The organism is Caballeronia sordidicola (assembly GCF_000729995.1).
Taxonomy (GTDB): Bacteria; Pseudomonadota; Gammaproteobacteria; order Burkholderiales; family Burkholderiaceae; genus Caballeronia; species Caballeronia sordidicola_A.
Map to the genome: position 1 here is coordinate 344267 of NZ_JNFG01000202.1, position 56103 is coordinate 400369.

Genomic DNA, 56103 nt, shown 5'->3' on the forward strand with positions numbered 1-56103 from the left:
TATCGATATCGCGCGTGACCTGAGTTCCGACGACCTCGCGACGCTGACCAAGAAGGGCACGATTCGCGTGACGTCCGTGCCGCAAGCGACGCTGATGTACCTTGGCCTGAACAACAAGAACCCGAACCTGGCGAAGCCCGATGTACAGGAAGCCATGAAATGGCTGATCGATTACAACGGCATTCAGCAGAACATCGTGCGGACCACGTACAAGGTGCACGAGACCTTCCTGCCCGAAGGTTTCCTCGGTGCGCTGAACATCAATCCGTATCACCAGGACGTAGCGAAGGCGAAGGCGCTGCTGGCAAAAGCCGGTGTCCCGAACGGCTTCACGGTAAAGATGGATGTGCGCAACGACTCGCCGTACGGCGAGATCGCGCAGGCGGTGCAGGCGAACCTGGCGCAGGGCGGTATCAAGGTCGAACTGATCTCAAGCGATAACAAGCAGACCCTTGGGAAGTATCGCGCGCGTCAGCATGATATTTATATTGGCGAGTGGTCGGCGGATTACATCGATCCGCATAGCAACGCGCAGGGCTTCGCGTGGAACCCGGACAACTCCGATAAATCGGCCTTCAAGATGCTCGCGTGGCGCAACGCGTGGGACATTCCGCAATTGACGAAGGAGACGCAGGCGGCGCTGGAGGAATCATCGACGGCAAAGCGCGCGCAACGCTATGAAGCGATGCAGAAGGAGTTTCTCGCGAACTCGCCATTCGTGATCATGTTCCAGAAGGTCTCGCAAGTCGCGGCGCGGCCGGGCGTGACGGGCCTGGAAGTCGGGCCGATCTTCGACCTCGTGTCGTACCGTGACGTGAAGAAACAGTAAGCGTGGCTGCACAACTCACCGCGTTTCAGCGCCTGCAACTAGTGCTGACCCGCCACGCCGGTGTGCGCCGGACGTGGCTGTTCATGCGCTGGCTGCTGATGCTCGCCGTGACCTTCATCGGGTTGCTTGGGGTGACGTTTTTTATCGGAAGGAAGATACCAATCGATCCGTTGCTCGCGATGCTGGGCGAGCGCGCGTCGGCGCAGGCCTATGCAACGGCGCGCGTGGCGCTGGGGCTCGACAAGCCCTTGATCGTCCAGTTCCTGATCTACGTACGCGATGTGCTGCACGGCGACCTGGGCATGTCGCTGCTGACATCGAACCCGGTGATAGACGACATCAAGCGCGTCTTCCCCGCCACGCTCGAACTTGCCACGCTGTCGACGTTCATGGGCATCGTGATTGGCGTGCCGCTGGGCGTCGCGGCCGCTGTGCGGCATAACCGCTGGATCGATCACATCGCGCGTTTCATCGGCCTGGCGGGCAGCTCGCTGCCGGTGTTCTGGCTCGCGCTGATGGGCTTGCTGCTGTTCTACGCCAAATTGCATTGGGTATCCGGGCCGGGCCGTATCGACCCGCTATACGACGGTCTGGTCGATACTCGCACGGGCAGCCTGCTGGTCGACTCCATTCTGGCGGGCGAGTGGGACGTGTTCAAGAATGCCCTCTCTCATATCGTGCTGCCCGCGGCTATTCTCGCGTTCTATTCCATCGCCTACCTGAGCCGCATGACGCGATCGTTCATGCTTGAGCAGTTGAGTCAGGAATACATTGTGACGGCCCGCGCGATGGGATTGAGTGAGCGCCGCGTGATCTGGCGCCACGCATTCGGCAACATCGCGGTACCGCTGTTGACCGTGATCGCGCTTGCTTATAGCTATCTGCTGGAAGGCTCCGTGCTGACGGAGATCGTGTTCGCGTGGCCGGGCATAGGTTCTTATCTCACCGGTGCGTTGCTCAACGCCGACATGAATGCGGTGCTGGGCAGCACACTCGTGATTGGCGCCACGTTCATCACGCTCAATCTGCTGACCGACGCGCTGTATCGCGTGTTCGATCCGCGTGCCCGATGAATGCCAAAGGCTCATGACGTGCTTCCATCCACAGACAATTCCACTCAGACAATGAAGCCGGCGCGCGGGGAGTGGCGTGCGTGGCTTCTCACGGATACGCCCGCATCGCGCAGGCAGGCTGCGTTGGGCTTGGCGTACCGTCGCTGGCGGCGTTTCGCAAGCAACCCGCTAAGCGTGTTCGGGCTGGTGATCCTGATACTGATGATTGTGATCGCCGCGATCGGCCCGTTATTGCCGCTGCATGATCCGTTGCGGCAAGTGCTCAGCGACCGGTTGTTGCCGCCCGGTTCTCCATCGCACTGGTTCGGCACCGATCAACTCGGCCGCGACATTCTCGCGCGGCTCGTGATCGGCTCGCGCCTGACCTTGAGCATCGCAATCCTGGTCGTGGTGCTGGTCGTCCCGGTGGGTTTGCTGATCGGTACAACGGCGGGTTTCTGCGGTGGTTTCGTCGATACCGTCCTGATGCGACTGACCGATATCGCGCTCGCGTTTCCGAAGATCGTGCTGGCGCTTGCGTTCGCGGCGGCGCTCGGACCGGGCGTGATCAACGCGGTGATTGCGATCTCGATCACCGCGTGGCCACCGTATGCACGCCTCGCGCGCGCCGAAACGCTGCGGCTGGTGCAGGCCGATTTCATCCACGTCGCGCGCTTGCAAGGGGCGTCGTCCATGCGGATCTTGCTGCGCTACATTGTCCCGCTGTGTTCGTCGTCGGTGATCGTGCGCGCGACGCTCGACATGGCCGGCATCATCCTGACGGTCGCGGGACTCGGCTTTCTCGGGCTCGGTGCGCAGCCGCCGAGTCCGGAGTGGGGTTTCATGGTGGCGTCGGGGCGCGGCGTACTGCTCGACGCATGGTGGGTCGCAACCATCCCCGGCATCGCCATCCTGCTCGTGAGTCTCGCGTTCAACCTGCTCGGCGATGGTCTGCGCGATGTCTTCGATCCCCGTCAAGGAAGCTGACATGCCAGCCGATACCCTCTGTGAAATCGATAACCTGCGCATAGCGTTCGAGGGCCACGACGGCACGCTGACCGAAGCGGTGCGCGGCATTTCCCTGACGCTCGCTAAGGGTGAGCGACTGGGTATCGTCGGCGAGTCGGGGTCGGGGAAATCGCTGACCGGACGCGCGTTGCTCGGGCTGCTGCCTGCATCGGCACATTGGTCGGCCGACGCCATGCGGCTCGATAACCACGACCTGCTCGCCCTGCGCCCGAAGGAGCGGCGACGCCTTTGCGGCACGCAGATGAGCATGATCCTGCAGGACCCGAAGTATTCGCTGAATCCGGTGATGACCGTCGCGCAGCAGATGCGTGAGGCATTCGGGCGGCAGTCGCCCAAGCTGAATGCGAAAGCCATGCGCGAGCGGATTGTCGCCGCGCTGGAGGCAGTGCATATCCGCGATCCAGAGCGAGTTGCCGATGCCTATCCGCACGAGTTGTCGGGCGGCATGGGCCAGCGCGTGATGATTGCCATGATGGTGTCGTCGGGCCCCCGGTTGCTGATCGCCGACGAACCGACCAGCGCGCTCGATGTGCTCGTCTCCATGCAGGTGTTGTCGGTGCTGGACGAGATGATCGCGAAGCACGACACCGGGTTGATCTTCATCAGCCACGACCTGCCGCTGGTGATGTCGTTTTGCGACCGCGTGCTGGTGATGTTTGGCGGACGGGTGGTCGAGACCTGCGCGGCGCGCGATCTTGCGCATGCAAAGCATCCGTACACGCGCGGATTGCTGGCCGCAAGTCCGCCGCTGCGCAATCCGCCGGACGAGCTGCCGGTGCTGCAACGCGATCCCGCATGGTTCGCCGAGGTCGCGCCATGATCGAAGCAAACGAGGTACAGGTACGCTTCAAAACGAAAACCGGTTTCGCCGATGCAGTTCGCTCGGCGACGTTTCATGTAGATGAAGGCGAGGTGTTCGGACTTGTCGGCGAATCGGGTTCCGGCAAATCGACCGTGCTTCGCGCATTGACCGGGCTAGTACCTATCGCCAACGGGTCGATGCGGATTGGCCGCCATACGCTCGGCAAACACATCGACCGTGCGTTCAGGCGCGAAGTGCAGATGGTGTTCCAGGACCCGTACGGTTCACTGTATCCGCGCTTTACCGTGGACCAGACGCTGCGGGAGCCGCTCACCATCAACGGCATGGATCGCCACGATGCCCGCATTCTCGACGCGTTGCGCGAGGTTGGCCTCGGGCCGGCGTTCCGGTTCCGGTATGCCCACCAGTTGTCGGGCGGCCAGCGCCAGCGCGTTGCAATAGCGCGGGCGTTGATCGTGGAGCCGCGTGTCCTGCTGCTCGACGAGCCGACGTCCGCGCTCGACGTGTCCGTACAGGCGGAGATCCTGAACCTGCTGCGGCGCTTGCATCGCGAACGCCAACTCACGATGATCCTCGTCAGTCACAACATGGCGGTGGTCGGATTTCTATGCCAGCGGGTCGCGGTGATGCGCGATGGCGAGATCGTGGAGCAGCTTCCCATTGAAGCGGTCCGAGAGCAAAACGTGGTGCATGAATACACACGAAGCTTGTTGCTCGCCACGGAAGGGTATCGACGCAAGGCCGTCGATCCGGCCTAGTCACGCTGTGCAATGTGCGCGGAGCCGGCCGTGAACCGCCCTGCGGAAGCCGCCTGATAGAATACCAATTTGGTAGTAGGCATCCCCGAAGCGCGTTGCGCCGGGATCGCTCACCCGGCTTCCCACGCAGCCGGCGGCTCATTTGAAAGTGAATGACACCGCGAAGCGCAACCCTCAAAACGTGACAATCCGGCTTGATCCTGCTGCTCGATAACGTTCTCCGACAAACGTTCGACAGACCGGTCGCCGGCACCCAAGACGCTGATGAAACTGCTAGATGCCCTGGTTGAACAGCGAATTTCGGCTGCTGCCGCGCGCGGCGAGTTCGACAATCTGCCTGGCGCGGGCGAGCCCCTCGAGTTCGACGACGACGCCCTGGTCCCCGATGAGGTCCGCGTCGCCAACCGCATTATGAAGAATGCCGGTTTCGTGCCGCCGGCTGTCGAACATTTGCGCGCGCTTCGGGATCTGCAACACGAAGCTGGCAGCACCGGAGATCCGGCGAGCAGCCGCAAGCTGCAAGCAAAAATGCTGGCGCTCGACATGGCGCTGGAATCCTTGCGCGGCAGCAGCACCGTCGTGCCGCTGGAATATCGGCGGCGCATTGCTGAGCGTTTGTCCGAGCGGCTCTCGGAGAACGAGAGAAATGCAGGGTTCGAGGCAACCGCAAAGTGACTCCCGCATCCCCAACCGATCTCGCCTTGACGGCTGCCGCGGAACGCGACCGCCGTTTCATGGCGCTCGCGCAAGGCGCTGCGGAGCAGGCGCGTGCGTTGGGCGAAGTGCCGGTCGGCGCGGTTCTGGTTCGTGGCGATGACGTCATCGCGACCGGCTTCAATCATCCGATCGGTGCGCATGATCCCTCGGCGCACGCCGAAATGGCCGCGTTGCGCGCGGGGTCCCTCGCGCTTGAAAACTACCGGTTGCCGGGTTGCGAACTCTACGTCACGCTCGAGCCCTGCATCATGTGCGCCGGCGCGATCATGCACGCGAGGATTGCCCGCGTGGTGTTCGGCGCGCACGATCCGAAGACGGGCGCGTGTGGGAGCGTGGTCGATGCATTCGCCATCGGCAATCTGAACCACCATACGAGCGTCACCGGCGGGGTGCTTGGCGACGAATGCGCCAATGCGTTGCGCAGCTTTTTTGCCGAACGCCGGCGCGCCGTGCGTGAAGCGCGCGATGCCCGCAACGCCGTACCACCCGATTCCATCGATCCACTTTCCATTCGCTCATGACCCACCCGACCCGTACCATCGATCTCGTCGCACCTTCGGGGTACCCCGACTCTGAAGTGGTTGGACGCGCGATGGAGCGCCTGCGCGCGCAGGGGCATCGGCTGGGGAATGTGTCGGTGGCGCACCGTCGTTTTCAACGCTTCGGCGGCACTGACGGCGAACGCGCCGCGGACCTGAACCGGCTTGCCGATTCGTCGCGTCCTCTGCCTGACATCGTATTGGCGGTGCGCGGCGGTTACGGTGCTTCACGCATTCTTCATGGCCTGGATTACGAGGGCTTGCAGCGCCGCTTGCAAGACCAGCCGATTGCGATTGTCGGCCATAGCGACTTCACCGCGATCCAGCTGGCGCTGTACTCCCTGGCAGGCGTGAAGACATTTGGCGGTCCAATGCTGGCCGCCGATTTCGGCGCGGAAGAACCGAGCGCGTTCATGATGGAGCATTTCTGGAACGCGATCACGCACTCGTCGTTCAAGGTGACCAGCCACGTGCCGCAGGCCCAGTCCGTCGATGTCACCGGCATGTTGTGGGGTGGCAATCTGGCGATTATTGCGTCGCTGATCGGCACGCGATACATGCCGCCGGTGGAGGGCGGGATCCTGTTCATCGAAGATGTGAACGAGCATCCTTATCGCGTTGAACGCATGATTTACCAACTGCATCAGTCAGGGATTCTCGCGCGGCAACAGGCACTGGTGCTGGGCGAATTCACGGGCGGAAAGCTGTCGGAGTACGACAACGGCTATACGTTCGAGACGATGCTAGAACAGGTCAGGTCGGTGATCCGAATTCCTGTTGTGACGGGGTTGCAATTCGGGCACGTGCCCGAATTGCTGACGTTGCCGTTCGGTGCGACCGCGCACCTCGTGGCTCGATCGCACGGTTTTGAAATGAAGCTTTCTGACTATCCGTACTTGGCGTAGCGGGTTTTCATGCGAGTCGAACGAGCGTCCGGAAGGGCGCTTTTTTTCGTTCAGCGCACCGGTTTTGAGCGCGTGCGCACGAATAACGTGCATTGGATTGTCAACAATATGTCCGTCGGATGTCGTCTTATTTGCTTGGATAAATCGTGTAATGCCTTTCTGGACGGGCATTCGATCAGTAGGTCGAAAAAATGATGCATCCGCAAATAAAAAAAGTTTCTGAAATTGTTGACAGTTTTTATGTCCGTCATAAGATGTATCACATAGAGCGAAGACGATCATGTCCGAAACGAAACTGAAAGATTTGTCGAAGGTAAGCGTCATCGGCACTGCGGCTTCGGTCGCCGCCGCGACGGCGGAATCTATTGCGGCGAATATTCGTGATGCCATTCTCGAACACCGTCTCGCTCCAGGCGCGAAGCTGACAGAAGCACAGTTGTGCGAAGTATTCGATGTAAAACGCGGCACGGTGCGCTTGGCGCTGGCGCAGCTTGCCAGTGAGCGCCTCGTGGACCTTGAACCGAATCGTGGCGCGTTCGTCGCAAGCCCTTCGGTGCAGGAAGTGCATGAAGTGTTCGAGATGCGGCGAATCATCGAAATGGCGGTCGTCGAGCGTATCTGTACCGGGCATGGCACGCGCCGGCTCAAGTCGATCAGCGCGACGATCGGACGTGAACGCAAGGCCTATGAGAGTCGCGATTTCTCGTCCTGGATACGGCTGTCCGGCGAGTTCCATAAGGAGCTTGCGCAGCTTACCGGCAATACGGTGTTGTGCGAATGCTTGTCGGGTCTTGTGGCGCGCTCCACGCTGATATCGGCGCTGTATGAGTCGCTTGGGCAAAGCTCGTGCAGCTTTGAAGATCACGAGCAGATCCTAGTCGCACTGGATGCCGGCGATGCACCGAAGGCCGCCGAACTGATGGCTCGGCACTTGCAGGAAGTCGAACTGAAGATGCTGGACCGGCCCGCACGCGGCGCGGTCGATTTGCGCGAAGTTTTCTCGAAGCCGAAGGCTGGTGAGCGCGATAAAAGCGCGTGATTTTCGGCTGGATTATCAGCCTCACCGGCAGCAACACCGCGACCGCTCTCCGGGCGCGAAGTAATACCAGCACTATCAACATCTGAAAGCCAAACGAATTTAAAAAGCCCGCATTCAACGAATGCGTGGACTTTCACCATGCCTTTTCCGTGGACGCATGCGCGTTATTGCGCGTGCCGAGTGGATGAATTGCGTCTGGTCGCGGGTTCGCCCGCGGCTACAGGACGGCGTAGCCCATACCGACAAGAAAGCACTGCGCGTTGACCACGCGACGGTGCGTATTGCTATACGAAAGCTATACGAAGTCGACTATTTGCGGCTTGATTGCCGAGCTCATTCAAGGAGAAGTCATGGTTCAGTTCAGTGCAACCCCGGGTAGTGCTGCAATACCTTCCTACGGCGACGATTCAGGTAGTAATCCTGATAATCCGGCCGGATACAGCGACCGGCTCTATAACGACGACCTTGCGCCGCTCAAACATCAGACGTGGAGTGCGTACAACATCTTTGCGTTCTGGATGTCCGACGTGCATAGCGTGGGTGGTTACGTGTTCGCGGGGAGCTTGTTTGCGTTGGGCCTGACGAGCTGGCAGGTGCTGGTTTCATTGATTGTCGGCATCGGTTTTGTGAACCTGCTGTGCAACCTCATCGCCAAGCCGAGCCAGCAGGCGGGCGTTCCGTATCCGGTGGCGTGTCGCGTGACCTTTGGCGTGCTGGGGGCGAATCTTCCCGCTGTGATTCGTGGCTTGATCGCCGTGGCATGGTATGGAATCCAAACGTTTTTGGCCTCGAGCGCGTTGGTGATCGTGGTGCTGAAATTCGTGCCCCAATGGATGCCTTATGCCGATGTGCACAAATACGGTTTTGCCGGGCTCTCGGCAGTGGGCTGGGCCGGGTTCATGGTGTTGTGGGTGTTGCAGGCCGTGGTGTTCTGGCGCGGGATGGAGATGATCAAGAAGTTCATCGACTTCGCAGGCCCGGCGGTCTACGTGGTGATGTTCATTTTGGCTGGTTACATGGTGTGGCGTGCGGGCTGGCGCAACATTGGCCTGAACCTGGGCGGCGTGAAGTATCACGGTATGGAAGTGGTGCCGGTCATGATCACGGCGATATCCCTGGTGGTCTCGTACTTCTCCGGACCCATGTTGAATTTCGGCGACTTCTCGCGTTACTGCAAGAGTTACAAGAGCGTGAAGCGCGGCAACTTCTGGGGCTTGCCGATCAACTTCCTGGCGTTCTCGCTGGTGACGGTCGTCACGACCGCCGCGACCTTGCCGGTCTTTGGCCAGTTGATCACTGACCCTGTGGAAACAGTGGGGCGTATCGATCAGCCGACGGCGGTGATCCTGGGTGCGCTGACTTTCACGATCGCGACCATTGGTATCAACATCGTGGCGAATTTCGTGTCGCCGGCGTTTGACTTCTCGAACGTCGCACCGCGCCTGATCAGTTGGCGGATGGGCGGCATGATGGCCGCGGTGGCATCGATCTTCATCACCCCTTGGAACCTGTTCAACAACCCTGCTGTGATCCACTACACGCTCGATGTGCTCGGCAGTTTCATCGGTCCGTTGTATGGCGTGCTGATCGTGGATTTTTATCTGATGAAGCGTGGCAACATCAAGGTGGAGGAGTTGTACACGACATCGGAGACAGGCCGCTACTGGTATAGCAATGGTGTGAACTGGCGCGCGGTGGGTGCACTCTTGCCCGCAGCGGCCATCGCGGTTGCCTGTGTGATGCTGCCGTCCCTGGAAGGCGCCGGCAACTTCTCGTGGTTCATAGGTGCTGGGTTGGGCGCGTTGTTCTACAGGATCATTGCGGACAAGAACTCGGTATCGAATTTCGCTTAGTAAAGAATTCAGGGCGACAGGCAGGCTATCGCATAGGGGTTTCCCGGGGCGGGATGCGATGGTCACTGCGAGCAACAAATGCAAGCAGGGGTTTATATTGATACTATGTAATCCGTATCAAATGATGCTTGTAGGAACTAAAGGACGAACCAAATGCGTATCAAGCTGATCAACCCGAACACAACGGAACGCATGACGCTGGCGATGGACCGTTGTGCCCGCGAAGTAGCGTCAAAAGGAACGGAGATAGTTTCCGTAAGCGCTTCAATGGGGCCGCCCTCTATCGAGGGTTACTACGACGAAGCACTCGCATCGCTAGCCTTGTTGCAGGAGATTGAAAAGGGTGAGAAAGAGGGTATGGACGGTTATGTCATTGCCTGCTTCGGCGACCCTGCGTTGTATGCCGCCAGGGAGTTGTCCAGAGGCCCGGTCATCGGCATTGCAGAAGCGGCAATGCATGCAGCAAGCGTCATAGCGCCGAGTTTCAGCGTAGTGACCACCTTGAAGCGCACTTGCACGATGTCCTGGCACCTGGCGGAGCGCTATGGCATGAAGCGTTTCTGTAAGAACGTCCGTGCAACCGACGTAGCGGTACTGGACCTGGATATCCCCGGGTCCAGCGCACGCTCGATCATCATAGAAGAGTGTCGAAAGGCTTTGGTGGAAGACGATGCCGAGTCGATCGTCCTGGGCTGCGCAGGCATGGCCGAGTTTTGCCACGAGATTGAAGATGCGATCGGCGCGCCGGTCATCGAGGGCGTGACGACCGCGGTGAAATGGGCGGAAGCGTTGATTGCGCTAAAGCTGCGAACGTCGAAACGAGGCGACTATGCCCGCCCGCTAGCGAAGCAATATGACGGCGCGCTAGCGCCTTATAGCCCGGGCAAACCCCAATAAAACGCCTGGACCATACACCTCGCCTGACCCGCAATATCTGCGTATGAATATGGGCGTGACGATGTGTTTTCGCTAAACTGGCCTATCGTCGCGCGGGTCTTTTACCGTGTGCGGCTCCATCGACTTTCACGCACTCATCCAGCCATGTCGAACGAATTGAAGTACCCACGCGACCTGATCGGCTACGGCCGGTACCCCGTGCAACCGAATTGGCCCGGCAACGCACGCATTGCGGTGCAATTCGTGCTGAATTACGAGGAAGGCGGGGAAAACTGCGTACTTCATGGCGATCCGGCGTCGGAACAGTTCTTGTCGGAAATCGTGGGTGCGGCGGCGTATCCGTCTCGTCACATGAGCATGGAATCCATCTACGAATACGGCTCGCGTGCCGGCGTCTGGCGCATTCTTCGCGAGTTCGAAAAGCGGGATTTGCCGCTTACCGTGTTCGGCGTGGGCATGGCGATCGAACGTTATCCGGATCTCGGGCGCGCGTTTGTCGAATTGGGGCATGAGATTGCGTGTCATGGGTATCGGTGGATCCACTATCAGGACATGTCGCCGGAGAAGGAAGCGGAGCACATGCGTCTCGGCATGGAGGCTATTGAACGCGTGACGGGCGTGCGGCCGCTGGGTTGGTACACAGGACGCGATAGTCCGAACACGCACCGGCTCGTCGCTGAGCATGGCGGGTTCCTGTACGACTCGGATTACTACGGCGACGACCTGCCGTTCTGGATGGACGTGGAGGTCAGTGGGGGCGCGAAGGCGCCGCAATTGATCGTGCCTTACACGCTCGACACCAACGACATGCGTTTTGCCACGCCGCAAGGGTTCAACACGGCGGAGCAGTTTTTCACCTACTTGCGCGACGCGTTCGACGTGCTCTACGAAGAAGGCAGCGAAGCGCCGAAAATGTTGTCCATCGGCATGCATTGCCGGTTGCTGGGCCGCCCGGGACGCTTCCGTGCGCTGCAGCGTTTCCTCGATCACATCGAACAATACGACCGTGTGTGGGTGACGCGACGGGTCGATATTGCGCGGCATTGGCGCGAGCATCATCCGTATGCAGGCACGACGGGAGTGAGCGCGTCATGAGTATTGTGCGGATCACGTTGGACCAACTCAATGCGCTGCCTGCCGGCGCGTTTATCAACACGCTTTCCGGTATCTTCGAACACTCCCCGTGGGTGCCCGAAGCGGCGTTGGGGAAGCGGCCGTTCACGAGCATCGACCAGCTTCACGACGTCATGACGACGATCGTCGACCAGGCGGGTAATACACGGCAACTGGCCTTGATCAACGCCCACCCCGAGCTTGCCGGCAAGGCAGCAGTGCGCGGAGAACTCACGGACGAATCCACGCGCGAGCAGAGCGGCGCCGGCCTCAATCTCTGCACTCAGGAAGAGTTCGACAGATTGCAGGCGCTCAACGCTGCGTACCGTGAGAAGTTTGGATTTCCCTTTATTCTGGCTGTGCGCGGGTTTGATCGCCACGGCATTATCGCGAACTTCGAGGCGCGCCTGCATCACGGCCGCGACATCGAGTTACGCGAAAGTCTCCAGCAGATTTACCGGATAGCGCGCTTCAGGCTCGACGATTTGCTTGGCGTCTGAACGTTTGAACGCAGCGCACCACCATTAAGACCTTATAAGGAAACACCATGGCCGCTCCCATACTCGATGCCAACGCGCCCGAATTCACGCGCCGTTATGTGAACCTCGCGGACCCGCGCTTCGGCGCGCAAGCGCTCGAGGCCAGCGACGAATTTTTCGCACCAAAAGAGCGGATGCTCAATCCGGAGCCGGCGGTGTTTATCGTGGGCAAATACGACGATAACGGCAAGTGGATGGACGGCTGGGAAACGCGTCGCAAGCGGGTGAGCGGGTTCGACTGGTGCGTGGTGAAGCTGGCGCGGCCGGGTGTGATCAAGGGTATTGACATCGATACGAGTCACTTCACGGGTAACTTTCCGCCGGCTGCGTCTATCGAGGGTGCGCACGTGGTGAACGGCGCGCCGACACAAGCGACGCAATGGACGGAAGTCGTGCCGTCCATGACGTTGCAAGGGAACACGCATCATTACGTGGACATTGCCAGCGAGCAGCCGTTCACGCATCTGCGTGTGAACATTTACCCGGACGGCGGTATCGCGCGGTTGCGTGTGTATGGACAGCCTCAGCTTGACTGGAGCAGCGCCAGCCGCACTGAGCTATTCGATCTCGCCGCGATGGAAAACGGCGCGTACGTTGTTGGCGCGAACAACCAGCATTTCGGGCCGGCTTCGACCTTGCTGATGCCGGGACGCGGCGCAAATATGGGCGATGGCTGGGAGACGCGGCGTCGTCGTGAGCCGGGCAACGACTGGTGCATCGTGGCGCTTGCTCAACCAGGCGTAATCAAGAAGATCGAAGTGGATACGGCGCATTTCAAGGGCAATTATCCTGACCGGTGTTCGTTGCAGGCAGCGTATGTGAAGGGTGGCACGGACAGCTCGCTTGTCACGCAGGCGATGTTCTGGCCGGTGCTGCTGGGCGAACAGAAGTTGCAGATGGACAAGCAGCATGTGTTTGAGTCGGAGCTGGCTGCGTTGGGTCCTGTCACACATGTGCGGTTCAACATTTATCCGGACGGCGGAGTTTCGCGGTTGCGGTTGTTCAGCACGCTTGTTTGATCTACGTAAATAAGACACGGGCTCTGCGATGAAAAAATTGCTGATTGAACCGCTGACCCGGGCGGCGTTCGAGTCGTTCGGCGATGTCATCGAGCTCGAGGGTGCGAAGCAGATCCCGATTAATCTCGGGACAACGATTCGTTTCCACGATCTTGCACGGATCGACGTGGAAGACGAGGGCGGCAGGCCGCTTGTGAATCTGTTTCGCGGGCAACCGCGGGTATTGCCGTTTGAGGTGTCTATGCTCGAACGGCATCCGTTGGGGAGTCAGGCGTTTTTGCCGCTCAACGATCGGCCGTATCTGGTTGTTGTTGCGCCGGCTGGGGAGCTTGATGAATCTGCTATTCGTGGGTTCGTTACTCGCGGATGGCAAGGGGTGAATTATGCCAAGGGCGTCTGGCATCATCCGTTGATCGCCCTTGATGAAGTCAGCGACTTCATTGTCGTGGATAGGGGCGGGGAGGGTAATAACCTCAACGAGGTTCAGCTTGATGAGTCGGTTTGGCTAATGGACTAAAGGACTAAAGGACGAATGGTCGGAGACTTCGTTCGCAGTTGATCACTAATCATTCACGGAACCCGCTGATCCGGTAATCTTGTGCGAGAGATGTCGGGGAATGCCGGGACTGTGTGGTTGTCAGAACGCGTAACCTCGATCGTGCCAGTAATGCCAGTCTGCGACGGCTACTTGTGTCGCCTCATCGGAGTTCACAGGGACGATTTGGGCCAGGGGTACCACGGCGTCGCGTTGCTTCGACCGAACCCGTACGAAAATGGCGACGCAACAAAGATCCTCATGGGCGAGCCCGATGACGGAGACGGTTTCACCTGAGCTCAACGGTGAAGCGGCCATGGTCTTGCGAATGTGCCCCTCGAATGGAAACGCGAGCTGTTCTTCGAGATAGCAGTACCAAGCCGTCGCCCGCTCTTCCTCGTTGTAGGCGTCGACGACTACTTCCATCTCGATGCGATGTTCACGCTCCTCGTTGACTTTGGTCTTCGCCATGATGTCGTATGGTGATCGGCTTAGATAACGTTACAGGTCAACAATACGCCGCAGCAGGCCGTATGAGACACGCCAGTGTCCTTCGAAGTCTGTCACGGCAATCGAGGCAGTTTTCGCGTTCAGCCTGACGATGGTGCCGATACGCTCGCTCAGGTGTTTGTCGGTGAAGCCAACAGTGTCGCCGACGAAGAACTCTTCGCGTTGTGCGCGCGGCGGGGGCGCCGGTTCGGGGTGAATCGGACCGCTCGCGCTGTCGGGAATGATCGCCGCGTACGGTAGTGCCCAGCGGCGCCGGCTCGCATTGTCCTGAATGATCGCCTGGGTTTGTCGAAGCTCAACGACGGTTCCCCGCAATGGTGGGGCCAGCGGATTGTCGGCGATGTAACTGACAGCCATTCCGAGGTGCAAACGTTGGCGTACTTCCAGAATCCGTCTGGGGTCATCGAGCATTTTGCCGATGGCGAGATAGAGGCGATACAGCTCGGCGCTGGGCGCCTGCCGAAGCGAGTCGAGAAGGTCCATGAATGTGAAGGCATTTGAAGGGCGAGCGGCAACAGCGGGTGCTCGCAATTGACTGGATACTACGGCAACGTCCCGAGCGTGTCCTTGAGTCACGCATAAGGTTCGAGACCACTCAGGCGAGCCGTGCCGAATAGCGAATACATCGTGGCTGCCGCTAATGCGCCGCGGGGCGAACCTACAAACATTCAGTTCGACATTCCTAGGCCAATCGGCCCGATTTTCCGCGCTGGCGCGTTGCTTTCCGGCAGTACGACAACGTTCTCAGTGTAGCAAACAAGCGTCGGCCAGTGATGTTGCGGACAGCCGAAGCTTTCGCGAGCGGCGCCTGAGCCGGTAACCCGATGTCGTTGCCTTCCATGGATTCATGGACCCGCGCAAGCACAGGCAGTGCCTCGCCTTGCCGTGCCGCATAGTCGAGGTTTTCTCCCTGGCCCGCAGGTGCAACCGATGATGATCGTCGAAAGTGGCTGCGAATGTGGTCGCTCGGGATTCGCGAGCGCCGAAGGCTTTTGATTCCGCGCTTGGTGCTTCCGAAACAGCATCCCGCCGACTTGTAATTGAACCGCCAGCAGCCAATTTTGCCAACTGAGTTACAAAGACATAATGCGCGAACCTTAGGCAATTGCAGGCTTCTATCCGCTCTGGCCATCACCGCCCAAGGCCCGCGCAAAATCCAATCACGAGTAAAACAGAATCCTACTTCAAAGCCCCACCCTGGAACCACGCGGCAATCTTTGAGCGTTCCTTATCAGTCATCTGCGTGACATTCCCCAACGGCATCGCCTTCAACACCACAGCCTGCTGATAAAGCCGCTGCGCGTTCACCGAAATCGACTCGGGCGTATCCAGCAAAACCCCCGCCGGCGCAGCCCCCATCATCGTCGGATGAGCGGCATGACACGTCGCGCACCGCTGCTGCAATATCGGCTCAATATCGGCCACGCGAATCGCAGGCGCTCCAGCCACTGGCGCAACCGTCGGCACACCCTTCGGCATGGTCCACGCAAACGCGCCAAACATCAGCACCACACCAATCACTGGCAAATACCACAACACCTGCCCACGATGGCGCATCACGAAGAACTGTCGAATCAGCGCACCTGCCAACATGATGATCAGCAACACAGCCCAGTTATAGGGATGCGTATAAGTCATCGCGTAGTGATTCGATAACATCACGAACACCACCGGCAACGTGAAGTACGTGTTGTGCACAGAGCGCTGCTTGCCACGCTTGCCATAAATGGCATTAGGCACTTCGCCCTTGAGCATGGCTGCAACCATCTTCCGTTGACCCGGAATGATCACGAAAAATACGTTCGCCGACATGATCGTGGCCAACGTCGCGCCCGTAATCAAATACGCGGCACGCCCTGCAAACACATGACAAGCAAGCCACGCCGCGATGACCACATAGGCGCCCACGCAAATCCCGAGCAGACCATCGCGATTGCCCAGCGCGCGGCACAGCGAGTCGTACACAATCCAGCCGGCCAGCAAGAACCCCAGCGCCGATGAAACCGCCACCACGGGTCCCATATCGAGCACGTTCTTATCGATGAGATACGTGCTCGGCGAGAACAGATACAACACCATGAACAGGCCAAAGCCCGACATCCACGTAGTGTACGAAGGCCACTTCGACCAGTGCAGGTCGTCGGGCATGTTCGGCGGCGCAACCGTGTACTTCTGCATGTTGTAAAAACCGCCGCCATGCACATGCCACAACTCGCCAAACACACCGCGCTTGGTCGCAGCGGGGTCTTTCGGCGGCTTCAGGCTGTTGTCGAGCGCCACGAAATAAAACGACTCGCCAATCCACGCAATCGCCACCACCACATGCAGCCAGCGCAAAGCAAGATTCAGCCAGTCAACAATAAAGCCTTCCATGAAACGTCTCCACCACGAATTCTGTTATCGAACCATCGGACGGACGCTGGATGAAAAAGCGTCGGCCGAACTGATTCAAACTAAGTGAATCTCAGATAAAAACCTTAACTACCGCGATACGTGCTGTATGCCCAGGGCGAAACCAGCAGGGGTACGTGATAGTGCGACGTGGCATCGGCAATACCAAAACGCAGCACCACTTGATCCACGAAACGCGGCTCAGGTAGATCAACGCCACTAGCTGCGAAATAAGCCCCCGCGTGAAATACAAGTTCGTATTCGCCGGCGACGAACGCGTCGTCCTGTAGCAACGGCGCGTCGCAACGGCCGTCCGAGTTGGTGTGCGTGGTGAGGAGCGCGCGCCGGGCGTCGCCGGTCAGCACGAAAAGTTCGACCTTGATACCGGTGCCGGGGCGGCCGTGCGCGGTATCGAGTACGTGGGTTGTGAGCTTGCCCATTCGCGTTGTCCTTGTAGTGTGCGAGGAGCGGCTGCGCATCGAACCGTCTGAGTTCTCGTCCATGTTTCGACAATCAGCGGCGGATCGAGGCTCCACAAGCGTGGCTACATACCCGTCGGCGTGAGAGGATGCGCGCCGTGTACAGCATTGTAAAAAGTTGCGGTGATCATAACGCCCGCGATAGGCAAGATAATCGCCAGCACATATCGGTCGCCCGCTTATTGCGCTTTCGTAAAGGAAACGTCAGCGTTGCAGCGCTTCGTTGCAGCCCTTTTTACCGCTTCCCGGCGATGCTACGCGAGCCAAAATTCACGATCATATTGAGTCCGTGAAGACAACTATGGCAGTGTCAGCATTGTCAGGGGCTTTTTGGCTACGGACAGTAGCGTCTTGCACAGCGGCGTACACGAAGGCTCGCTGGGCATCCCGAAGACGGCGATCGACGCTGGGTAACCGGGTAACAGGCGCGGATTCAAGTGGTGCTTTTATGCTTTTGCGCCCTCGGTAAAACAGTGAAATAGCGGAGATCGGCATGCAACAGAAACCCCGGACATTGCTGGTGAAGAACGCGCACGTGCTCGTCACCATGGACGAGACACGACGCGAGATTCCCAACGGCGGCTTGTACATCGAAGGCAATCGGATCACGCAGGTCGGCGCGACAAGCGACTTGCCGCACGACGCGGACGAGGTGCTGGACCTGTCGGGTCATCTGGTAACTCCTGGCCTGGTCAACACGCATCACCACATGTACCAAAGCCTCACGCGTGCTGTCCCGGCGGCGCAGAACGCGGAGTTGTTCGGCTGGCTCACCAGTCTGTACAAAATCTGGGCGAACCTGACGCCCGAGATGATCGAGGTATCGACGCTGACCGCCATGGCCGAATTGCTGCTCTCGGGCTGCACGACGTCGAGCGATCATCTCTACATTTATCCGAATGGTTCGCGCCTGGACGATAGCATTGCGTCGGCGCAGCAGATCGGCATGCGTTTTCATGCGGCACGCGGCAGCATGAGCGTCGGGCAAAAGGACGGCGGCTTGCCGCCCGATTCAGTGGTCGAGAGAGAAGATGCGATTCTGAAGGACACGCAGCGCCTGATCGAAACGTATAACGATGAAGGCCGTTACGCGATGCTGCGCGTGGTCGTGGCACCGTGCTCGCCGTTCTCGGTCAGCCGCGAGTTGATGCGCGATTCGGCGCTGCTGGCGCGGGAATACGGGGTATCGATGCACACGCATCTCGCCGAGAACGTGAACGACGTCACGTACAGCCGCGAGAAGTTCGGCATGTCGCCGGCCGAGTATGCGGAAGATTTGGGCTGGGTCGGACCGGATGTCTGGCACGCGCATTGTGTGCAGCTGGACCGTGCGGGTATTGAGTTGTTTGGGCGTACGGGAACGGGTGTCGCGCATTGTCCATGTTCGAACATGCGGCTGGCGTCGGGCATCGCACCCATCCGGGCGATGCGAGACGCGGGCGTATCGGTCGGAATAGGCGTGGACGGATCGGCATCGAACGATGGCGCGCAGATGGTCGCCGAAGTGCGGCAAGCGTTGTTATTGCAGCGCGTGGGTTTCGGTCCCGATGCCATGAGCGCACGCGAAGCGCTCGAAATCGCCACGCTGGGCGGCGCGAAGGTGCTGGGCCGGGATGATATCGGCGCGTTGGCGCCTGGCATGGCAGCCGATTTCGTTTCCTTCGATCTGAGCCAGCACGGCTTTGCGGGCGCGTTGCACGATCCCGTCGCGGCGCTGGTGTTCTGCGCGCCGCCGCAGGTATCGACGAGTGTTATCGACGGAAAGGTAGTGGTGCGCCACGGCCAGTTGACGACGGTCGATCTTGGACCGATCGTCGAGCGTCACAACCGGCTGGCCGGCCAGTTGATCGCCATGGCCAACTAAGCGGCCATCCAGGTTAAGGCGCTTCGATCAGCGAGCGGGTGGCATCGGCGACGAGGTGGCGTAGCCAGCGCACTTCGTCGGAGTAGTGGCAGCGCTCGTGCCACAGTTGGTAGTACTGCATCGGCGGGAAATCGAGCGGAGCAGGGACCACGGTCAGTGGCAAGAACTTGGCGTAGTGATCGGCGAACAGGCGCGTGGTGGTGAAAACCAGATCCGACTTGATCAGCACATACGGTGCGAGATTGAAGTAGGGCAGCGTAACAACCACATGCCGCTTGAGCCGTTCGCGTGCCAGATGCACATCGATAGCGCCGCGCTGGCCCACGGAATACGGCGTAGGTGCGAGATGCGGCGCGTTGAGATATTGGTCGAGCGTGAGCGCGCCGCGGCGTGCAAACGGATGATTCGAGCTGACGAGACAGACAATCTTATCGACGAAAAGATTCGAGAGATGCAGTTGTTCAGGCGGCTCGGGCCAGTTGCCCACCACGATGTCGAGCTTGCCGTCCTCCAGCGCGAGTTCGTAGTCGAAAGCGGGACCCAGCGAATGAAATTCGAGCGTGGCGTTGGGCGCGGCTATCCGAAAACGCTCCACCACGGTCGGCACAAACAGCACGTTTAAATAGTCCGGGCAGCCAATGCGATAACACCGCACGGACGTCGAGGGTTCGAAGTTGTGCTGCTGAACCTTGATGCGTTCGATCTCACGCAGCGCGTTTTGCGTGGGTTCGAGCAGGCGCAGGCCGTACTCGGTCGGCACCATGCCGGCTTTGCCGCGCACGAGCAGCGGATCGCCGGTGATATCGCGCAGGCGCCGGAGCGCCGCGCTGATGGCGGGTTGTGACTGATTGAGCTTGACGGCCGCGCGCGTGACGCTGCGCTCCATCAAGAGGGTGTGAAGGACGCGTAACAGGTAAGTGTCGATCGCTTCGCGTTGCTGACTCATCTTCTCTCCAATATACGGTCAGGCTGATCGACCAGGGTGCAGAACATATCGTTTTTAATATGACACATTGTTTCCGTCAAGCTGGGCATACCCGCAAGCACACTCGTTGCAAGCTGTGCAACACCGTGCTGTTGCTAATTGCGCGCACTATTTTGAGTAATCGACGGCCCGCACCGTTTTGGGTATCTTTTACTCGCAGACTGCAAGTTTCCGTTGCCCACATGCCGGTCATCCCGGTTTTGCGCGCTTTCCGCACTTTCTGAGTCCATATGGGCGACGCCATTTCTTCATCCATTCAGCCGGGCGGTGCGCTTACATCGCGCCTCGCGCTTCACGGCATCAGCAAGCAATATCCCGCCGTCAAGGCCAACGACGACGTGACGCTCATCGTCGAACCGGGTGAAATCCACGCCGTGCTCGGCGAGAACGGCGCGGGCAAGTCCACGCTGATGAAGATCATCTACGGCGCGGTACGTCCCGACGAAGGCGAGATTCGCTGGGAGGGCGAACCGGTCGAGATCGGCAGTCCCGCGGCCGCGAGAAAGCTGGGCATCGGCATGGTGTTCCAGCACTTTTCACTGTTCGAGACGCTGACGGTGGGCGAGAACATCGCGCTTGCTCTCGACGATAAATTCGATCTCAAGACGCTCGGCAAGCGGATTCGCGAGGTATCGGCGGAATACGGGCTCGATGTCGATCCGCAACGCCACGTGCACAGTCTCGCGGTGGGCGAACGCCAGCGCGTGGAGATCGTGCGTTGTCTGCTGCAGAACCCGCGTCTGCTGATCATGGACGAACCCACGTCCGTGCTCACGCCACAGGCGGTTAAAAAGCTCTTTACGGTGTTGAGACGGCTGGCATCGGAGGGATGCAGCATTCTCTATATCAGCCACAAGCTCGATGAAATCCAGGCGTTGTGCCAGACCGCGACCGTCATGCGCGGTGGCCGCGTGACAGGGAGCGTTGATCCGCGCAAGGAAACCCACGCATCGCTCGCACAACTGATGGTCGGGCATTCGCTACCCGATTACACCCGCCGCGAACATACGCCGGGCGACGTGAAGCTCGCGGTGAAGAACTTGTCTGTCGCCAGCGCCGATCCGTTCGGTACGTCGCTGCAGGACGTCTCGTTCTCCGTGCACGCGGGGGAGATTTTCGGCATCGCGGGGGTTTCGGGGAACGGACAGGCCGAGTTACTGGCTGCGCTCTCAGGCGAGATTCGCGATAAACATGTGGCCCCCGATGCCATCACCATCGTCGGTCAGCCCGCCGCGCGCTACAGCGCGGGCGGACGGCGCACGCTCGGCTTCGCCTTCGTGCCCGAGGAACGGCTCGGGCGCGGCGCGGTGCCGGCCATGTCGCTGGCGGAAAATGCGCTGCTGACAGGACATCGCGAACACATGGTGCGTGGCGGCTGGATCAGCACAAAAACCATGCGCGCGTTTGCCGACCGCTGCATCAGCGCATTCGATGTCCGCTGCGGCGGCAACGGCGCGCTCGCGCAAAGCCTCTCGGGCGGGAACTTGCAGAAGTTCATCGTGGGACGGGAGATCTTGCAGGAACCGAAGGTGCTCGTCGTTGCGCAACCGACCTGGGGCGTCGATGTCGGCGCAGCGGGTTTCATCCGTCAACAACTGCTGGATCTGGCTGCGCGCGGCGTGGCGATCCTCGTGATTTCGGAGGAGCTGGAAGAACTCTTCGATATCTGCGACCGCATCGCCGTTCTCGCTCGCGGCAAGCTTTCCCCGGTCCGTGAAACCGGGTTGACTAATGCAGAAGAAATCGGCCTGTTCATGGCCGGTCTCTTCGATGGCAATCGCGCTGACTCCGTCGCCCTCGACACCACGGCCCCGACATGAATTTTCCTTATCGACTCGAAGCGCGTCCGACGCCGTCCCGTGCCATGCAGCTTGCCGTGCCGCTGGTCGCGGCGGTGCTGACGCTGATTATCGGCTTCCTGATTTTTACGCTCGTGGGCCAGGACCCTTTGCGCGCAATGCACGGGTTTTTCATCGAACCCTTGTCGAACGTGAACGGCTGGTCTGAACTCGTGCTGAAGGCGTCGCCGCTGTGCCTGATCGCGCTGGGGCTGGCGGTGGGGTATCGGGCCAATGTGTGGAACATCGGCGCCGAAGGGCAGATGCTGCTGGGCGGGATCGTGGCGGGCGGCATCGCGATTCATCTGGGAGATGCCACCGGCTGGTGGATCCTGCCGCTGATGATGATTGGCGGCGTGATAGGCGGCATGGCGTGGGCGGCGATTCCCGCGTTGCTCAAGAGCCGTTTCAACACCAACGAGATCCTGACGAGCCTGATGCTCACCTACGTCGCGACGCAGTTGCTGATCTATCTGGTGAGCGGTCCATGGCGTGACCCTGAGGGCATGAACTTCCCGATCTCGGCGATGTTCGGCGATTCGGCGCTATACCCCCGCCTTTACGGCGATTGGGGCTGGGCATGGCTGAAGGGCACGCGGATCAATGCGTCCGTATTCATGACGATGATCGCGATTCCGCTTGTCTGGTTGTTCATGCGCAAGAGCTTCGCGGGGTATCGGATGAACGTGGGTGGCCTGGCGCCGCTGGCAGCCCGTTACGCCGGTTTCTCCGATAAAAAGGCCATCTGGACCTCGTTGCTCCTGAGTGGCGGTCTGGCTGGGCTGGCCGGCATGGGCGAGGTGGCCGGGCCGATCGGGCAATTGCAGGCGAGCTGGTCACCGGGGTATGGCTTTACCGCGATCATCGTAGTGTTTGTCGGCCGCTTGCATCCGATTGGCATCGTGCTCGCGAGCTTGCTGATGGCGTTGCTGTATCTCGGCGGCGAAGCGGTGCAGACGTCGCTGCAATTGCCGCAGGCGCTCGCCGGCGTGTTCCAGGGGCTGCTGCTGTTTTGCCTTTTGGGCGCGGACCTGTTCGTCAACTATCGCGTGCGGCGCCGGGTCGCGACGCACGCGCATTCGTAATCAAAAGCGGACTAGAAACCTTATGGATATCAATCAGGCCAGTTCGCTTTCCTCGAGCGCAGTCGTCGCCGCCATTCCGCTGATGTTCGCGGGCGCTGGGGAGCTCGTGGCGGAGAAGTCGGGGGTGTTGAACCTTGGCGTGGAAGGCATGATGCTGATGGGCGCCGTGACCGGTTACGCCGTCACCGCGATCACCGGTAATCCGTGGCTCGGCATTCTGGGCGCGATTGTCGCGGGCGTGCTGATGTCGCTCGTGTTCGCGTTCCTGACCATCACCATGCTTGCGAACCAGGTCGCCACGGGGTTGTCGCTGACTATTTTTGGCATTGGGTTTTCGGCGTATATCGGCAAGCCTTATACGTCGGCGGCTGTGCGCGCGACTATCGACGTGCTGCCCATTCCCGGTCTTACCTCCATTCCCGTGATCGGCCCCGCGTTTTTCACGCTGACGCCGCTGGGTTATCTCGCGTTCATCATGTTCGGCGTGATCAGCTGGTTTTTGTATCGAACCCGCGCGGGGCTGGTGCTGCGCTCGGTGGGCGAGTCGCCTTCGGTTGCGCATTCCGTGGGTTTTCCGGTGGTCGGCGTGCGTTACGGCGCGACACTTTTCGGTGGCGGAATGGCGGGTATTGCGGGTGGTTATTACTCGATCGTCTATCTGCATTTGTGGCAGGAACAGCTGACGTCTGGGCGCGGTTGGATCGCGCTGGCGCTGGTCGTGTTCGCGACGTGGCGGCCGGGGCGGCTGCTGATCGGCGCGTTGCTGTTCGGCGCCGTGATGGCTTTGCAGTTTTACGCGCAGGCCATTGGCGTGCCCATCCCGACGCAGTTCCTTGCGATGCTGCCGTACATTGCGACGATCGTTGTGCTGGTGATCATTTCGCGCAATCCGAACACGATCAAGCTGAACGCGCCTACGTCGCTCGGCAAGCCGTTTTTTGCAGCTAGCTGATGGTTGGGGCGCGGTGCTCGCCGGGTGGCTGCGTCCGAACGCGAACGCGCATGCCACTGCGAATGCCATGCGCGACTTGTCAGGCGCTGACGCTTGGCACCCGCGAGCGCGGTCAGCCCGGTGATCGATAGGGCGCAAGGTCGTTGCACATGCTGACGCGCTTGAAAGCGGACTGACATTTCGAACTACGGCCGGCTTTTGGCCCAAAACATTGCAGCACGATTTTTACAAACACCATAGAACCATCGACAGGAGAAACACGATGAAGAAAAGCTGGCTGAACACTTTGGGCGCGGCCGGGGCCGTGGGCACCATGCTCGCGCTATCCGCCACGATGGTTGCCGGTCCGGCGCGGGCCGCTGACGCGCCGGGCATCGCGTTTGTCTACCTTGGGAACCCCGGCGATGCAGGCTGGACCTTTGCCCACGATGCCGGCACGAAGGAAGTGGAGGCCAAGTACGGCAACAAGATCAAGATCACGCGGGTGGAAGACGTGCCGGAGTCGGCGGATTCGGAGCGTGTGTTCCGCGATCTGGCTGCGAAGGGCAACAAGGTTATCGTGGGGACCAGTTTCGGTTACCAGGACTTCCAGCTGAAAGTGGCGCGCGACTATCCGGACATTACGTTCCTGACCGCGACGGGTTACAAGAAAGCGAAAAACTTCGGCGTCTTTGACGATCGGATGTACCAGGGCGCGTATCTTGCCGGCGTGGCGGCGGGTTATGTCACGAAGACGAATACGCTGGGGTTTGTAGCATCGGTGCCTATTCCGGAGGTGATCCGCAACATCAACGCCTACACGATGGGTGCGCGTTCGGTGAATCCGAAGATCCATACGAAAGTGATCTGGATTAATAGCTGGTTCGATCCGGGCAAGGAAAAGCAGGCGGCTGAAACGTTGATCGGGCAGGGGGCAGATGTGTTGTTGCAGAACACTGATTCGAACGCGACGCTGGCGACGGCTGCTGAGAAGAAGGTGTACGCGTTTGGGTGGGATTCGAACATGAAGAAGTTTGGGCCGAGCGCGCACCTGGGCTCGGTAGTACAGCATTGGGGGGTGTACTACAACACGATGGTGCAGCAGCTTCTTGATGGCAAGGTCAAGACCGATCCGGTCTGGCTCGGGATGCCACAAAAGGCGGTGGATCTTGAGGATGTGAATACGGCGGTGGTGCCGGCCAAGGCGATGCAGGCGGTCGAGGCTAAGCGTGAACAGTTGCAGAGTGGCAAGTGGGACGTGTTCACGGGTCCGATCAAGGATCAGTCGGGTGCGGTCAAGATTGCGGCTGGCCAGAACCTGACCGATCCGGAGTTGCAGCGTATCAACTGGTACGTTGAAGGCGTTGACGGATCCTTGCCGAAGTAACTCGGGAACGGGGTAGTAGGCGATACCACAGGGAGGGCGTGCGGCTTCGCAAAACTTACCGGGTGTTTGTCATCGTTTCCGTCATAAGAAAGGCCGCGCTTAGGTTAGCGCGGCCTTTATTGTCTGCGTCGTGATTAATCTTAATCGTCGATTCGCAGGCCAACTTTAAGCGTGACTTGCCAGTGAGCGACCTTGCCGTCCTCGACTTGCCCCCGGGTGCCGATGACTTCGAACCAGTGGAGGTTGCGGAGGGTTTTTGAGGCTTTTTCGAGCGCAATGCGGATTGCGTCGTCGCTTGATTGGCTGGACGAGCCGGTGAGTTCGATTTGTTTGTAGACGTGATTGGTCATTGTGATCTCCTTTGATTGCAGCCTGTTGGCATGGCACGTAGAAGTGGCGTTCGTAGGACTGAGCAAATCATGCGCCAGGGGAGAACCGGACGCACTCAGTTCTTTTACGGAGGGCAGGAGAGGCGATGCGGGTCAGTTCGCGCGCGGTGTCGCGGATAGCGCGGGGTGCGCCTTGGGCAGGTTCAGTCACTGGTGGCGAAGCGTGTGGGTATCCGTGTTCGGAGAAAGAGGGTTTCACACATCCGTCGCTCTGGCGAGCACCGTGCTTTTGGGGTGCCAAAAACGCGGAAACGGCACGCTAGGTCAACTTACGAGCCCGCGTTTTGAAAGCGCTTTCTTTGCTTCGTTTCTTTGTCGCTTTGGACAAAGAAATGACGCGCTGCCACGCGCAGTGGCTAATAGTGATAAAGAAAATAGCTCACTCAAGCAGACCACAAACCCCGAAAGCAGCAACCCAGCAACGACTCCGACCGCTAACGCAGGAACCTGGCAACCGAACACTAACCCCGACCGCTAACCCCCCAAACCCCCAGAAAAACCCCGTCCACCGGTGCGAACACCTACCGTAGGGGCCTAGAAGCCGCATCCCCCGCATCCTGCCGCCGCGCGCCGCGCCTCGTCCTCGCACTCGCCGACGCGCCGAACTCACTCAAAATCTGCGTCCGTGCCCGGCTCGCAAACACTAAAACCCCAAACCCGTTGGCTTCATACCAGTAACCGCCATTCTCAAGCCCATCGAGCGGCTGCTCCAGCGCGTTCGTAATACATTCGATGCACCGTCGATGCAACTCCTCCACCGCCGGGTACGGCGGCTGCGCACCCCGAACGCTGCAAAGAAGCACATCAAGCCCCGGCAGCACATGCGCATACAACACCGGTTCATCCTGTGCGCGCGCCCGTGCGATCTTGGTATCGAGCTGGCCGAACGGCTTGAAATGCCTAAGCACGGCGAGGAAAGACTCGTCGCCATCGACCTTTGCGCGTCTACGCTTTTTCGGGAAGGACATAAAAATTCGCCTGAAAAAGAATTGCAAAAAACGCAGCGTCCTCATGCGGCCACTCCCGTCTGGCGGGCCGCTCGTTTGTCTGGACACGTCGATCTTTTATAGCACATCGAAGTGGTGGATTCACGGCGATTCAGTTTAGGACACCGCACGCCGGTCATGCTCGGACCGACCTGACGGTGGCGCACGAATCATGCCGATAACCCTGCTGCGGCTCGCATGTTTCTGTCTCAATAATAGACCTACGAAACCTCACTGCGATGAAAAATCGCCAGAAAATTCAAACGCGTGTCACGAAGGCAACCAACCTCACGGTTGCGCCCGAAAACGAAAAAGCCCGCGACGGCCGTCACGGGCTTTTCTGGGTCGCCGCTGTCTTAGAGGCTCACGTCAGGCCAGCAGGTCAGATGCGGGGTGAGGCCTTCAGCGAATCGCGGATCTCGCGCAGTAACAACACGTCTTCAGGCGTTACAGCAGGCGGCGGTGCTGGCTCCTCGTTCCGGCGCAGCTTGTTGATGAACTTGACCATCAGGAAAATGATGAACGCCAGGATGATGAAGTTGATCAGCACGCTAATGAACGAACCGTAACCGAACACGGCGACACCCGCCGTCTGCAAGTCTTTGTACGAGTCGGGATTGCCCTTGAACGTGGGCGGGATGTTGCCGAGCTTGATGAACATGTTGGAAAAATCAAGCCCGCCCGTGACTAGCCCCACGATCGGCATGATCAAATCCTTGACGATCGAATTAACGATGGTCGAAAACGCGCCGCCGATAATCACACCGACCGCCAGATCCATCACGTTGCCCTTGAGGGCGAAGCTCTTGAACTCCTCAATCATGCTCATGCGTTGCTTCCTCCATTAAAGATCATAAGAATCGGCAGCAAGGGATGTGCCATTCGACGACGTGCGCGTGTCCTCGCGGGTCCTCATTTCCTGCCGCCGTCCTGGCTTTGCTTTCTGTTCAGGCTTTCACCGTTTTTTAAACGGATAGCGACAATCATAGCGAATCGGTTGCATTTGCGTCCCGGGTTTTTGACGTCATCGGCGGATCGGACAGGGTTTGGCGGATGAATTCTGATTGTTTTCCCCTCGTTCGCGCCCATCGCACTGCTACGTTTTCTCGGGCGGCGCCGCGAGGAGCTTTGCAGCAGCCGCCAAAGCTGTCCGAAAAGGACGCTCCTCGATGGGCACGAAACCTGCTGTTCCTTCTGCCCGTGGGCTCGGGAAGACGTCGCACGCAGGGCGTCGCAATCCGTTGTTTCATCCCGGCTGGCAACTCGCCATGCGCTCGCGGCGCGGCGGGTTGAAGCACCATCACATATCGATTGAAGCATCCAACACCTGGACACACGCATACATGGCACACGATATCCGCATTGCCGAAGGCTCGCCGTTTCCCCTCGGCGCGACTTGGGACGGCGAGGGCGTCAACTTCGCCTTATTCTCCGCTCACGCCTCGAAAGTCGAACTGTGCCTCTTTGATCAACTCGGCGAGAAGGAACTCGAACGTATCGAATTGCCTGAATACACCGATGAAGTTTTCCACGTCTATCTATTCGGTCTGAAACCGGGCGCGGTCTATGGGTATCGTGTCCACGGTCCTTACGAGCCGGAGAACGGACATCGTTTCAACCCGAACAAGCTGTTGCTCGACCCGTACGCGAAGGCGCACGTGGGTGAGTTGAAGTGGGACGCGGCGGTGTTCGGCTACACGCTGAACGCGGACGGCGACGACCTCACGTTCGATGAACGCGACAGTGCGCCATTCGTGCAAAAGTGCCAGGTGGTCGATCAGAGTTTTTCGTGGGTTCACCCGACACGCGTTCGCGTACCTTGGGAACAGACCATCTTCTACGAAACCCACGTGCGCGGTTACACGAAACGCCACCCGGCTGTACCTGAGCATTTGCGCGGCACCTTCGAGGGATTGGGCACGAAGGAGGTTATTGAGCACATCAAGAGCCTGGGGGTGACATCGGTTGAATTGCTGCCCATTCATGCATTCGTAGACGATAGCCATCTCACCGACAAAGGTCTCACCAACTACTGGGGCTACAACACGATCGGCTTTTTCGCGGCCGATCCGCGCTTCTTTGCGCAAGGCCCGGGCGCGGTCGCCGAACTCAAACAGATGATCGACCGCTTCCACGAAGCCGGTCTCGAGATCATTCTCGATGTGGTGTACAACCACACCGCCGAAGGCAACGAACGCGGCCCGACGTTGTCGTTCAAAGGTATCGACAACGCGTCGTACTATCGCTTGCCTGAAGACAAGCGTTATTACATCAACGATACCGGCACGGGCAACACGCTCAACCTGTCGCATCCGCGCGTGCTGCAGATGGTCACCGACAGCTTGCGCTACTGGGTAACCGAGATGAACGTGGACGGTTTCCGTTTCGATCTCGCGACCATCCTCGGCCGCGAGACCTACGGCTTCGACGAAGGCGGCGGCTTCCTCGACAGTTGCCGGCAGGACCCGATTCTCTCGAGCGTGAAGCTGATCGCCGAGCCTTGGGATTGCGGTCCGGGCGGGTATCAGGTCGGTGGTTTTCCGCCGGGCTGGGCGGAATGGAACGACAAGTTCCGCGATACCGTGCGCGAGTTCTGGAAGGGCGAAGAGGGCGTGGCGGCAGAGTTGGCCACGCGCATCACCGGTTCCGGCGATCATTTCAACCATCGCGGCCGCCGTCCGTGGGCGAGCGTGAATTTCATCACCGCGCACGACGGTTTTACGTTGAACGACCTGGTCTCGTACAACGAGAAGCACAACGAGGCAAACGGCGAGGACAACAATGACGGCAGCTCGGACAACCGCTCGTGGAATTGCGGCGCGGAAGGACCGACTGACGACCCTGAAATCCGGGCGCTGCGTGAACGCCAGAAACGCAACATGCTGGCTACGCTGCTGTTCTCGCAAGGCACGCCGATGATCCTTGCCGGCGACGAATTCGGCCGCACGCAACAGGGCAACAACAACGCGTATTGCCAGGACGACGACATCAGCTGGGTCAACTGGGATATCGACGACGACGGCCGCGCGCTGAACGATTTCGTGCGCAAGCTCACGACGTTGCGGCACACGCTGCCGGTGTTGCGTCGCGGACGTTTCCTGACGGGAGAGTTCCATGAAGACCTGGAACTCTCCGACGTCAAATGGCTGAGCCCATCGGGCGAGGAACTGACGCCCGAACAATGGGACGATCCGTCGATGCGCTGCTTCGGGCTCGTGATTGACGGCCGCGCTCAAGCGACGGGCATTCGCCGACCGGCATCGGACGCCACGCTGCTGATCGTGATCAATGCGCATCACGACGTGGTGGACCTGACGCTGCCCGAGATCCCGGGCAGTGACCAGTGGAGTTGCCTGATCGACACTAACGCGCCAATCCGCGAAGAGCTGGAAGACTTCGATTCGGGCGCGATCTATCAGGTAACCGGACGATCGTTGCTGCTCTTCGCGCTGCATGCGCGCGGCGCGACCAAGCGGATTTTCAAGCGCCTGGAAGAAGCGCTCACCGACGAAGTCGAACCGGAGGGCGGTAACGCGGCGTAAGGGGGCGTTATCTACGGCAGTGGTTTGTAACCGCTATCATGCGGGTCATGAACCTTGACCCGCTGCTTCGCTTACTGTTTCGCTTACCTTGCCGCCCGCCGTTTTCATCCGCATCGCAGCGTATCGTGCAGTGCCCCCAGTCGATATGATCTTCGAGGCGCTCATGCGTGTCGCCAACTGGGATCAACTGGAGCGCATCTGGGAATTCGTAGTGGGATTCTTCAAATTCCTGTGGGCGTTGCTGCGCTTTCTCGGGGGCGGATGAAGGCCCGCTTTGCGACTAATTTGCTCCTCCCAAAAAAAGCTCCGGATGAATCGTTTTGGATTCGTCCAGAGCTTTTTTAACATCCAGTGCAGCGGCAGCTAGTTTAGGAGTTGTCCCAGTTGCCGGAATCGTTGCTGCCCAGGTCGACGCCACCGCCGCCGTTGTCGCTCCAGTCGTTCGAGCCGTTGCCGAAGTCGAGGCCACCGCCGTTGTCGCCGTTACCGCGACGGCGGCGCAATTCGTCGTCATCGACCGGTACTTCGCGTTCGATCACGCGCTCGCGGTTGCCGCCGGACAGCGCCTCGCCGAGCAACACGCCCGTCAGCAATCCACCCATGCCGCCACCAAAACCACCGCCTTGCTGCACGATGACCGGCGGCTGCTGTTGCGGATAAGGCGAGTAGGGCGGTTGGGGCTGACCTTGCGGGTTGCGCCCAAAGCGCTCAGCTTCCTGCGCATAAACCGACTGGCCGTCAGCGCTTGCCGGCGCTGCTGCGGCGCGCGGATCGGGCCGGCCTTCTGAGCGGGCCCGAACGCTGTCGATCTGGTTCGACAAATCCTCGATTGCATAAGACGGCACGGGATTTTTCGAATTGGACAGCGCTTCGACCATCTGGCGCAGTTGCGTTTCGATGCCTTCGACTTCCTGAAGCATCGCTTCGTGACCCGGTTGTGTCGATAAACGCACGTCGAGCTTCAGCGACCGGACATCGTTAAGCAGTTCGGTGGCGCGCTTGAGTTGCGTGCGGCGATCGGCGTCGGCCTGGCCGTCGTCGTTAGAACGCGCACGTTTCAGACCCCAGCGCAACACCAGCGCAATCCCGACGAACAGTACTGCAAGCAATACCCACATTCCCATAGAAGGCCCGTGTTTTTCGGGAGCAGCCACGGCGCCTTGATTGAACGGATTGCGCGCGACCGAGGCAGACGTCGAGTTAGAAGAGTTAGACGTATTAGTCGATGAATTCACCCGGTTCGCATCCGAGCGGATACGTGCTTCCATGGCGTTGAAGCGCGCCGGATCGGTAAATTTAATGGTGGGGTCGAGTGTGCGTGCTTGCTGAACCTGAGCAAGCGCGTCAGAGGAACGGCCTTCGCGATCCAGCACCTGCGCGTACAAATAATGCGCCTTGGCGTTGTTCGGATGCGCCTGCAGAACTTCGTTCAACTGGGCGTCGGCCTGGCTCCAGTTTCCTTGCGTCATCGACTGCTCGATCTGGCTGGCGCTCGGCACGGCGGCGAAGGCCGTTGCCGAAACCAGCATCAGCGATGCAACTACAGCCATCACATATTTTTTCATCTGCGGACCGGGGCGTTCGCACCCGTCTCCATTCATGCGACATTTCGATGCAATTCCCCAATGCTGCCCGCAGCGAACCGCGCTACTGCGCCGCTCGCTGCGCCTTCGACCGCGCGCAGGCTCGAGGTTGTCCTCATTACTGATTCACGCTGTCAGGCGTTCGCCTCGAAGGGCGCAAGCCTTGGTCCCGCTTTTTTCACCGGCCGGCGCAAAACTTCCGCGCCGGCCTGAGAGCCGGCACTTTACTGCGTCGGCGTATTGATCTGCTTCTTGAGTGCTTCCAGTCGGTCCTCGACAGACGGGCCACGCGTGAGCGCCGCGAGTTTGTCTTCGAGCGCCTTGCCACTCTTCTGATCGGCCGAATTCAGCCGTGCGTCCGAGCGGGCATTCGATAGCTGGACCTTGTCTTCCAGCTTTTGAAAGTCTTCCGACAGGTTCTTACCGCCAATACCGCCCAGCGCCGTCGCCGCAACATCTTTGGCCGTTGCAATCTGCTGCTTGGCTTGAAGAATGTTCGAACGCGAGTTGAGCTCGTTGCGGCGCTGGCGCATGTCGTTGATCTGCTGCTTCAAATGATCCACCGACGGCACCAGCGTCACCAGTTCAGCGGCCAGCGCATCGCGTTCCGTTTCGGCGTTTGCTTGCGCACCCAGCGCTTCCCGCGCAAGCGCTTCGTCGCCGCCTTGCAGCGCGCGCTTGGCGCCGTCTTCGTACTTCTTTGCCTTTTCAGCAGCTACGTCGCGCTTGCTTTGTTGCGTGGCGACCTGCGCTTCAATTTCGATCAGCGAGTTCTCGGCCTTGGCAATGCTGTCGTCGAGTTCGCGCACGATCTGGCGAGCGTCACGCGACGGGTCCTGCACGGTATCGGCGGCGTCGTTCAACAGGCCCTTGACGGTGCGCGAGATGGAATCCAAAAGCGACATGAGTTTCCCCCTGGAAATGAAGTCGGCTGCCAGGCAGCAACGTTAATGAACATTCTGTGAATATTCGCCAACGTTTGATTAAGCGCGGCGCCCACGGCGTCGCGCGTCAGGTAAATCGGGTCGGGCGCACGGATTGCAAGCTCGCCCATACACTTTGTTGCGAAGCGGGATTCTGCGCATCAAGGACAGCTTGGGTCGGCAATGCATGGACCTTGTTCTTCAAGCTTTCGTGCGCGCCGAGTCCTGATTTTGACCGGGGTATTAAACCATGCAACGGCTTAAACCGGGCTTAACCGTTTTATCTTAACGGTACACCATGCGTATGAATTAGCGAGTACCGCTGCGGAAATTCAAGTTTTTGAATGAATTGAGAACGGATCAACCATGTCGAAGATGCTTATCGTTGCGTTTGCCGTTACAGCCGTCGTTTTCCTGGTCCTCGACGCCATCTGGCTTGGCGTGATTTCACGAAATTTGTATCAGCGGGAGATCGGTGAATTGTTATTGCCAAAACCCAACCTGGGTGCGGCGGCCGTTTTCTATGTGATCTACATAGTGGGGCTGGTGTATTTCTGTGTCGTGCCGGGCGTTGCGGGGCAGAGTGCCTTGCGCGGACTGCTGAACGGAGCGATGTTCGGGATCGTCGCGTATGCCACGTACGATCTCACCAACCTCGCCACGCTGAAAGGCTGGAGCACGGAGCTCGTATTCATAGACATTGCGTGGGGCGCAATAGCAAGCGCGATCGCCTCGGCCGTTGCGGTCGCTATTACCACGCGTGTGGTCCCGCTCGACTGAGCCCGGCAGCCTTTGCCAGGCGACCTTGCCGGAACGCTTTCAGGAGTGCCCGGAAAACGATGCGTCTTCGTCAGATTTATCCGGCGTACCGAAGTCCTCTCCAGAATCGCAGGTTTGCGGCAGGACGTCGTCCGTGTCTGGTTCAAGCGTAGTCAATGGCTTTGGCCCTTCGGCTGCCAATGTGCGTTTGCTGGCCACCCTGGCGACCTGTGCCGCGTCCCGCGCCTCGCGTGCGGCTGCTCGTTCGGCGACTTGCCGCAGGGCAACATTCAGCGGGTCGGGTGTTTTCGGCGCACGCAACCGGTCTACAAGACTTGCCGCTTTCACCTGTTCACTGGTCGCGTTGAAGCTCAATACGGCGCGCCGCATGAGTTCGCTGACGCTGACGCCAAGGCCGTCGGCAGTGCTCGTGATCGCAAGTTTCTGCGCAGGAGTGACGAAAACGACGATGCGTTCGCTGGGTTTGGTAGTCATAGCGCCTCGCAAGCAGGGCTGGGCAAGTCCGAACGGCCAATATCCGGCACGGGCAACGCCATTTGATGCAATTTGGGCGTACTCGGCGGTACGGCAAACCACGCAACCAACGCTTCCATCATATCGGTTTGCCAACTTCTCGTGCGCTAAGGCACACTCCGCAAGCCGCGTTTCTGACGCTACCCCATCAAGCGCTTGCAATATTGAGATGGTGGTGCTAAGCCCGTCTCCGCGATAGCGACAGAACGGGCAGCTTCGATCGGCATATTTGCCGCGACGGCCCATTACACGGGATTTACTTACAAAAAAATCGTGTCGCTGCCGGTGCTCGGCGCTCGAATTCTTTAAAATGCGCTGTTATTCTGCGCGGGGCCGCCAGTGTTGCAGTTTCTCTTACAATGCGATAACGGCCCATTCGCGGAAACGCGCAGCCGGTCCGGGGGCAACGGCACGCGACGCAGCGGTCTGGAACAATTTTCATGGACGTGCCTGGTTTGAGCGCTTCCATGTATCGAGCAGGCGGCAGCGCTACGCATCGGCTATACGGCGAAGCCCGCCACGGCTTTCGTTCACCCCAACATTTATCGTTACGCGGCTTCATGGCGTTGCGCATCGGGCGCCTTAGGGGCGCGCCGTTCAATCCAAGTCATGCCAATCATCAAACGACCAAATTCCTCGAACGCTCCACGCGATGACCGGGATCAAGATGGTCCCAATCGTTACCGTCAACCCACCACTCAGTCTTCAGCCGGACCCTCGATCGCGCTGCGCATCGTACTGTGGTTCGTGGGGCTCTTCGCCGTCGCGGCAATCGTCGGCGCGCTGATCATTGGTTATGCGCTGGTCGTGATGGGGCCGAATCTGCCCTCGCTCGATGCAATCACGGACTATCAGCCTAAAGTGCCGTTGCGGATCTACACCGCGGATCACGTGCTGATCGGCGAATTTGGCGAGGAGCGGCGGCGGATCGTGCGTTTCGACGAGATTCCCGACCAGATGAAGAAGGCCGTCCTCGCGATCGAGGATTACCGCTTCTACGAGCACGGCGGCGTCGATTTCATCGGCATTGCGCGGGCAGGGCTGAGCGACCTCATGCACGGCGGCGCGTCGCAAGGCGCAAGCACGATCACCATGCAGGTCGCGCGCAACTTCTTCCTCTCGAGTGAAAAGACCTACACGCGCAAGATCTACGAAATGCTGCTCGCCTACAAGATCGAGCGTGCGCTGACCAAGGACCAGATTCTCGAGCTGTATATGAACCAGATTTATCTGGGCGAGCGGTCGTATGGGTTTGCATCGGCGGCGCGGGTGTATTTCGGCAAGGACCTCAAGGATCTGACGCTCGCCGAATGCGCAATGCTCGCGGGCTTGCCCAAGGCGCCGTCGGCTTATAACCCGGTCGTCAATCCGAAGCGCGCGAAGATTCGTCAGCAATACATCCTGAAGCGCATGCTCGACCTGAATTTCATCACGCAAGCGCAGTTCGACCAGGCCAGCGCTGAAGAAATACACGCGCGTGTGTCGGGTACTGAATACAGCGTGCACGCGGAATATGTAGCGGAAATGGTGCGGCAGATGATGTACGCGCAATACCGCGACGACACGTACACGCGTGGTTTTTCAGTGACCACGACCATCGACTCCGCCGATCAGGAAGCGGCGTATAACGCCGTGCGCAAGGGCGTGATGGATTACGAACGGCGCCATGGGTATCGTGGGCCGGAGGGCTTCGTGAATCTGCCGACGACGAACCAGGACGACCGCGACGAAGCGATCGACGACGCGCTCGCCGATCACCCCGACAACGGCGATCTGATCGCGGGCGTGGTGACATCGGTGAATGCGAAGCAGGTAGTCGTGACGTTCGTCAACGCTGACCCGGCGACCATCACTGGCGACGGCTTGCGTTTCGCGGCCGCTGGCTTGCGCAGCAATGCATCGGCAGCGGTGCGGCTAAAGCCGGGTTCTATCGTGCGCGTGGTGCAGGACGCGAAGGGCAACTGGAGCATCACGCAGTTGCCGCAAGTCGAGGGTGCACTGGTCTCGCTCGTGCCGCAGGACGGCGCGATCCGGGCGTTGATCGGTGGCTTCGACTACAACAAGAACAAGTTCAACCACGTCACGCAGGCGTGGCGCCAGCCGGGGTCGAGCTTCAAGCCGTTCATCTATTCGGCGTCGCTGGAAAAGGGTCTTGGACCGGCAACCATCATCAACGACGCGCCGCTGTATTTTCCGCCAACTACGCCGGGTGGCGATGCATGGGAGCCGAAGGACGACGACCAGCCTGATGGCCCCATGTCCATGCGCACGGCCTTGCAGAAGTCGAAGAACCTTGTGTCGATTCGTATCCTTTCGTACATCGGCACGAAGTACGCACAGGATTACGTCACGCAGAAGTTCGGTTTCGATGTCGACAAGACGCCGCCGTACCTGCCGCTTGCGCTGGGCGCCGGTCTTGTCACGCCACTGCAATTGGCCGGTGGATATTCGGTGTTCGCCAACGGTGGTTCGCGAATCAATCCGTACCTGATTGGCGAAGTCGCCGATGCACACGGTACGGTGATCTCGCGCGCCAATCCGCTGATTGCCGGCAGCAACGCGCCGCAAACGCTCGAACCGCGCAACGCGTACGTCATGAACAGCCTGCTGCATTCGGTCGCGACGGGTGGCACGGGCGCCGGCACCAACGTGCTCAAGCGCAACGACCTGCAGGGCAAGACGGGTACGACCAACGACGCGAAGGACGGCTGGTTCGCGGGTTATCAGCATCAACTCGTGGCTGTCGCGTGGATGGGCTACGACCAGCCGAAGTCGCTCGGCGGCCGTGAGTTCGGTGCACAACTTGCGTTGCCGATCTGGGTGGAGTTCATGCAACGGGCGCTTGCCAATGTCCCGCAGCAGCAAATGGCGATGCCCGATGGTTTGACGACCGTCGACGGCGAGTTGTTCTTCGCCGATAAAACCCCGGGCAATGGTTTTGTGGCGAGCATCGGCGTGGATTCAGCGAATCCGGCTGAAGGTGCAACCGATGCGGTTGGCGGTGTCGGTCCTGGCGGAATGACGCCTCCGAGCGTGCCGCCGCCCACCGTGAAACCGGCCGAGCGCCAGGAGATCATGGATCTCTTCAAGGGGCATTGATGGGAGTGGGTGACCGAACGGGCTTTGGTTAAAATACGAAAGGCGCTTTTTCTACCCATCGGAGGATATGCACGCCATGACGAAGACGAGTATCAAGTCCGTTGGCATCGCCGCGGATCACGACAAACCTAAACTGTCCAAGGGACAGAAGGCGTTCAATACGCTGATCAAACAGATTGAAAAACGACGTGCCCGGCTGAGTGCGTGGGAAGCTGCCGTGCCCGCTTTTCATCAGAAATATGTCGATGAATTCACGCCTCTCGAGCAGACCCTCGGTGACTTGCAGGTCAGGATGGTGTATCGACTCGATCAGGCGTGCGACCAGAAGGGACTGACGAAGAGAGAACGCAGCGTGGTGTCGGACCTGATCGCCGAACTGGCGGGTAACCTTGCTGCGCAACGCGACGATGCGCAATTAAAGGCGCTATACAACAAGCACAGCCAGTCCGACTACGACCTTGAGGCCGCCGCCGAACTGGACGACATGAAACTGGCGATGGAAAGCATGCTCGGTGTCGAGCTGGGCGACGACCTGGACGTGAGTTCGCCTGAAGACTTATTGCGTCGTGTGCACCAGGAGATGGAGCAGCGCGAGGCGCAGGATTTCGCTGAAAGTCAGGCTCAGGAAGAACGTCGCGCGAAGCGGAAAAAGACGGCCAAGCAGATTGCCTCGGAGGCGCGCGAAGAAGCTGAGCAGGCGCAGATCAGCCTGTCTATTCGAGAGGTATATCGCAAACTGGCTAGTGCCCTGCATCCCGATCGTGAGTCCAATACGCAGGAGCGCGAGCGGAAAACGGCGCTGATGCAACGCGTGAACAAAGCCTACAGCAACAACAATCTGCTGCAGTTGCTGGAACTGCAATTGGAACTTGAACACATCGATCAGCACGCGATCAACAACATCAGTGAAGACCGGTTAAAGCACTACAACAAGATTTTGAAGGATCAGATTGACGAACTGGATCAGGAGATCGCGCACGTCGAAGGTAATTTCAAACATAGCTATGGAATCGAGCCGTTCGCTATGGTCTCTCCGGGCATGATCGTGCGCGATCTCGTGAGTGACATGGCCGCTCTCCGGAACAGCGTGCGCACGCTGGAGCGGGATCTGCTCGCGTTTGAGGACATCAAGCAGATCAAGCTGTGGCTAAAGCAAGTGCAGCGTGAAGCGGCAATGGATCCTTTCGAAGACATGCCGTATTGATCGTTTGCGGGAAGGCAACAGCCCAAAAAAAGCGCGCCGCAATCTGATTGCGGCGCGCTTTTTTGCTGCTGCGAGGTTACCTGATTACTTGCCTAGCGTAGACGCTGGCTTCACCGCACATGTCGTCTCGATGCTCGACTGATCCGCGAATGTCAGCTTCAACGGGATCGTTGATCCAACCTTTAACGGCTTGGGCGCGTCCTCGAGCATCAGGTGGTAACCGCTGGGCGCGAACGCGAGCGTGCCGTGCGCGGGGACCTCGGCGGATTCGACCATCGACATGGTCGATGTGCTGCCGTTACTCGTCGATTTATGCAGCATCGCCATGCCGAACGCGGGCGTTTCGGCGCCGGTAAGCGTGACGGGTTTGTCGCCGCTGTTCGACACCACGAAGTAGCCCGACGACGGCAGGTTTGCCGGCATCGAACGGATCCAGCAATCGTGCACATCGAGCGTCGCAGCTTGCGCACCGGACGCCGCGAGGGCGCATAAGGACAGCAAACCGGCGTGAATCAGTGTGTTGGTTTTCATTGTCAGCTCACTTTACGTTGAACAGGTAATGGCCTTGCGTACGATGGCCGTCGTCGGCCACGGCCGTCCATTCCACTTGATAGGTGCCCGCCTTGAGATCGCCGAGCGCGACGCTCATATGTTTCTTGTTGCTCGCATCGACAGCCGATTTCGCGCTGTTGACCTGCTTGCCCGCTGCGTCGATTACGGTCAGCGTGCTGAATTTCGGTTCCAGACCTTCCGTGAAATCGATGGCCACTTCATGCGGAGCTTCGACGGTTGCATCGGGTGCAGGCGTTTGCTGCGTGGGATGCGCATGCGCGAAGGCGAGTTGAGCCGTGGCGAGAAGCAGGGCGCCAAGGCCGCCATGCCTGACCATGTTTGTGAGGGACGTGTTCATGCTGATCCTGTTTGGTCTTGCTTGATCTTGTTTGATCCGGGTAACGCAAATGATGAGTCCCAGCCATGCAGCCGGCGACCGTGCGGCGAGGAATCAGACGAAGACTGGCGGCGCGCGAGGCTGTGCAGCGAAGACCGGCGCATAGGGCGGGAAGGGCTGGGCAGGGGTGTTATCGGATAGTGATTCCGGCAACACACGCGCTTGATATGCGCTTGCGCAAGGTGGGAGCGCAGGCGAATGCGCCGCGAGATTGCAGTAACCGCATGCGTCCCAATGACCGGCCGCGGAGTGCCGCGAAGAGATGGGTTTGTCACTGCGAGTCTGCGGCGCCTGTGATGCTGCCGAGCAGAACGTGCTCAGGAAAATATCGGACTGCAAGTCTGAGGCAAGCGCTTGGGACACCGCCGGAGCGAGTGCGGTCATCAGGATCGCAAGCAATCCGATGAGGCTGCCGAACTTGCGGACGAGGCGACGGCGCATGAGGCTGACGTTGACTTGCAGAGCGGTTGAGCCGTCGATTATGCCATGCGTGCAAGAGGGAATCCGTGCGGGTGCGGTGCAACCGCTGCGACCTATTGCGGCACCGGACACAGCGCCGTAGTTGCTGCGAACGCACGCTCAAAACCACTTGAGCGTCACCAATGAAAAAAGCCCGGAGAACCGGGCTTTTGACTTTGAATCCTTGGTTGCGGGGGTAGGATTTGAACCTACGACCTTCGGGTTATGAGCCCGACGAGCTGCCAGACTGCTCCACCCCGCGAAAAAGATTATAGGGGAACGGTGATTGCAGTGCAACATCTTTGTCATGTTTCATTGCTTTGATGACTTGATCGAGCAGAGCATGGGCTGATGAGGGAGGTCTACGCTGTTCGTGCTCAAGCGCTTTGAGACGCTGTTGGCCGAAGCGCACGACATTGCCTCACAGAGGACGAGTCCATATAAAAACTCGGCCGCAAATCTCATAGAGGGATTTGCGGCCGAGTGTTTTAACTACGCTTCCAGACTGCTGAAACGTAGCTTGGAAGTTGCTTAGAAGCCAAACGCGAAACCTGCACCGCCCGTGGTTTCTTCACCTGTGGTCGAACCGCCGATCGTCAGGACCATGTTGGTGCCGAAGCGCTTCTGGAAGCCGATCGCGATTGCTGCCTTGTCACGATACACACCCGTGCCTGCCGCAAAGCGGTTGTCCTTGTCCGCGATGGCTGCCGCGCTGCCCGCCATCATCGCCATCGCGCTGCTCATCGCACCGACGCTGTTGATGTGGTTGTTGGCCAGCGAGAGGCCGCTGTTCATGTCGGAGCGAAGCGCGTCCGTATAACCCTTCGCCGACTTCACGCCCGTGTTCACCGACTGTTGCATCTGGTTCACGTTGACGGCGTCCGTGCCGTCCGTGCCCGCTGCGACGTTCGTGATCTGACGCTGACCGCCTGCAGTTGTCGTGCCAACCGATACCGCGTTGGCACGATCCGCCACCGAGCCTGCGCCCAGTGCGACCGAGTTGTTCGCCGTAGCTGATGTGTTTGCACCAATCGCAACCGCATTGGCGCCGCTAGCCACTGAAGTCGCGCCGGACGCTACCGCGTTGACGCCAGATGCCACTGCGTTTGCACCCGATGCGACGGAATGCGTCCCGCTTGATGTGGCGACTTCCGAGTTGCGATCGCCATCTGCCGTGAAGAGCGGGTTATACGCGCCGTTCGCGAGGTTGGTGACCTGACCCATCATGTCGTTCATCTGGCCCAAGTTGACCGCATCCATCGCGCTCGTGCCCGCCGCTACGTTATGCAGCGCGGTGCCTGCCGCATTGCCGTTGCCGAGTGTTGCATTGGCATAGTCCGGCGTGCCGTCGGCGTTGGTGTCGTACTTGATGGCGCTTGCGCTAAGCGACGTGACGCTGCTCGATACCGCGTTGAGTTGACCGACGTTGGCTGCATCGGTTGCGGCCGTGCCGGCTGCTACGTTGGTGACCTGACGTTCGCTGCCAACCGCGCCGACCGATACGGTGTTGTCCCGATCCGCCACCGAGTTCGAACCCAGTGCGACTGAGTTCTTGCCCGACGACAAAGCTGCGCCGCCGATTGCCACCGAATCCGCGCCGGTCGCCGATGAATCGACGAGCGTGGAATTGGTGTGGAAGTACTTGATGCCACCACCGTTGTTGATGTTGTTCGTAAAGTCCTGAAGCTTGGCGACGTTCTGATTCGTTGCATACAACTGCGAGCCAGTTACGGCGTCGGTGCTACCGTCCTTCAAGTTGCCGTCCAGCAGATTGGTCAGCAACGTGGGTTTCGTTGCGGCTGCACCGCCCAGCGTGATCTTCTCGTAGTTCGGGGTGCCGTCCGTGTTGGCGTCGTACTTGACCGCGAAGCTGTCGAGCGTATTGAGGTTGTTCGACACGACTGTCAGTTGGCCGACATTGACCGCGTCGGTAGATGCCGTGCCCGCTGCCACATTGGTGACCTGGCGTTCCTTGCCTGCCGCGCCCACCGATACCGAGTTGTCACGGTCTGCGATCGAGTTCGAACCGAGCGCAACCGAGTTCTTCGCCGATGCGACCGATGCGCCGCCGATGGCAACCGAGTCCGCACCGGTTGCCGACGAATCAGCAAGCGTCGAGTTCGTGTGGAAGTACTTGATGCCGCCACCGTTGTTGATATTGCCTTCGAACGTTTCGAGCGAGCCGACGCGCTGGTTGGTCGAATACAACTGTGAGCCGTTGATGGCATCGGTGCTGGTCGCGTTCAGGTCGCCAATTTTCAGGTTCGTGAGTTTGGTCGGCTGGGCCGCGCCAGTACCACCGAGTGTCACGTTTTGGTAATTTACCGAGCCGTTGGTATTGGTATCGTACTTGACCGCGACATCGGCAAGGGTGGTGAGTTGCGCGAGATTGACGGCGTCGGTTGCAGCGGTTCCTGCCAATACATTGACGATCTGGCGCTCGTTACCCGCCGCGCCCACTGACACGGAATCCTTCCGGTTGGCGACCGAATTTGCACCCAGCGCGACTGAATTATTCGCCGATGCCTGCGCCGAGCCGCCGATCGCGACCGCGTCCGCTCCTGTCGCCGACGAATCAGCTTGCGCCGAATTCGAGTGGAAGTACTTGATGCCGCCGCCATTATTGATGTTGTTGGCGAAAGTCTTGAGCGTGGAGACGTCCTGGTTGGTTGCGAACAACTGCGAGCCGTTGACTGCGTCCGTACTCGACGAACTCAGATCCGCCACGCTGAGGTTCGTGAGCTTGGTGGGCTTGGATGCACCTGAGCCGCCGAGCGTCACGTTTTGATAGTTTACGGAGCCGTTAGGATTGGTGTCGTATTTGACGGTCAAATCGGAGAGCGCGGTAAGTTGCGTCACGTTGACTGCGTCGGTGAGCGCCGTGCCCGCTGCCACGTTGGTGATCTGGCGTTCCTTGCCAGCCGAGCCGACCGAGACGGTGTTCGCGCGGATTGCGCTCGAATTAGAACCGATTGCAACCGAATTGTCCGCTGAGGCAACTGCTGCGCCGCCGATGGCAACCGCGTCGGCGCCCGTCGCCGATGAATCGGCGAGTTGCGAGTTCGAATGGAAGAACTTGATGCCGCCGCCATTGTTGATATTAGTGGCGAACGTTTCGAGCGAGCCAACGCGCGTGTTTGTCGAATTCAATTGCGAACCATTGACTGCGTCGGTGCTAGTTGAAGTCAGTGCGCCTGTGGCTACATTCGAGATAGTGACCAGTTTGGTCGTGCCCACGCCGCCAAGCGTGACGTGGGACTTGTCGGCCGCATCGTAGGCCACCCTATTGGTGAGCTCGGAATCGATCTTGGTAATCGCGTCCCCTACGGTGCCCGACGACACGCCGGCAACGGTGTATGCAGGTGCCTGGACCGTGCCGTCGGCATTGACCTTTGCTCCGCCACCCAGCAGGGTAGTGACGTTCTGAAGCTGGGTCACGTTGACGGCATCGTTGGCTTGCGTACCTGCAGCGACGTTGACAATTTGACGTTTGTTCGTGGCGCTGCCGACTGAAACAGTTCCTGATCGATCTGCAATGGATAGCGTGCCGAGCGCTACGCTATTTGTCGCCGATGCGGTGGCGCCCGGGCCCAATGCCGTCGCTTTCGTGCCCGCCTTCGAATCGGATCCGATTGCCATTGCCGCGTCCACTCCGCCGGTGCTATCTGCTACGGCGTTCCCGCCGATTGCAATGCTTCCAACTCCGATCGCTGTGGCGCCGTCTGGGCCACTGTATGCATCGTTGGCCGAGAGATATTTGTCGGCATCGCCAGCGATAGCGCCGCTCGCCGCGCCAAGTGTCACGACGGATGCCGCCACCGCTTTCGCCAGCCGCCCGTTGCGCTTACCGCGCGCAGCGGCAGTTTCCGACACCGCGACCCACGCGCCGATGGATTCATTCCAGACTGATTTATAAACTTTGTTCATTTTGCATTCCTGCGTAGAGTTGACTTGGATCCATGACGCGAACACGCGGCGGGGTAGGTGTGATCCGCGTGTCGAGTCCGCGCCGTATCGAATCCGAAGGGACCCGTCGATGGCTGCGTGGACAAGGCTCGAACTCTACTGAGCAAGGTGAAATGCCCTAATGAGAAAGCTCCTAATTGATCGGGTAGTGCAATATAAACAACATATTAGTTACCCGAATCAATTGGATTTATCGGATGAGTTGAGTCAAAATTAAGAATTATTAAGGCGATGGCTTATTAGTAAATCGGTTGCCCGAAAAACAGGCGAGTCGTCAAAGAGCAGTTAAATGACGCAAGTACGCAGATCCCGCTTCTCCGGTCATGTCACAATTTGTGCGATCGCGTCATATGCGGACTACCTTATGATCACGCCGCTCTTCTCTTGTCACTCGTCAGGAAATCATCGCTTATGAACATTGCCCAGGACCTTCAAACTATCGCGCAGCAGGAAAAGACCCTCGTCTTTCCGCAATTCGATTCGGACCGTGCGTGGCAAATTGGTTCCCAACTCCGTGAGATGGCCGTGGCGCGCGGTGCGGTGGTCGCCATAGAAGTGCGCACTTTCGGCCAGCCGCTGTTCTTCGCCGCACTCGATGGCACGACGCCCGACAACGTGCGCTGGGTGCAGCGCAAGGCGCGCACGGTCGAGCACTTTCGCGTGAGTTCTTACGCCATCGGCCTGGGGCTGCAGCAAGCAGGCGCCACACTCGCCGATAAATACAGTCTCCCCGCCGCTGAATTCGCCTCGCACGGCGGCGCATTTCCGCTGACGGTCAAGGGAGCGGGTGTGATCGGCGTGGTGACGGTGTCGGGTCTGCCGCAACGCAGGGACCACGAATTCGTGGTCGAAGCGCTGTGCGCGATCTTGGGCCACGACGCAAGCGCGCTCGCGTTTGCATCGGACAAGGCATAAGCAATGCGCTCATCCGCTTATGTGCTGCTCGCAATTGCTATCGTTGCCGAGGTCGTGGCGACATCGGCCTTGCGGGCATCGGACGGATTCTCGCGTCTCGTGCCGTCGGTGATCGTGGTGATCGGCTACGGCATCTCGTTCTATTTGCTTTCGCTGACGCTGAAATCCCTGCCGGTGGGCATTGTGTATGCAGTGTGGTCAGGTACCGGCATCGTGCTGATCACGCTGGTCGCGGCGCTCCTGTTCAAGCAGATCCCCGATCTGCCCGCCGTGCTCGGCATGGGCCTGATCGTGGCGGGCGTTGTCGTGCTGAACGTGTTCTCAAAGGTCAGCCCGCATTAGTTTTTTGCAGCGTCTTCATTCAGCGTTCTTCACGCGGCGCCAAGGGCGGCAGAACGTCAGTTACAGCGCACGACCATCGAACGATTTTTTACATTCGCCGATACCACGTTCGTGATACTGCCGCCCGTCGGGCCGCCTTCCTCGTTATCCTTCGATACGATCGTATAGCCGCCCGCCCCGCATTTATCGCCGGCCGCGACGTAGCAGCTTGCCCACGTCGTGCTGGCATCGGCGCCACTGCAGTTGATGGCGTAGCCGCTCTGGCCGTCGGGGAGGTGGATCAGCGAGGCATCGGTCGACGATGCACATCCGGCGAGGCTTAAAGCGCCCGCGGCCGCCATGGCCAGGCCGGTGGCCTGTAAAACACGTACAAGACGCACAGGGCGTGCGAGACGCAAAAGTGAGTCGATCGGCAAGCGCCGTGCAAATTGCTTCATTGTGTTCCTCTGGTGGCAACCGCCGGATAACGCCGGGCGCAACGCGAACCACGCGCGAGAACCTTCCCGAACTGGTTATCCAAACCGGTTTCGTACCGTATTTTCCCACACGCGGGTAGGCGCGGTAAAAAGACGCGCCGCTTAGGCTTGCGTGGCTGGCGCGCCGCTTGCAGCATGGACGTCAGCAACCCAATCTTCTAACGCAATCGACGCATCGCCGCCGGAAAAAAATGCAACGGGTTGCAACCGGCGAGAACTATTTGCCGGTCTGCCAACCTTACATAGGACGTACCGGATTTCAGGGACGTCCACGAAAACATACGAGGAAAATGGTATGGCAGAACGTGTCAGCGGCCCGTATCGCGGGTATTACATCAGTGCGGCGGCGCGTCTTACCCCGTCACCTGACCAGGCCGACGGGGCGCCGAAGCCGCCGATCTACGTTGGCTCCGTCAGCGTCGCGCAAGGCGGCCCGGACAACGTCCACCGGTTCGAAACACTCGTCGATCTCGGCGACCAGCGGCGCTTCGCGAGCGAGGACGAAGCGCTCGGGCATGTAGAGCAGGCGGCCCGCGTCTATATCGACAGATTGTTGCAAAATACTTGATGCGAACCCTCAATATCCGTCACCCGGCAATGCGTTGTGTTGCCGAGGCGCTGCTCGATTTGTTCCCGAGCGGCGCGGATATCAGCGAGATCGGCACGGACCAGAAGCCGTGTCTGTTCGTGAGTTGGCGCACCAGCGGGATGTCGAGTCATCCCGGCAATATCGCGTGGGGCGTGCATTACAGGTTCGAGGACGGCGCATTAAGCCTGTTCGACAGCGTGCCGGAGGCGGTGCAGCGCAATTTCTGCGAGCGAGTGAGGGACATGAGCCGGCATCTGAAATTCGACTACGCCGATCGGGACGCGGTGTCGCTGTTGATCGTCGATGTCCCCGCGGAACTTGTCCGGTTGAGCATGAGCGAAGCCGGGTAGACCGTATCCCGGTGGCGCGAGTAGCATCGTTATTTTCCTCAAGCGTTGGAGGTGACCATGAACATTCTTTTTCCAGCCGACGCACCCGCGTATCGCGACACGAATCTCACCGTGGTATTCGCCGCGCTGGTTAACGGCGAGCGGGTTCCGTGCGCGATCTCGGTAGAAGCGCTGGAGGATCATTTCGGCGTGGAAAGCTATGACAGCACGGGTTGGATAAGAGCATTCGATGCCGCGCGTCCGGCCATTGAAGCGGTTGCCCGGGAACATCTGTTCGTGAGCAACGGCACGCCGGTGCTGTTGAAGAGTGGCCATTTTCCGCCGGGGACGGCGAATTAATGCGGCACTATCAACAGGGCGGCTACGCTAAACACCGTTCAGTTTTGAATTGACTTGATTGGCGTTATCGGGAAAATGCGCTGGATGGCCAGCTCAAAGCAACACCTTTCAAACCAGCCGTTATTGCGCATCCATATTCTCGATGCGGCGCGCGCGATTGTCGTGCGCGAAGGTTTCGACGCGTTGTCGATGCGCAAGCTCGCGGAGGTCGTCGGTTATTCGCCAGCGTCGCTTTATTTGCATTTCGCGAGCCGCGATGCCATTGCCCAAGCGCTTTGCGTTGAGGGTCATGCGGGTTTGCTTGCGGAGTTGCATGCGTTTGATGACGTGGCAGATCCCGTCGAACGCTTGAAGGCGATAGCGCATGCGTACGTGGGATTCGGGCAGGCGCATCCGGAGATATACCGGCTGATTTTCATGCAGAATCCGGCTTATACCGATGCGGCATTCAAAGACGCGGCATCGGCCGGCGAGACGGCGCTTTCAATGCTGACTCGGACGCTGGCGCTTCTGGGCAAACCTGTGGCTATGGCCGAGACCTTGTGGGCCGTGTTGCACGGCATTGTGTCGCTGGGCTTGACGGCCGCGCCGGTTTTTACCGCATCGGCCGGTACGTTGATTGATGCAACGCTCGGTCTTTATTCGCCCGGCGCCCCCAAGAAGAAACCTGCTCGTCGACGGCCCGCTGCAAGCGCTGTTTGACGTATTTGCCCGTTCCACTCACACGAATACAAACCTGCATTGCACATGACTGAAATCATCGACGAAATCCGTATTGAACAGGCCCAGGGGATCGGTTTTATCGCGTTGAACCGTCCGAAGGCGTTGAACGCGCTGTCCACGCCGATGCTGCATGCCATTCACCGTGCGCTCGATGCCTGGCGCGACGACGCGACGGTGCACGCTGTGGTCGTCTACAGCCCGCATCCGCGCGCGTTCTGCGCGGGCGGTGATATCCGGTTCTTGTATCAGTCGGCGAAGGCGGGCGAGCGCGCGGTCATCGACGAATTCTTCACCGATGAATATCGCTTGAACCACGCTATTTTTACGTATCCGAAGCCGTATATCGCGTTGCTGAACGGCGTGGTGATGGGCGGAGGCATGGGTATTTCGCAAGGCGCGAAGCATACAGGCGGCGTGCGCGTGGTCACCGGTTCGACGAAGATGGCGATGCCCGAGACGCGTATCGGCTTGTTTCCGGATGTGGGCGTGAGCTGGTTTCTCGCGCGTACGCCGGGCGCGATCGGGCGGTATCTGGCCGCGACAGGCGCGACGATCGATGCCGCCGATGCCCTCTACGCCGGTCTCGCCGATACCTATATGGAAGACGATGCGCTGGCCGGGTTGGGGAATGCGCTGAAGGAAAAGACCTACGCGACGGGTGCGGACGTCGCGCGGTTTGTCGAAGCTCAAGGGCGGCCGGATGCGGGCAAGGCGAGTGATCTCGAGCGCAATCGTCAGTTTATCGACAAACATTTTGCGTCGGGTAATGGCGCGGCGTGTCTGAAATCGCTGGAGAGCGCGACGAGTGTCACGAGCGGGCCGGAAGGCGAATGGGCCGCACATACGGCCGCCGAGCTACGCGAGCGTTCGCCGTTGTCGATCGATGTCTCGCTGGAACTCATCGACCGCGCGAAATCGTCGAGCATGGCCGAGACGTTGCGGCGCGACCTTGGCCTGACACGCACGACGTTCGATCATGGCGATGTGATGGAAGGCATCAGGGCGCGCATCGTCGATAAAGACAATCAGCCTGCGTGGAAAGTGACGCGCGTGGAAGAGGTGACCCGGGAAGAGGTGCTGCGGATGTTCGACAGCCCGTGGACCGAGCCCGACCATCCGCTGGCTGAACTCGCTGATTAGTCCGCGTCGCTGCCGGCGGTGAAGGCGCGCAGGAAGACCAGCGCGCCCCAACCCCACATCGCATTCGATGCAAATCCAAGCGCGAGGCGCGGCAGCATGTTGCCGCTCGGCCAGATGCCGCGCAGCGGATCCACCACGAACACGCCCGCGGCCGTCAGCACGATGCCGCCGAATACCAGCGCGCCCACCCACGGCGCCGTGCGCTCCGGCGAGACGCGCAACAACCACGCCATCAGGATGCCGAACACCGCGCTCCATAACGCGTTGACGATGAACTCGGGAATGCCCAGCGGCAGAAACGGAACGGTGGAATAGCCAGCTGGATCGACCACGCCGGCTGCATGCAACAACGCGATGGTGGCTTCACGGAAAAACAGCGCGGCGAGAAAGCCCGCGACGAACGGAAGAATGACTTTTTGCATTTAAAACCACCGCTTGGGACGCGAGCCGCGGCTGCGCCGATATTTTAAGGTGGCGTCATTATAGGGGTGGGCATGCCGCGTTATGGTGCAATCGGGCGGGGCTTTGCGGTAGATGCAACGGGGTGTTGGCTAATGCGTTAGTCGGGTTGCGGTTTCGCGGCTGATGCACGCCGCTGAAGCCTGATTTGCCTCGACGGATGCCAATCGGATTCCGCCAATGCATCGCGCCCGCCCAATGCTATTTCGCGATTGCGTCGCTGGCCGGATTGTTGTGCAGCATGCGATTACTGTTGGGCGGCAAAGCGGGGCGCTTTGTCGGCATGTTGTCCGGGTTGTACGCATGCGGGCCGCTCGCGTTCGGTGCGCTGGGTGCGACCGGCGGCTTGACCATCGACGCAGTTTCGGCCGGCGCCGCGCTCTGAGCGTGTGCGTTCGTTGCCATTCCAATGCCGATCGCTCCACTCACGAAGGCAAAGGCTACGGCGACACCGCGGAGCTTTCTGATCGCACGGGATTTCATTGGTTTCTCCGAATCGGCGACGCATGCATTTCGCTGAAATCCGGCAAAGCGCGGCGCGTTAGGTTTTGTGACACCGGAGCGCGCCGAAGATTCGTTTTTTTGAAAATCCTTCGCAAAAGAAACGCTATGAACGGGCTCAAAAATCCAGCTGTGCGAGCGCAATTTCGTGTGCGGCCGCTATTTTTTTTCTCGGCCTTGCGTGGGCGCAACAGGCCGCTTTCCTGTTCCGAATAGGCTGGCAGGTTGATACCGAGACGGGTCGCCATGACTGCTTGCGTCAGGTTCGAGTGCTCCCGCCATGCCGCACAGGCGTTGCTTCGTCAACGTGTGGATTTCCAGAGAAGCCGGCATCGACTCCAAGGGGGAGGAGCGCCGACAGGGATTGCAGTCAAAGCGAGCAGTAATTCGCAAACATAGCAAAAAAGAGATAAACTGATGACGTGGCATGTCGAGTTGATACCAGAGGCCGAGGCCGAATTGCTGGCGCTGCCGCCCGATATGCGCGCCCGTTTCCTGCACATCGCGGAGATGCTGGTGGAGTTTGGTCCGCAGCGTGTCGGAATGCCCCACGTGCGCCCGTTGGACGGAAAGCTGTGGGAAATCCGCATGACCGGGCGGGACGGCATTGCGCGGGCGATATATGTCACCCGGACAGGGCAGCGCCTGATTGTGCTGCATGTGTTTGTGAAGAAGACGCAGAAGACGCCGTGGCGGGCTATCGAGATGGCTTATACCCGGATGAGGGAGAATTGAACGATGACTGACCTCGCAACCCTGAAGAAGCGCCTGCTGGCTGACCCGGAGACCCAGGCTGAGTACGAAGCGCAGGCCCCGGAGTTTGCCATTGCGCACGAGCTTATCGCCGCGCGGGTGCGGGCTGGGCTTACACAGGAGCAATTGGCGGAGAAGATGCAGACGACGCAATCGACCATCGCACGCATGGAGAGCGGGCGCACTTTCCCGTCCATGCGCACGCTGTCCAGATACGCCGAGGCAACGGGAAGTCGTGCCGTGGTGCGTCTTGAGGCCGCATAGAGCATGACCTCTGCCTGACGGTATCGAAAGCATCGCAGACATCATCCACAAGCAAGCGGATGCGAAGAGGGCAGTGTTGCGCTGCATTTCCAGGTACTACAACATCAAGGAAAGGCCTGAAGAGTGGCTATTGCCACAGGCTGCTACTTTGCGAAGTCGAATGCCTCGGTCGAGTGGCGCAACGTCCGAAGTTGCGCGATGCTTTCCGGTTTATCGACTCGGGTCGCTAGTGGGCGCACGTCACTTGCGGACTACAGAGTCACAACTTCAGGTGCTACGCAAGATCGATTTGGCGCGGATGAGTCCCAGATCTTGCCGCTAACCCATTTGCAGGCCTCAGACAATGTCCTGCCGGGCGTTACGGTAAAATTACATATTCGGCGCCAAAAACACGCGTCTCATGCTTAAAAAATAGCAACTCCTCATGTCAACAGCTTTAAAACCAAGCCCGCGCCGCGTCAGCGTTGCCCCGATGATGGACTGGACTGATCGCCATTGCCGGTCGTTCCACCGCATCTTGACCAAAGAGACGTGGCTCTATACCGAAATGGTCACGACCGGCGCGCTGCTGCACGGCGATGTCGCGCGCCATCTCGCGTTCACGCCGGGCGAAGCGCCCGTCGCATTGCAATTGGGCGGCAGCGAGCCGGCCGATCTCGCCCGCAGCGCGAAGCTGGGCGAGCAATGGGGCTACGACGAGATCAACCTGAATTGCGGCTGCCCGTCCGAGCGCGTGCAGCGCGGGGCCTTTGGTGCATGCCTGATGAACGAGCCGCAACTGGTGGCGGATGGCGTGAAAGCGATGCGCGATGCGGTATCCATTCCCGTCACGGTCAAACATCGGATCGGAGTGGATGCGGTCGAGGACTACGCGTTCGTGCGCGATTTCGTCGGTACCGTTGCCGATGCCGGTTGTGAAGTGTTTATCGTCCATGCGCGCAATGCGATCCTGAAGGGCTTGAGCCCGAAGGAAAATCGCGAAATTCCGCCGCTCAAGTATGAATATGCGTATCAGTTGAAGCGCGATTTTCCGCATCTGGAGATATCGATCAATGGTGGCATCAAGACGCTCGACGAGGTGGAAGAGCATTTGAAACATGTCGATGGCGTGATGCTCGGCCGTGAGGCTTATCACAACCCTTATGTGCTCGCAGGTGTTGATACCCGCTTTTACGGCGCCGAGACACCTGTGCTGTCGCGTGAGGAGGCTGAGGCGGGTTTGATTGACTATGCGCGTCAGGAAGTGGCGCGCGGAACATTCCTCGGCGGCATTACGCGGCACGCGCTTGGTTTGTATCGAGGCGAAGCGGGTGCGCGTGGCTGGCGTCGCGTGCTCTCGGATAGCCGCCGTCTCGCAACCGGCGATATGGCCATTTTCGATGAAGCACGCACTCATCTGCGCGAAGCTGTCGAACTGATCGAATAAGGGACTAGGCAAAGCGAATCTTTGTTCGTATAATCTCGTTTCTCGATTCAGCAAGCCGGTTCTTGGTGAGCTTCGAGAGGCATCAAGAAGTAAGACAGTGGTGGCTGTAGCTCAGTTGGTAGAGTCCAGGATTGTGATTCCTGTTGTCGTGGGTTCGAGCCCCATCAGCCACCCCAAAGATTTAATGACTTAGCGGGTCTTTAAGCTGCTCTGTTACGGATTTGGAAGATGATTTAGAAAAAGCCCACCTTAGACGTGGGCTTTTTCGTGTTTGTGGTTAGGCGGCACGAGGTGATACATCACCGCATTGCCTGATACCTCACGCCGTTAAAAATCGAGAGGCTTGATTTTCAACCGTTTGGCATTGCGGCCTAGAACGTCATCGAGTGTTGCCATAGCTCTAACCTTGGCCTCCATGGCGGCAGCCAGGTGCAGCGCGTCGCCGGCACGCAACCCGTTAGCGGCGTCCAAAGTCAGCACCGCAGCGCGGTGAAACGTAGACGGTTCAACCGGCAGTAGTTGCAGATCGCTGGCGCAAAGACGTTCAAAGAGCTGCCAGGCGGACGCCCCTTGCTCCGAGGATATTTGGGCCGTCCGTTGCTTGATGCCGAGGGCGCTAGCGAATTCCGTTACACACCATGCGGCCGAGGTCAGTTCTTCCGTACACGCGGCATACCACCGTGCAACAGCGGCGCTCATGGGTTCATTTACGCAAAGTGCCACCAGCACAGACGTGTCTACGTAAATCGCCATCAGTAACGCGCTCCGCGCCGCAACTCTTCCATGACAGGCTGCGATATCGGCATCGTCTCACGTGTCGTTTCAAGCTCCCGAGCAAAAGCGCTGCGGTCCCATTTGGAGGCGCGAATACTTAGACCGCCGTCGATAGTCAATTCAACCTGCACATGGTCGCCTTCCTTCACGCCAAGGCGGCGCACGTACTCGGCAGGAATGCGCAGCGCGAGGCTATTGCCCCATTTTGTGATTTGCAGATTCATTGCACCTCCAATTGATATACGTGTGCGTATATACATACTAGCACTCGATCACGTATGTCACGGGGCTCGAACTGTGTCATCCCTTCCTCCCATGCCCACTCACCTGCGCCCCCGCATTGCGATGCAGGCTGAACAGATCCGCGACCCCGAGCAATCCCACCGCCCCCACGATCAGAAACGCGATACTGAAATCCGCCGGCACGACTGTCTGCGCATCGTGGCCATGCATCCATTCCGCCAGCCTCAACGCGATGGCCCCCAGCGCGACGCCGATTCCCATCGTCAACTGGAATAGCGTACTGGAGAACGCCGACGCGCCGCTCATTTGCGCCTTCGGGACGTCGGCGAAACTGAGCGTGTTCAACGCCGTGAACTGCAGCGAGCGCGACAGCCCGCTTGCAAACAATACGGCGACGATGATCCAGGTCGGCGTCGTCGGCGATATCAAGCTCATCACCGCCAGCGACGCAGCGGCCAGGATCCCGTTCACGATCAGCACCGGTCGAAAGCCGAAGCGCCGCATGACCGGAGTGGTGACGAGTTTCATCGATAAATTGCCGGCAAACACCGACAGCGTCAGCAGCCCGGATTCGAACGCGTTCAGCCCGAAGCCGACCTGAAACATCAGCGGCAGCAGGAACGGCGCCGCGCTGATGGCGATGCGAAACAGTGAGCCGCCGCCCATCGCCACCCTGAAGGTTTTAATCCGAAGGGCGTTGAGATCGAGCACCGGCTCAGCCGCGCGGCGTACGTGCCACCACGCGCCCACGCCCGCGAGCACGCCGAGCGCGATCAGCCCGCTTGCAAATGCCCAGGGCGTGTCGTTGCGGCCGATGAGTTCCATCGCGTAGAGCAGGGTCGTGCACGCGAGGCCGCACATCACGAAACCCAGAAAATCGAAGCGGCGGCTGGCGTGCTCGCGGGTGTTATCGAGGTAACGAAGCGCGACAATCAAGCCGATCAGCCCGAGCGGCAGATTCAGATAAAAGATCCAGCGCCACGACGAATACGTGGTGATAAACCCGCCGAGCGGCGGCCCGATCACGGGCGCGACAAGGCCGGGCCAGGTGATGATCGAGATAGCGCGCATCAGCCCCTCTTTGGGCGTTGCGCGCAATACCGCGAGCCGTCCGACGGGCACCATCATCGCGCCGCCGATACCCTGCAGCACACGCGCCGCCGTAAACGTGGGCAGCGTCGACGTCATGCCGCACAGCACGGACGCAATCGTGAACACGGCGATCGCGCTGCCGAACACGGTGCGCAGGCCGAAGCGATCCGCAGCCCAGCCGCTAATGGGGATGAACACGGCAAGCGTCAGCAGATACGACGTAATGCCCAGGCTCAGGTCAACGGGGTGTAGCCCGAACGAGCGCGCCATTTGCGGCAGCGCCGTGGCGATGATCGTACCGTCGAGGTTCTCCATGAAGAAGGTCGCCGCGACGAGCATCACGATGACAGAGGAACCGCGTGGATTCGCCGCGCCGGACGTGGTGCGGGTGAGGTCGGGGGCCTGCATGAAAGGCGTCTCTCTTATATGGATCTGAATGAGCGCAGCGAGATTGAAAAGCTAATGAAAGGCACGGCTCGCCGCATGCCGACAGCTTACCGGGCAAGGCGAAGGCTGTGGCGATGAGCATCGCTGCAGCGAGGCCCGCGCTATGGTAGCTTCGGCATTCGGCGAGCGCCTTTAAAACCTGAACACGAACATGGGGAAGCAAGCGATGGAGTTTCGGAAACTCGGTGGAACGGATGTCAATGTCAGCCTGATCGGACTGGGCACGATGACCTGGGGCGAACAGAACACGGAAGCCGATGCACACGCGCAACTCAACGCCGCGCGCGATGCCGGCATCAACCTGATCGACGCCGCCGAGATGTACCCGGTGCCGCCGCGCCCCGAGACGCAAGGGCGCACGGAGGCGTACATCGGCACGTGGCTTGCAGCGAACCCGGGCGCTCGTGAAAAGATCGTGCTCGCCACCAAGATCGCGGGACCCGCGCGCCAGCCGCACAATCCGCGGCACATTCGCGGCGCAGGCAACCAGTTCGACCGTCAGAACCTGACCGAAGCCGTCAATAGCAGCCTCGCACGGCTCCAGACAGATTACGTCGATTTGTACCAGTTGCACTGGCCCGACCGCAGCACGATGACGTTCGGACGCGCGAACTATCCGTGGATCAAGGACGAATATACGGTGCCTATCGAAGAGACGCTAACCGTGCTCGGCGATCTCGTGAAAGCGGGCAAGATCCGCTACGTCGGGGTATCGAACGAGACGCCCTGGGGTGTCGCGCAATTCCTGCAAGCTGCCGATAAACTCGGCCTGCCGCGGATCGTGAGCATCCAGAATCCGTACAGCCTGGTGAATCGCACGTTCGAAACCGGGCTCTCGGAATTCACGCACAAGGAAGACGTCGGCCTGCTGGCGTATTCGCCGCTGGCGTTCGGCTGGCTATCCGGCAAGTACGAGGGCGGCGCGCGTCCGGCAGGCGCCCGCATTACGCTGTTCGAGCGGTTCGCACGCTACAGCAAGCCGCACACGGTCAAGGCCGTCAGCGGCTATGTGGAGCTCGCGCGGCGGCACGCACTGAGTCCGGCGCAACTCGCGCTCGCGTTCGTGAACAGCCGGCCGTTCACGACCAGCACGCTGATCGGCGCAACGTCGCTTGCGCAATTGCACGAGAACATCGGTAGCCTGGACGTAAAATTGTCCGATGAGATCCTGGCTGAAATCGATGCGCTTCACGAAGCGCAGCCGAATCCCGCGCCCTGATCGTGTCGGTGAAAACTGTCATACGCTTGCCGTACGCTGGTTCAAGAATGGCGACGAATTTTTACCCATTGCGTTCGTTTTTGCCTGGTTTCAAGCGTAAAGTTGTTCTCTCGTTGATGTCGTAATCGTCTGTCATAAGCCGCGCCGTGCTTGGCTGGCGCGCGCTTCGCTGCTCTTTGGTGACGCGCCAGTTGTCATGGCACTACACTTGCTCGAAGGACCCGGTTGCCCGCTGTGGCGCCTCTCGTGCCTCAGCGCGCCCTACGCAAAGGAGTCGTCGCTCATGCCGCAAACCCCCTCGAAGTCCTCTTCCGATCTCGACACCCTCGCCATCAACACCATCCGCACGCTGTCCATGGACGCCGTGCAAAAAGCCAACTCCGGTCACCCGGGTACGCCGATGGCGCTTGCACCAGTCGCCTTCCATCTATGGCAAAACCACCTGCGCTATGACCCGGCTGAGCCGCTCTGGCCGAATCGCGACCGCTTCGTGCTGTCGGTCGGCCATGCATCGATGCTGCTGTATTCCATGCTGCACCTG

Annotated in this window: 58 protein-coding genes, 2 tRNA genes and 1 pseudogene (2 of these 61 only partly in view); 39 read left to right on the forward strand and 22 right to left on the reverse strand. The window is 59.6% G+C overall.

Annotation, left to right across the window (positions count from 1 at the left end; genetic code table 11):
• The 15 genes from FH08_RS0141895 to FH08_RS0141965 form a co-directional block, all read left to right on the forward strand.
• On the forward strand, window positions 1-829 hold the 3' portion of the coding sequence (locus FH08_RS0141895) for an ABC transporter substrate-binding protein (protein WP_031364079.1). 773 nt of this gene lie to the left of the window's left edge; the window shows 829 of its 1602 coding nt (coding positions 774-1602); its start codon lies beyond the left edge, outside the window; it ends in the stop codon at window positions 827-829.
• A gap of 83 nt (window positions 830-912) precedes the next feature.
• The gene (locus FH08_RS0141900) at window positions 913-1902 is read left to right on the forward strand and encodes an ABC transporter permease (RefSeq protein WP_152603056.1); all 990 of its coding nucleotides are present in this window, start codon (window positions 913-915) and stop codon (window positions 1900-1902) included.
• 51 nt (window positions 1903-1953) lie between these two features.
• On the forward strand, window positions 1954-2868 hold the full coding sequence (locus FH08_RS0141905) for an ABC transporter permease (protein ID WP_031364081.1): 915 nt from the start codon (window positions 1954-1956) through the stop codon (window positions 2866-2868).
• A gap of 1 nt (window position 2869) precedes the next feature.
• Window positions 2870-3730, forward strand: a complete 861-nt coding sequence (locus FH08_RS0141910; protein WP_031364082.1) for an ABC transporter ATP-binding protein — start codon at window positions 2870-2872, stop codon at window positions 3728-3730.
• Complete coding sequence (locus FH08_RS0141915) at window positions 3727-4491, forward strand: ABC transporter ATP-binding protein (protein ID WP_031364083.1); 765 nt, start codon at window positions 3727-3729, stop codon at window positions 4489-4491. Before FH08_RS0141910 ends, FH08_RS0141915 begins: the two co-directional genes overlap by 4 nt.
• Before the next feature lie 264 nt (window positions 4492-4755).
• Window positions 4756-5166: a DnaJ family domain-containing protein gene (locus FH08_RS0141920; RefSeq protein WP_031364084.1), complete on the forward strand. Its 411-nt coding sequence runs from the start codon at window positions 4756-4758 to the stop codon at window positions 5164-5166.
• Window positions 5163-5729, forward strand: coding sequence for a tRNA adenosine(34) deaminase TadA (tadA, locus tag FH08_RS0141925; RefSeq protein WP_051888936.1), 567 nt, complete (start codon window positions 5163-5165; stop codon window positions 5727-5729). The genes FH08_RS0141920 and tadA overlap by 4 nt, the downstream gene beginning before the upstream one ends.
• Window positions 5726-6652 (forward strand): muramoyltetrapeptide carboxypeptidase, encoded by a 927-nt coding sequence (gene ldcA, locus FH08_RS0141930; RefSeq protein ID WP_031364086.1) that lies wholly within the window; start codon window positions 5726-5728, stop codon window positions 6650-6652. The genes tadA and ldcA overlap by 4 nt, the downstream gene beginning before the upstream one ends.
• Before the next feature lie 280 nt (window positions 6653-6932).
• Window positions 6933-7691: a GntR family transcriptional regulator gene (locus FH08_RS0141935; RefSeq protein ID WP_031364087.1), complete on the forward strand. Its 759-nt coding sequence runs from the start codon at window positions 6933-6935 to the stop codon at window positions 7689-7691.
• 350 nt (window positions 7692-8041) lie between these two features.
• Window positions 8042-9544, forward strand: a complete 1503-nt coding sequence (locus FH08_RS0141940; RefSeq protein WP_031364088.1) for an NCS1 family nucleobase:cation symporter-1 — start codon at window positions 8042-8044, stop codon at window positions 9542-9544.
• A gap of 153 nt (window positions 9545-9697) precedes the next feature.
• Entirely contained in the window at window positions 9698-10441 is a 744-nt protein-coding gene (locus FH08_RS0141945) for an aspartate/glutamate racemase family protein (protein WP_031364089.1), read from the forward strand.
• 144 nt (window positions 10442-10585) lie between these two features.
• Window positions 10586-11536 (forward strand): allantoinase PuuE, encoded by a 951-nt coding sequence (gene puuE / locus FH08_RS0141950; protein ID WP_031364090.1) that lies wholly within the window; start codon window positions 10586-10588, stop codon window positions 11534-11536.
• Complete coding sequence (uraD, locus tag FH08_RS0141955; protein WP_031364091.1) at window positions 11533-12054, forward strand: 2-oxo-4-hydroxy-4-carboxy-5-ureidoimidazoline decarboxylase; 522 nt, start codon at window positions 11533-11535, stop codon at window positions 12052-12054. The genes puuE and uraD overlap by 4 nt, the downstream gene beginning before the upstream one ends.
• Window positions 12055-12101: 47 nt before the next feature.
• Entirely contained in the window at window positions 12102-13112 is a 1011-nt protein-coding gene (gene alc / locus FH08_RS0141960; protein WP_031364092.1) for an allantoicase, read from the forward strand.
• Window positions 13113-13140: 28 nt separating this feature from the next.
• Window positions 13141-13629, forward strand: coding sequence for an ureidoglycolate lyase (locus tag FH08_RS0141965; protein ID WP_031364093.1), 489 nt, complete (start codon window positions 13141-13143; stop codon window positions 13627-13629).
• Between the two features lie 120 nt (window positions 13630-13749).
• On the opposite strand, the gene FH08_RS0141970 is transcribed toward FH08_RS0141965, so the two are convergent.
• The 4 genes from FH08_RS0141970 to uraH all read right to left on the reverse strand — a co-directional run bounded on the left by FH08_RS0141970 (window position 13750) and on the right by uraH (window position 16988).
• A complete protein-coding gene (locus tag FH08_RS0141970) occupies window positions 13750-14118 on the reverse strand; it encodes a calcium-binding protein (RefSeq protein WP_031364094.1) in 369 nt (122 codons plus the stop codon).
• Window positions 14119-14148: 30 nt separating this feature from the next.
• Window positions 14149-14640, reverse strand: a complete 492-nt coding sequence (locus FH08_RS0141975) for a hypothetical protein (RefSeq protein WP_031364095.1) — start codon at window positions 14638-14640, stop codon at window positions 14149-14151.
• 696 nt (window positions 14641-15336) lie between these two features.
• Entirely contained in the window at window positions 15337-16530 is a 1194-nt protein-coding gene (locus FH08_RS0141980; protein WP_031364096.1) for a urate hydroxylase PuuD, read from the reverse strand.
• A gap of 104 nt (window positions 16531-16634) precedes the next feature.
• Entirely contained in the window at window positions 16635-16988 is a 354-nt protein-coding gene (gene uraH, locus FH08_RS0141985) for a hydroxyisourate hydrolase (protein WP_031364097.1), read from the reverse strand.
• 532 nt (window positions 16989-17520) lie between these two features.
• On the opposite strand from uraH, the gene FH08_RS0141990 reads away from it, so the two are divergent.
• Window positions 17521-18891: an 8-oxoguanine deaminase gene (locus tag FH08_RS0141990; RefSeq protein ID WP_031364098.1), complete on the forward strand. Its 1371-nt coding sequence runs from the start codon at window positions 17521-17523 to the stop codon at window positions 18889-18891.
• Window positions 18892-18904: 13 nt separating this feature from the next.
• Here the strand turns inward: FH08_RS0141990 and FH08_RS0141995 are convergent, their stop codons facing one another.
• The gene (locus tag FH08_RS0141995) at window positions 18905-19837 is read right to left on the reverse strand and encodes a LysR substrate-binding domain-containing protein (protein ID WP_031364099.1); all 933 of its coding nucleotides are present in this window, start codon (window positions 19835-19837) and stop codon (window positions 18905-18907) included.
• Window positions 19838-20106: 269 nt separating this feature from the next.
• On the opposite strand from FH08_RS0141995, the gene FH08_RS0142000 reads away from it, so the two are divergent.
• From FH08_RS0142000 to FH08_RS0142015, 4 genes are all read left to right on the forward strand, one after another.
• Entirely contained in the window at window positions 20107-21696 is a 1590-nt protein-coding gene (locus FH08_RS0142000) for an ABC transporter ATP-binding protein (RefSeq protein WP_031364100.1), read from the forward strand.
• On the forward strand, window positions 21693-22799 hold the full coding sequence (locus FH08_RS0142005) for an ABC transporter permease (protein WP_031364101.1): 1107 nt from the start codon (window positions 21693-21695) through the stop codon (window positions 22797-22799). The genes FH08_RS0142000 and FH08_RS0142005 overlap by 4 nt, the downstream gene beginning before the upstream one ends.
• Window positions 22800-22821: 22 nt before the next feature.
• Window positions 22822-23751 (forward strand): ABC transporter permease, encoded by a 930-nt coding sequence (locus tag FH08_RS0142010; protein WP_031364102.1) that lies wholly within the window; start codon window positions 22822-22824, stop codon window positions 23749-23751.
• 262 nt (window positions 23752-24013) lie between these two features.
• On the forward strand, window positions 24014-25117 hold the full coding sequence (locus FH08_RS0142015; protein ID WP_031364103.1) for a BMP family ABC transporter substrate-binding protein: 1104 nt from the start codon (window positions 24014-24016) through the stop codon (window positions 25115-25117).
• 140 nt (window positions 25118-25257) lie between these two features.
• Here the strand turns inward: FH08_RS0142015 and FH08_RS0142020 are convergent, their stop codons facing one another.
• The 3 genes from FH08_RS0142020 to mscL form a co-directional block, all read right to left on the reverse strand.
• Entirely contained in the window at window positions 25258-25467 is a 210-nt protein-coding gene (locus FH08_RS0142020) for a dodecin (RefSeq protein ID WP_031364104.1), read from the reverse strand.
• A 560-nt stretch (window positions 25468-26027) separates the two neighbouring features.
• Complete coding sequence (locus tag FH08_RS0142025) at window positions 26028-26519, reverse strand: hypothetical protein (protein ID WP_031364105.1); 492 nt, start codon at window positions 26517-26519, stop codon at window positions 26028-26030.
• 355 nt (window positions 26520-26874) lie between these two features.
• On the reverse strand, window positions 26875-27321 hold the full coding sequence (gene mscL / locus FH08_RS0142030) for a large conductance mechanosensitive channel protein MscL (protein ID WP_031364106.1): 447 nt from the start codon (window positions 27319-27321) through the stop codon (window positions 26875-26877).
• A gap of 514 nt (window positions 27322-27835) precedes the next feature.
• Between mscL and glgX the strand changes: the two genes are divergently transcribed.
• The gene (gene glgX / locus FH08_RS0142035) at window positions 27836-30034 is read left to right on the forward strand and encodes a glycogen debranching protein GlgX (RefSeq protein ID WP_031364107.1); all 2199 of its coding nucleotides are present in this window, start codon (window positions 27836-27838) and stop codon (window positions 30032-30034) included.
• Between the two features lie 130 nt (window positions 30035-30164).
• Entirely contained in the window at window positions 30165-30299 is a 135-nt protein-coding gene (locus FH08_RS54095) for a hypothetical protein (protein ID WP_268810845.1), read from the forward strand.
• 103 nt (window positions 30300-30402) lie between these two features.
• On the opposite strand, the gene FH08_RS0142045 is transcribed toward FH08_RS54095, so the two are convergent.
• Window positions 30403-31599 carry a tetratricopeptide repeat protein gene (locus FH08_RS0142045; protein WP_031364108.1) on the reverse strand — a complete coding sequence of 399 codons (1197 nt, stop codon included), beginning with the start codon at window positions 31597-31599 and terminating at the stop codon, window positions 30403-30405.
• 242 nt (window positions 31600-31841) lie between these two features.
• Window positions 31842-32522 (reverse strand): PspA/IM30 family protein, encoded by a 681-nt coding sequence (locus FH08_RS0142055; protein ID WP_031364109.1) that lies wholly within the window; start codon window positions 32520-32522, stop codon window positions 31842-31844.
• 384 nt (window positions 32523-32906) lie between these two features.
• Between FH08_RS0142055 and FH08_RS0142060 the strand changes: the two genes are divergently transcribed.
• A complete protein-coding gene (locus FH08_RS0142060; protein ID WP_063771271.1) occupies window positions 32907-33320 on the forward strand; it encodes a DUF2177 family protein in 414 nt (137 codons plus the stop codon).
• A 209-nt stretch (window positions 33321-33529) separates the two neighbouring features.
• Here FH08_RS0142060 and FH08_RS52300 read toward each other — a convergent pair.
• Window positions 33530-33794, reverse strand: a pseudogene (locus tag FH08_RS52300) (hypothetical protein); the annotation flags it as partial.
• Between the two features lie 648 nt (window positions 33795-34442).
• On the opposite strand from FH08_RS52300, the gene FH08_RS0142075 reads away from it, so the two are divergent.
• Both FH08_RS0142075 and FH08_RS0142080 read left to right on the forward strand, forming a co-directional pair.
• Window positions 34443-36932, forward strand: a complete 2490-nt coding sequence (locus FH08_RS0142075; RefSeq protein WP_031364112.1) for a penicillin-binding protein 1A — start codon at window positions 34443-34445, stop codon at window positions 36930-36932.
• A gap of 76 nt (window positions 36933-37008) precedes the next feature.
• Window positions 37009-38136, forward strand: a complete 1128-nt coding sequence (locus FH08_RS0142080) for a J domain-containing protein (RefSeq protein ID WP_031364113.1) — start codon at window positions 37009-37011, stop codon at window positions 38134-38136.
• A gap of 84 nt (window positions 38137-38220) precedes the next feature.
• Here the strand turns inward: FH08_RS0142080 and FH08_RS0142085 are convergent, their stop codons facing one another.
• From FH08_RS0142085 to FH08_RS0142105, 5 genes are all read right to left on the reverse strand, one after another.
• Entirely contained in the window at window positions 38221-38667 is a 447-nt protein-coding gene (locus FH08_RS0142085) for a copper chaperone PCu(A)C (protein WP_031364114.1), read from the reverse strand.
• Window positions 38668-38674: 7 nt separating this feature from the next.
• Window positions 38675-39046, reverse strand: coding sequence for a copper homeostasis periplasmic binding protein CopC (gene copC / locus FH08_RS0142090; protein WP_031364115.1), 372 nt, complete (start codon window positions 39044-39046; stop codon window positions 38675-38677).
• Window positions 39047-39139: 93 nt separating this feature from the next.
• Entirely contained in the window at window positions 39140-39526 is a 387-nt protein-coding gene (locus tag FH08_RS0142095) for a DUF2946 domain-containing protein (protein ID WP_031364116.1), read from the reverse strand.
• Window positions 39527-39729: 203 nt separating this feature from the next.
• Window positions 39730-39806: transfer RNA gene (locus tag FH08_RS0142100), tRNA-Met, on the reverse strand.
• Between the two features lie 269 nt (window positions 39807-40075).
• Window positions 40076-43471 (reverse strand): ESPR-type extended signal peptide-containing protein, encoded by a 3396-nt coding sequence (locus FH08_RS0142105; RefSeq protein WP_031364117.1) that lies wholly within the window; start codon window positions 43469-43471, stop codon window positions 40076-40078.
• A 450-nt stretch (window positions 43472-43921) separates the two neighbouring features.
• Between FH08_RS0142105 and FH08_RS0142110 the strand changes: the two genes are divergently transcribed.
• Together FH08_RS0142110 and FH08_RS0142115 are read left to right on the forward strand one after the other, a co-directional pair.
• Window positions 43922-44425 carry a heme-degrading domain-containing protein gene (locus FH08_RS0142110; protein ID WP_031364118.1) on the forward strand — a complete coding sequence of 168 codons (504 nt, stop codon included), beginning with the start codon at window positions 43922-43924 and terminating at the stop codon, window positions 44423-44425.
• A gap of 3 nt (window positions 44426-44428) precedes the next feature.
• The gene (locus FH08_RS0142115; protein WP_031364119.1) at window positions 44429-44767 is read left to right on the forward strand and encodes a DMT family transporter; all 339 of its coding nucleotides are present in this window, start codon (window positions 44429-44431) and stop codon (window positions 44765-44767) included.
• 56 nt (window positions 44768-44823) lie between these two features.
• Here FH08_RS0142115 and FH08_RS0142120 read toward each other — a convergent pair whose 3' ends face one another.
• Complete coding sequence (locus tag FH08_RS0142120; protein ID WP_235210675.1) at window positions 44824-45108, reverse strand: hypothetical protein; 285 nt, start codon at window positions 45106-45108, stop codon at window positions 44824-44826.
• Between the two features lie 430 nt (window positions 45109-45538).
• Between FH08_RS0142120 and FH08_RS0142125 the strand changes: the two genes are divergently transcribed.
• From FH08_RS0142125 to FH08_RS0142145, 5 genes are all read left to right on the forward strand, one after another.
• Window positions 45539-45811 carry a hypothetical protein gene (locus tag FH08_RS0142125; RefSeq protein ID WP_031364121.1) on the forward strand — a complete coding sequence of 91 codons (273 nt, stop codon included), beginning with the start codon at window positions 45539-45541 and terminating at the stop codon, window positions 45809-45811.
• Window positions 45811-46182 (forward strand): hypothetical protein, encoded by a 372-nt coding sequence (locus FH08_RS0142130; protein ID WP_235210671.1) that lies wholly within the window; start codon window positions 45811-45813, stop codon window positions 46180-46182. The genes FH08_RS0142125 and FH08_RS0142130 overlap by 1 nt, the downstream gene beginning before the upstream one ends.
• Before the next feature lie 57 nt (window positions 46183-46239).
• Complete coding sequence (locus FH08_RS0142135) at window positions 46240-46521, forward strand: DUF1488 domain-containing protein (RefSeq protein ID WP_031364123.1); 282 nt, start codon at window positions 46240-46242, stop codon at window positions 46519-46521.
• Window positions 46522-46605: 84 nt separating this feature from the next.
• Window positions 46606-47223 carry a TetR/AcrR family transcriptional regulator gene (locus tag FH08_RS0142140; RefSeq protein WP_063771272.1) on the forward strand — a complete coding sequence of 206 codons (618 nt, stop codon included), beginning with the start codon at window positions 46606-46608 and terminating at the stop codon, window positions 47221-47223.
• A gap of 45 nt (window positions 47224-47268) precedes the next feature.
• A complete protein-coding gene (locus FH08_RS0142145; RefSeq protein WP_031364125.1) occupies window positions 47269-48384 on the forward strand; it encodes an enoyl-CoA hydratase/isomerase family protein in 1116 nt (371 codons plus the stop codon).
• Here FH08_RS0142145 and FH08_RS0142150 read toward each other — a convergent pair.
• Window positions 48381-48806, reverse strand: coding sequence for a hypothetical protein (locus FH08_RS0142150; RefSeq protein WP_031364126.1), 426 nt, complete (start codon window positions 48804-48806; stop codon window positions 48381-48383). The genes FH08_RS0142145 and FH08_RS0142150 overlap by 4 nt on opposite strands.
• A gap of 278 nt (window positions 48807-49084) precedes the next feature.
• On the opposite strand from FH08_RS0142150, the gene FH08_RS52790 reads away from it, so the two are divergent.
• Window positions 49085-49228, forward strand: coding sequence for a hypothetical protein (locus tag FH08_RS52790; RefSeq protein ID WP_160172554.1), 144 nt, complete (start codon window positions 49085-49087; stop codon window positions 49226-49228).
• Window positions 49229-49322: 94 nt separating this feature from the next.
• Here FH08_RS52790 and FH08_RS0142160 read toward each other — a convergent pair whose 3' ends face one another.
• Complete coding sequence (locus FH08_RS0142160) at window positions 49323-49592, reverse strand: hypothetical protein (RefSeq protein ID WP_031364128.1); 270 nt, start codon at window positions 49590-49592, stop codon at window positions 49323-49325.
• A gap of 169 nt (window positions 49593-49761) precedes the next feature.
• Here FH08_RS0142160 and FH08_RS0142165 point away from each other — a divergent pair, with 169 nt between their 5' ends.
• From FH08_RS0142165 to FH08_RS0142180, 4 genes are all read left to right on the forward strand, one after another.
• Window positions 49762-50079, forward strand: coding sequence for a type II toxin-antitoxin system RelE/ParE family toxin (locus FH08_RS0142165; RefSeq protein WP_031364129.1), 318 nt, complete (start codon window positions 49762-49764; stop codon window positions 50077-50079).
• 3 nt (window positions 50080-50082) lie between these two features.
• Window positions 50083-50361 carry a helix-turn-helix transcriptional regulator gene (locus FH08_RS0142170; RefSeq protein ID WP_031364130.1) on the forward strand — a complete coding sequence of 93 codons (279 nt, stop codon included), beginning with the start codon at window positions 50083-50085 and terminating at the stop codon, window positions 50359-50361.
• 424 nt (window positions 50362-50785) lie between these two features.
• Entirely contained in the window at window positions 50786-51787 is a 1002-nt protein-coding gene (gene dusA / locus FH08_RS0142175; RefSeq protein ID WP_031364131.1) for a tRNA dihydrouridine(20/20a) synthase DusA, read from the forward strand.
• A 100-nt stretch (window positions 51788-51887) separates the two neighbouring features.
• A tRNA-His gene (locus FH08_RS0142180) sits at window positions 51888-51963 on the forward strand.
• Between the two features lie 151 nt (window positions 51964-52114).
• Here the strand turns inward: FH08_RS0142180 and FH08_RS0142185 are convergent.
• The 3 genes from FH08_RS0142185 to FH08_RS0142195 form a co-directional block, all read right to left on the reverse strand.
• Window positions 52115-52540 carry a type II toxin-antitoxin system VapC family toxin gene (locus FH08_RS0142185; protein WP_031364132.1) on the reverse strand — a complete coding sequence of 142 codons (426 nt, stop codon included), beginning with the start codon at window positions 52538-52540 and terminating at the stop codon, window positions 52115-52117.
• A complete protein-coding gene (locus FH08_RS0142190) occupies window positions 52540-52785 on the reverse strand; it encodes an AbrB/MazE/SpoVT family DNA-binding domain-containing protein (protein WP_031364133.1) in 246 nt (81 codons plus the stop codon). The genes FH08_RS0142185 and FH08_RS0142190 overlap by 1 nt, the downstream gene beginning before the upstream one ends.
• A 76-nt stretch (window positions 52786-52861) precedes the next feature.
• The gene (locus tag FH08_RS0142195; RefSeq protein ID WP_031364134.1) at window positions 52862-54304 is read right to left on the reverse strand and encodes an MFS transporter; all 1443 of its coding nucleotides are present in this window, start codon (window positions 54302-54304) and stop codon (window positions 52862-52864) included.
• Window positions 54305-54509: 205 nt separating this feature from the next.
• Between FH08_RS0142195 and FH08_RS0142200 the strand changes: the two genes are divergently transcribed.
• Together FH08_RS0142200 and tkt are read left to right on the forward strand one after the other, a co-directional pair.
• Entirely contained in the window at window positions 54510-55562 is a 1053-nt protein-coding gene (locus FH08_RS0142200) for an NADP(H)-dependent aldo-keto reductase (RefSeq protein ID WP_031364135.1), read from the forward strand.
• A 283-nt stretch (window positions 55563-55845) separates the two neighbouring features.
• On the forward strand, window positions 55846-56103 hold the start of the coding sequence (tkt, locus tag FH08_RS0142205) for a transketolase (RefSeq protein WP_031364136.1). 1842 nt of this gene lie beyond the right edge of the window; the window shows 258 of its 2100 coding nt (coding positions 1-258); the start codon lies at window positions 55846-55848; its stop codon lies off the right edge, out of view.

Coding starts and splice junctions, on each gene's coding strand:
- FH08_RS0141900 (WP_152603056.1), top strand. CDS start 913: ATGCGCTGGCTGCTGATGCTCGCCGTGACCTTCATCGGGTTGCTTGGG.
- FH08_RS0141905 (WP_031364081.1), top strand. CDS start 1,954: ATGAAGCCGGCGCGCGGGGAGTGGCGTGCGTGGCTTCTCACGGATACG.
- FH08_RS0141910 (WP_031364082.1), top strand. CDS start 2,870: ATGCCAGCCGATACCCTCTGTGAAATCGATAACCTGCGCATAGCGTTC.
- FH08_RS0141915 (WP_031364083.1), top strand. CDS start 3,727: ATGATCGAAGCAAACGAGGTACAGGTACGCTTCAAAACGAAAACCGGT.
- FH08_RS0141920 (WP_031364084.1), top strand. CDS start 4,756: ATGAAACTGCTAGATGCCCTGGTTGAACAGCGAATTTCGGCTGCTGCC.
- ldcA (WP_031364086.1), top strand. CDS start 5,726: ATGACCCACCCGACCCGTACCATCGATCTCGTCGCACCTTCGGGGTAC.
- FH08_RS0141935 (WP_031364087.1), top strand. CDS start 6,933: ATGTCCGAAACGAAACTGAAAGATTTGTCGAAGGTAAGCGTCATCGGC.
- FH08_RS0141940 (WP_031364088.1), top strand. CDS start 8,042: ATGGTTCAGTTCAGTGCAACCCCGGGTAGTGCTGCAATACCTTCCTAC.
- FH08_RS0141945 (WP_031364089.1), top strand. CDS start 9,698: ATGCGTATCAAGCTGATCAACCCGAACACAACGGAACGCATGACGCTG.
- puuE (WP_031364090.1), top strand. CDS start 10,586: ATGTCGAACGAATTGAAGTACCCACGCGACCTGATCGGCTACGGCCGG.
- uraD (WP_031364091.1), top strand. CDS start 11,533: ATGAGTATTGTGCGGATCACGTTGGACCAACTCAATGCGCTGCCTGCC.
- alc (WP_031364092.1), top strand. CDS start 12,102: ATGGCCGCTCCCATACTCGATGCCAACGCGCCCGAATTCACGCGCCGT.
- FH08_RS0141965 (WP_031364093.1), top strand. CDS start 13,141: ATGAAAAAATTGCTGATTGAACCGCTGACCCGGGCGGCGTTCGAGTCG.
- FH08_RS0141970 (WP_031364094.1), bottom strand. CDS start 14,118: ATGGCGAAGACCAAAGTCAACGAGGAGCGTGAACATCGCATCGAGATG.
- FH08_RS0141975 (WP_031364095.1), bottom strand. CDS start 14,640: ATGGACCTTCTCGACTCGCTTCGGCAGGCGCCCAGCGCCGAGCTGTAT.
- FH08_RS0141980 (WP_031364096.1), bottom strand. CDS start 16,530: ATGGAAGGCTTTATTGTTGACTGGCTGAATCTTGCTTTGCGCTGGCTG.
- uraH (WP_031364097.1), bottom strand. CDS start 16,988: ATGGGCAAGCTCACAACCCACGTACTCGATACCGCGCACGGCCGCCCC.
- FH08_RS0141990 (WP_031364098.1), top strand. CDS start 17,521: ATGCAACAGAAACCCCGGACATTGCTGGTGAAGAACGCGCACGTGCTC.
- FH08_RS0141995 (WP_031364099.1), bottom strand. CDS start 19,837: ATGAGTCAGCAACGCGAAGCGATCGACACTTACCTGTTACGCGTCCTT.
- FH08_RS0142000 (WP_031364100.1), top strand. CDS start 20,107: ATGGGCGACGCCATTTCTTCATCCATTCAGCCGGGCGGTGCGCTTACA.
- FH08_RS0142005 (WP_031364101.1), top strand. CDS start 21,693: ATGAATTTTCCTTATCGACTCGAAGCGCGTCCGACGCCGTCCCGTGCC.
- FH08_RS0142010 (WP_031364102.1), top strand. CDS start 22,822: ATGGATATCAATCAGGCCAGTTCGCTTTCCTCGAGCGCAGTCGTCGCC.
- FH08_RS0142015 (WP_031364103.1), top strand. CDS start 24,014: ATGAAGAAAAGCTGGCTGAACACTTTGGGCGCGGCCGGGGCCGTGGGC.
- FH08_RS0142020 (WP_031364104.1), bottom strand. CDS start 25,467: ATGACCAATCACGTCTACAAACAAATCGAACTCACCGGCTCGTCCAGC.
- FH08_RS0142025 (WP_031364105.1), bottom strand. CDS start 26,519: ATGAGGACGCTGCGTTTTTTGCAATTCTTTTTCAGGCGAATTTTTATG.
- mscL (WP_031364106.1), bottom strand. CDS start 27,321: ATGAGCATGATTGAGGAGTTCAAGAGCTTCGCCCTCAAGGGCAACGTG.
- glgX (WP_031364107.1), top strand. CDS start 27,836: ATGGCACACGATATCCGCATTGCCGAAGGCTCGCCGTTTCCCCTCGGC.
- FH08_RS0142045 (WP_031364108.1), bottom strand. CDS start 31,599: ATGAAAAAATATGTGATGGCTGTAGTTGCATCGCTGATGCTGGTTTCG.
- FH08_RS0142055 (WP_031364109.1), bottom strand. CDS start 32,522: ATGTCGCTTTTGGATTCCATCTCGCGCACCGTCAAGGGCCTGTTGAAC.
- FH08_RS0142060 (WP_063771271.1), top strand. CDS start 32,907: ATGTCGAAGATGCTTATCGTTGCGTTTGCCGTTACAGCCGTCGTTTTC.
- FH08_RS0142075 (WP_031364112.1), top strand. CDS start 34,443: ATGCCAATCATCAAACGACCAAATTCCTCGAACGCTCCACGCGATGAC.
- FH08_RS0142080 (WP_031364113.1), top strand. CDS start 37,009: ATGACGAAGACGAGTATCAAGTCCGTTGGCATCGCCGCGGATCACGAC.
- FH08_RS0142085 (WP_031364114.1), bottom strand. CDS start 38,667: ATGAAAACCAACACACTGATTCACGCCGGTTTGCTGTCCTTATGCGCC.
- copC (WP_031364115.1), bottom strand. CDS start 39,046: ATGAACACGTCCCTCACAAACATGGTCAGGCATGGCGGCCTTGGCGCC.
- FH08_RS0142095 (WP_031364116.1), bottom strand. CDS start 39,526: ATGCGCCGTCGCCTCGTCCGCAAGTTCGGCAGCCTCATCGGATTGCTT.
- FH08_RS0142105 (WP_031364117.1), bottom strand. CDS start 43,471: ATGAACAAAGTTTATAAATCAGTCTGGAATGAATCCATCGGCGCGTGG.
- FH08_RS0142110 (WP_031364118.1), top strand. CDS start 43,922: ATGAACATTGCCCAGGACCTTCAAACTATCGCGCAGCAGGAAAAGACC.
- FH08_RS0142115 (WP_031364119.1), top strand. CDS start 44,429: ATGCGCTCATCCGCTTATGTGCTGCTCGCAATTGCTATCGTTGCCGAG.
- FH08_RS0142120 (WP_235210675.1), bottom strand. CDS start 45,108: ATGGCGGCCGCGGGCGCTTTAAGCCTCGCCGGATGTGCATCGTCGACC.
- FH08_RS0142125 (WP_031364121.1), top strand. CDS start 45,539: ATGGCAGAACGTGTCAGCGGCCCGTATCGCGGGTATTACATCAGTGCG.
- FH08_RS0142130 (WP_235210671.1), top strand. CDS start 45,811: ATGCGAACCCTCAATATCCGTCACCCGGCAATGCGTTGTGTTGCCGAG.
- FH08_RS0142135 (WP_031364123.1), top strand. CDS start 46,240: ATGAACATTCTTTTTCCAGCCGACGCACCCGCGTATCGCGACACGAAT.
- FH08_RS0142140 (WP_063771272.1), top strand. CDS start 46,606: ATGGCCAGCTCAAAGCAACACCTTTCAAACCAGCCGTTATTGCGCATC.
- FH08_RS0142145 (WP_031364125.1), top strand. CDS start 47,269: ATGACTGAAATCATCGACGAAATCCGTATTGAACAGGCCCAGGGGATC.
- FH08_RS0142150 (WP_031364126.1), bottom strand. CDS start 48,806: ATGCAAAAAGTCATTCTTCCGTTCGTCGCGGGCTTTCTCGCCGCGCTG.
- FH08_RS52790 (WP_160172554.1), top strand. CDS start 49,085: ATGCGATTACTGTTGGGCGGCAAAGCGGGGCGCTTTGTCGGCATGTTG.
- FH08_RS0142160 (WP_031364128.1), bottom strand. CDS start 49,592: ATGGCGACCCGTCTCGGTATCAACCTGCCAGCCTATTCGGAACAGGAA.
- FH08_RS0142165 (WP_031364129.1), top strand. CDS start 49,762: ATGACGTGGCATGTCGAGTTGATACCAGAGGCCGAGGCCGAATTGCTG.
- FH08_RS0142170 (WP_031364130.1), top strand. CDS start 50,083: ATGACTGACCTCGCAACCCTGAAGAAGCGCCTGCTGGCTGACCCGGAG.
- dusA (WP_031364131.1), top strand. CDS start 50,786: ATGTCAACAGCTTTAAAACCAAGCCCGCGCCGCGTCAGCGTTGCCCCG.
- FH08_RS0142185 (WP_031364132.1), bottom strand. CDS start 52,540: ATGGCGATTTACGTAGACACGTCTGTGCTGGTGGCACTTTGCGTAAAT.
- FH08_RS0142190 (WP_031364133.1), bottom strand. CDS start 52,785: ATGAATCTGCAAATCACAAAATGGGGCAATAGCCTCGCGCTGCGCATT.
- FH08_RS0142195 (WP_031364134.1), bottom strand. CDS start 54,304: ATGCAGGCCCCCGACCTCACCCGCACCACGTCCGGCGCGGCGAATCCA.
- FH08_RS0142200 (WP_031364135.1), top strand. CDS start 54,510: ATGGAGTTTCGGAAACTCGGTGGAACGGATGTCAATGTCAGCCTGATC.